The following is a 57671-nucleotide window of genomic DNA, read 5'->3' as shown; positions in this document are numbered from 1 at the left end:
CAACGCCGACATCTGGCAACGCATCGTGCAACTGGCGGGCGGCAAGGGCGCCCGCATCGCCGTCTTCCCCTCTGCCGCCGGCACGCCGGAACGCTCCGGCCAGGCCATCATCGGCTACCTCAAGCGCTACGGCGCCGACCCCTTCCTGGTGCCGATCGCCGTCAAGCTGGCCAATAGCGACTACCGCAAGGCGGCCGACGACATGACCCTGGCCGACCGCGTGCGGCGCGCCGACGGCGTGTACTTCGCCGGCGGCGACCAGGGCCGCATCACGCAGGCGCTGGTGCGCGCGGACGGCACCCGCACCGCGGCGCTGGACGCGATCTGGGACATCTACCGGCGCGGCGGCGTCATCGCCGGCACCAGCGCCGGCGCGGCCATCATGAGCAGCACCATGTTCTACGACGCGCGCCGCGTGCTGGCCACGCTGCAGGAAGGCGTGGCCGACGGCAAGGACATCGCCCCCGGCCTGGGCTTCATCGGCGACGACATCTTCGTCGACCAGCACCTGCTGATACGCGGCCGCTTCGCGCGCATGATCCCGGCCATGCTGAAGAAGGGCTACCAGCTCGGCCTGGGCATCGACGAGAACAGCGCCATGGTGGTGAACGCCAAGCGCGAGGTGGAAATCATCGGCTACCGCGGCGCCATGCTGCTGGACCTGTCGCGCGCCACCATGGATTCCGAATCGAGCGCCTTCAACGTCAGCAACATCCTGATCAGCTACCTGGACCGGGGCGACAAGTTCAACATCGCCACCCAGACCTTCACGCCGGCGCCGGACAAGGCCGACGGGCGGCTGGACAACACGCGCCCGGTGCGGCGCGGCGCGGTCTACAGCAACGACATCCTGGGCAACAGCGCCGTGGTGGACCTGATGGAAAAGCTGATCGACAGCGACCAGCAGGACGCCATCGGCATCGCCAGCGGCGACCCGCGCGGCACCGCGCCGGAGATCGGCTTCGAGTTCCGCTTCTCCAAGACGCCGGAAAGCACGGGCTACCTGTCGTCGGTGGTGGATGCGTATTCCATCCTGAACCTGCGGCTCGATATCCGCCCCATAGAAGTGCAACGTCCGCTGTACAAATACAAGAACTAAATTTGGCGGGGCCTGCCTTAGAATACCGGGCACACAACCCGGTACAAGGACCCGCCATGACCCTCACCACCAAGGCCCGCGCTGTATTGCTCGGCGCGGCGCTTGCCCTGTCTTCCTCCGCCTTTGCCGCAGCGCCGCCCGCCACGGTGCGCCTCGACTACCTCCACACCGGCAACGCCCTGAACGAGCAGTACGCCATGGACCGCGTGGTGATCGAGCCGCTGCCATGGCCCGGCAAGCTGTCGCGCAACCTGGACGACACGGACCGTGGCGTGAACCGCGTGGAAGTGGTGGACGCCAGGACAGGCGACCTGCTGTACTCGCGCGGCTTCTCCACCATCTTCGGCGAATGGCGCAGCACCGAGGAAGCGCAAAAGATGAGCCGGGGTTTCCAGGAATCGGTGCGCTTTCCCAAGCCGGACCGCCCGGTGAAAGTGCGCATCCTCAAGCGCGACGAGCGCAACGCCTTTTCCGTGGTGTGGAGCGTGGAAGTGGACACCGATGCGCAGGACGTGGTGCGCAAGCAGGAGCCGGCGCCGGCCAAGCCGATCCCGATCCGCGTCAGCGGTCCGTCGCCGGACAAGGTGGACCTGCTGATCCTGGGCGACGGCTACACCAAGGCCGACACGGCCAAGTTCGAAGCCACCGCGCGCCGCCTGGCCGACTACCTGTTCAGCGTGTCCCCGTTCAAGGAGCGCGCCAGGGACTTCAACGTCTGGGGCCTGGCCGTGCCGACCCAGGAATCCGGCGTGTCGCGCCCCTCGACCGGCGTGCACCACGCGTCGCCGCTGGGCACGCGCTACGACATTTTCGGCAGCGAGCGCTACGTGCTGGCGCTGGACAACCGCGCGCTGCGCGACATCGCCCAGCACGCGCCCTACGAATTCATTGAAATCCTGGTCAACAACGACACCTACGGCGGCGGCGGCATCTACGGCCAGTTCAGCACCGCCGCAGCCAACAGCGACTGGGCCAACTACCTGTTCGTGCACGAATTCGGCCACCACTTCGCCGGCCTGGCGGACGAGTACTACACCTCGCCGGTGGCCTACCAGTCCAGCGGCGAGCGCGTCGAACCGTGGGAGCCCAACGCCACCGCGCTGCGCGACCCGTCCAAGCTGAAATGGAAGCACCTGGTGAACCCCGCCACGCCGCTGCCCACGCCGTGGCCGAAGGCCGAATACGAAACCCATTCGCGCGAATACCAGAAGACCCGCGCCGCGCTGCGCAAGGCCAACCGTCCCGAGTCCGAAATGAGCGCGCTGTTCAAGGAAGACCTGGCGTGGACCAACAAGCTGTTCTCGGCCGCGCCGCACAAGGGCGAAGTGGGCGCATTCGAAGGCGCCAACTACGAAGCCACCGGCTACTACCGGCCCGCGCAGCAGTGCCTGATGTTCGACCGCAGCGAGAAGTTCTGCGCCGTGTGCAGCGAAGCGGTGAGCGAGACGATCGACTTGTACTCGCGGGACGCGTCCAAGCCCCGTTAACGTTTGGTAACGAATGATACGAGTACTTAGTGCGCCAGCGTACAGATGGGGATTGCTGCTGAGCTTATTCTGGATACGTGACAAGAAACAAGCACATCCGAGAAAACTACTGAAAGGTCCATACCATGAATAAGCTGATTGCTACCCTGATCGCAGGTCTGTTCGCTAGCGCCGCCATGGCGCAAACCCCGGCGCCAGCCGCCGACGTTGCCAAGGCCCAGGCCAAGGCTGAAAAATCGGTAGCCAAAGCCGAAGCCAAGGAAATGAAAAAGGATGCCGCTGCCGATCAAGACGTAGCGAAAGCCCAGGCCAAGGCCGACGAGAAAGTCGCCAAAGCCCACGCCAAAGCCGAAAAGACCCACACCAAGGCCGAAGAAAAAATCGCCAAGGCGGACCCTGAGGACAAGGTGAAAGCCGAAGCCAAGGCCGACAAGAAAATGGCCGACGCCAACATGAAAGTCGACAAGACCCAGGCCAAGGCAGACGCCAAGGTCGCCAAGGAAAAGGCTGAAGCGACCGAAGAAAAAGCCATCGCCGCCGCCAAGACCAACGAGGTGAAAGCGAAAGCCGCCGCCGACGTGAAAGCCGCGACGGTCAAGTAAGCGCTCGTAGTACCGCGGGGTCAGGTCCGGCATTACGCCATGCTTTCCAGCATGGCGTAATGCCGGACCTGACCCCTTTTCTATGCGGATTCGACGCGGTTGCGGCCGGATTGCTTGGCTTTGTAGAGCGCCGTATCGGCGTGCGAGAGCATGGTTTCGACCGGCGTGCCGCTGCCGGCCGCGCAGTGCACGCCGATGCTGACCGTGGAGTTGAGCAGTTTGCCGCCGCCCACCGCCACCGTGTGCCGCGCGAAGGCGTCGCACACGCGCTGCGCGATCAGGCGCGCGTCTTGCTCGCTGCAGCCGGGCAGCAGCACGGCGAATTCTTCCCCTCCCAGTCTCCCCAGCAGGTCGCCGCCGCGCAAGCAGCCTTCGGCGATGCGGGCGAAACTGGCCAGCACCTTGTCGCCTGCCGCGTGGCCGTAGCTGTCGTTGACCTTCTTGAAGAAATCGATGTCCATCATCAGCACCGCCAGCGGGCGGCGCGCCAGTTGCGGCGTGGCCAGCAGGTCGCCGGCGCGCTGCATGAAGCCGCCCCGGTTCAGTACGTGCGTCAGCGGATCGTGCGCGGCGGCGTGTTTCAGGCGGCTTAGCAGCTCGCTGCGCGCCACCATCACGCTGGCCACCGTCAGCGGCGCCAGCGCGGTCAGGGTCACGCCCACGCGCAAACTCATGATGGCTTGCTGGCTGTCGAAGTTGGCGCCGATGACCAGCGTGCCGCTGGAGATGGCCAGCAGCGTCCACATGGAAAAGAACAGCGTGATGCCGGCCGTGGCGAACAGGCTGTAGGTCAGCGCGCACCACAGCATGGCGGGGATGGGGTAGGGGATCACGCCGGGACCGCCGAGCTGCGTGCCCAGCCACAGGCTGCCGGCGAAGGCGGCCAGCGGCGCGAGCTGCTCCAGCCGCCAGCCGGGCCAGTCGGCGCGGCGCTTGTGTTCCTTCATCCAGCGCGGCAGGTCGGGGAAGGTGAGCATCACCGGCAGGATGGCGATGTAGTTCACCAGTTCGGTGGAGAACCAGAACGCGAAGCCGTAGGCGGGACTGCCGCCGAACAGCACCGGGTGGATGAAGATGCCGGCCACGCCGGCCGCCGCCGCCGCGCACACCACCGCCAGCACGAAGCGCAGCATGGAGCGCGGGTGGCGCAGGTTCTGGTAGTCCGCGTCCATGCGCGAGAACAGCAGGTAGGCCACCCACACGCCCACCAGGTTGGTGCAGGTGAGCATGGCGCTCTTGGGCCAGCCGTGCTGCATATAGAGGTCGGCCAGCATGTAGCCGGCGGCGGCGGCCAGCCAGTGCAGCAGGTTGGGGGGATGGCGCCGCCGCAGCAGCAGGCCGACCAGCACCGCGTTGGTGGGCCAGAATGCGGCCAGCACGCCGGGCGGGGCGGTGTAGATGCCGAAGATGGAGCAGGCGAAGACGAGCGCGCCGACCAGCAGCGCATCCTTGAGGTCCAAGCCTGAACGGCTGTTGATCATGTCGTCCTCCACCCGATCAGACCATTGTGGGCATGTGGATAGCCCAAGTCAATCGGGTGGAGGAAGGGGATTGCCTTACTTCGGCGCCAGCGTGGATGCTTTGATACGCTGCACCAGCTCCTTGCCCTTGCGGGCGCGCTTGCCGAAGTGCGGCGCCAGCACATTGCCGGACATTTCCAGCTCGCGCGGCTTGGCCGCCATGGTGCCGTGCACGATCACGCCTTTCTGGCTGATGGCGGCGGCCGACAGCAGCGTTTCCTTCGGATCGAGTTCCATCAGGATCACGCCGCGTCCGCCGTTGGTGAGCGTTTTCATTTCGCTCATGCCGAACACCAGCAGGCGGCCCTTCTCGGACAGCGCGGCCACGGCGCTGGCGTCGTCCGCCACCACCGACGGCGGCAGCGGCAGGTCGCCTTCGTCCAGGGTGATGAAGGACTTGCCGCCCTTCAGGCGGCTGACCATGTCGCCGGCCTTGGCGATGAAGCCGAAGCCCGCGCTGGAGGACAGCAGCAGCTGGGTGGCGGCCGGGCCGGCGAAGTAGTGCTTGATGCGCACGCCGCCGGACAGGTCCACCAGCGTGGTGATCGGCACGCCGTCGCCGCGCGCGTTCGGCAGCGCGGCCACCGGCACCGAGTACACCTTGCCGTTGTCGCCGAAGCCGAGCAGGGTGTCCACGGTGCGGCACTCGAAGGCTTCGTGCAGCGAGTCGCCCACCTTGAAGGTGAACTGGGTCTTGTCGTGGCCGATGCCGGTGCGGGCGCGTATCCAGCCTTTTTCCGAGATGATGACGGTGACCGGTTCGTCCACCACCTTCTGCTCGGCCACGGCCTTCTGCGCTTCTTCGATCAGCGTGCGGCGCGCGTCGCCATAGGCTTTCGAGTCGCTCTCGATTTCCTTGATGATGATGCGCTTCATCGAGGACGGGTTTTCCAGCAGGTCCGTCAGGGTCTGCTTTTCCTTGCGCAGTTCGGCCAGTTCCTGCTGGATCTTGATCGCTTCCAGGCGCGCCAGCTGGCGCAGGCGGATTTCCAGGATGTCCTCGGCCTGGCGGTCGGACAGCTTGAAGCGCTCGATCAGCGCCGCCTTCGGGTCGTCCGAATTGCGGATGATGTGGATCACTTCATCGATGTTGAGCAGGATGGTTTCGCGGCCTTCCAGGATGTGGATGCGGTCGTCCACTTTCTTCAGGCGGAACTGCGTGCGGCGGGTGACGGTTTCGAAACGGAAGCCGATCCACTCGCTGATGATGTCGCCGATGCCCTTCTGGCGCGGGCGGCCGTCGCTGCCTATCATCACCAGGTTGATCGAGGCGGACGACTCCAGCGAGGTATGCGCCAGCAGCATCAGCATGAATTCGGTCTGGTCCTGGTTCTTGGATTTCGGCTCGAACACCAGGCGCACGGGCGCGGCGCGGCCCGATTCGTCGCGGATGGTGTCGAGCGAGCCGAGGATCAGCTGCTTGAGCGCCAGCTGGTCCGGCGACAGCGCCTTCTTGCCCATCTTGACCTTGGGGTTGGTCAGCTCTTCGATCTCTTCCAGCACCTTCTGCGAGGAGGTGCCCGGCGGCAGTTCGGTGACCACCGCCTGCCACTGGCCGCGCGCCAGCTCTTCGATCTTCCAGCGCGCGCGCACCTTCATGGAGCCGCGGCCGGCGGCGTACATGTCGCGGATCTGCGCCGCAGGAGTGATGATCTGGCCGCCGCCCGGGAAGTCCGGGCCGGGGATCAGCGCCATCAGCTCGTCATGGCTGATCTTCGGATTGCGGATCATGGCCACGGCAGCCTGCGCCACTTCGGTCAGGTTGTGCGACGGGATTTCGGTGGCCAGGCCCACGGCAATGCCGGAGGCGCCGTTCAGCAGCACCATCGGCAGGCGCGCCGGCAGCAGGCTCGGTTCTTCGGACGAGCCGTCGTAGTTGGGCTGGAAGTCCACCGTGTCCTGGTCGATTTCGTCGAGCAGCAGGCGCGAGATCGGCGTCAAACGGGCTTCGGTGTACCGCATCGCGGCGGCGCCGTCGCCGTCGCGCGAGCCGAAGTTGCCCTGGCCGTCGATCAGCGGGTAGCGCAGCGAGAAGTCCTGCGCCATGCGCACCAGCGCGTCGTACACCGACTGGTCGCCGTGCGGGTGCAGCTTACCCAGCACGTCGCCCACCACCGTGGCGGACTTGCGCGGCTTGGCGGTGTGGCCCAGGCCCAGTTCATTCATCGAGTACAGGATGCGGCGCTGCACCGGCTTCTGGCCGTCGCACACGTCCGGCAGGGCGCGGCCCTTGACCACCGAAATGGCGTAGTCCAGGTAGGCGCGCTCGGCGAAGGTAGACAGCACCAGCGTTTCGCCGCCGTCGCCATCATCGCCGCCGTCATCGCCGCCGTCTCTACCGTCGCCGCCGCCGCCACCGCCATCGCCGCCGCCTTCTTCGGCATCGGCCGCGAGGTCGTCCAGCGCGTTGTCCAGCGGCTGCAGTTCGTCGACCGTCTCGGCCACCGGATTGACGCCGGGGCCGGTTTTTTCTGTACCGGCCGCTTCTTCCTGCGCCGGTTCGTCAAAGAGATTTGCTTGATGAGTCATATCAGATAACGTGTGCTGTATTAAATGTCGGCTTCGACTTCGTTGCCGTGTTCCTCGATCCATGCGCGGCGGGCGGCGGCTTCGCCTTTACCCATCAGCATGTTGAAGCGCGCGGAGGAGGTGTTGTGGCCGGGGCGGCCGACCTTCACCGGCAGCAGGCGGCGCGTGTCCGGATTCATGGTGGTTTCCCACAGCTGCTCGGCGTTCATCTCGCCCAGGCCCTTGAAGCGGGAAATGGACCAGCTGCCGTCCTTCAGGCCGTCCTTGCGCAGCTTGTCCTCGATGGCCACCAGCTCGCCGTCGTCCAGCGCGTACAGCTTCTGGATCGGCTTCTTGCCGCGCGCCGGCGCGTCCACGCGGTACAGCGGCGGACGGGCGATGCAGATGTGGCCCTTCTGGATCAGCGCCGGGAAGTGGCGGAAGAACAGCGTGAGCAGCAGCACCTGGATGTGGGAGCCGTCCACGTCCGCATCGGAGAGGATGCAGATTTTGCCGTAGCGCAGGCCGGACAGGTCGGGCGAGTCGCCGTTGCTGTGCGGGTCCACGCCGATGGCCACCGAGATGTCGTGGATCTCATTGTTGGCGAACAGGCGGTCCTTGTCGGTTTCCCAGGAGTTGAGCACCTTGCCGCGCAGCGGCAGGATGGCCTGGAATTCCTTGTCGCGGCCCATCTTGGCCGAGCCGCCCGCCGAGTCGCCCTCGACCAGGAAGATCTCGGTGCGGGTCACGTCGGTGGACTCGCAGTCGGTCAGCTTGCCCGGCAACACGGCCACGCCGGAGGATTTTTTCTTTTCCACTTTCTGCAGCGAGCGCAGGCGCGACTGGGCCTGCTTGATCACCAGCTCGGCCAGCTTCTTGCCGTAGTCGATGTGCTGGTTCAGCCACAGCTCCAGCGGCGGCTTGGCGAAGGTCGATACCAGGCGCACCGCGTCGCGCGAGTTCAGGCGCTCCTTGATCTGGCCCTGGAACTGCGGGTCCAGCACTTTCGCCGACAGCACGAAGGAAACGCGCGCGAACACGTCTTCCGGCAGCAGCTTCACGCCTTTCGGCAGCAGCGAGTGCATCTCGGCGAAGTTCTTCACGGCGCCAAACAGGCCGTCGCGCAGGCCCGATTCGTGGGTGCCGCCGTTCGGCGTGGGAATCAGGTTGACGTAGGATTCGCGCACCACGGCGCCGGTTTCGGTCCACGCCACCACCCAGGCCGCGCCTTCGCCCTCGGCGAAGCCTTCCGCGTCCGGGCCGGCGAACTGGGCGCCTTCGAACAGCGGGATCAGGGTTTCGCCGTCGGAAGCCTGGGCCAGCGCTTCGGTCAGGTAGCCGCGCAGGCCTTCGTCGTATTTCCAGGTCTGCGAGTCGCCGGTCTTGGCGTTGTTCAGCGTGACGGTCACGCCCGGCAGCAGCACGGCCTTGGAGCGCAGCAGGCGCTGCAGCTCAACCTGCGAGATCAGCGAGGAGTCGAAGTACTTCGCGTCCGGCCAGGCGGTCACGCGGGTACCGGACTTCTTGCCGTCCTTGGGCGCCGGCATGGAGGTCAGCGGTTCCACCACTTCGCCGTGCTCGAACACCAGGTGGTGGTAGCCGTTGCCCTTGTCGTCCTTGCGCCAGACGGAGATCTCAAGGCGCTTGGACAGCGCGTTGGTGACCGACACGCCCACGCCGTGCAGGCCGCCCGAGAACGCGTACGCGCCGCCCGAGCCCTTGTCGAACTTGCCGCCCGCGTGCAGGCGGGTGAAGACGATTTCCACCGTCGGCACGTTTTCTTCCGGGTGCAGGCCGACCGGGATGCCGCGGCCGTCGTCCTCCACGGTGATGCTGCCGTCCGCATTCTGCGTGACGATAATATTCTTGCAATGGCCGCCCAACGCCTCGTCGGAGGCATTGTCGATCACCTCCTGGATGATGTGCAGCGGGTTCTCCGTGCGGGTGTACATGCCCGGACGCTGCTTGACGGGCTCCAGGCCCTTGAGGACGCGGATGGATGATTCGCTGTAGTCGGAAACTGGTTTTTTAGTGGCCATACGTGATCAAGCTAGGTTGTGCGGTTCTTATTGGTGCGGCAGCTCAGGTGCAATGCGATGCAAAATGCTGTGATTATATACAGTTATTTCGTTCAGGAAGTGCTTTCTGCGCAACGCCGGCAGGCGCGCTTGCTTGCGCATTCTATCCGCAACCGGCGGCAACGGCGGGAAACAAGGCGCTGGAAATGGCGGGCAGTTGTGGTTAAATGGGGAAAAGCGCTGCAAAAATCGCCACGTTTTACCACGTTGAAGCACGCCGCGTCCCTATGAATGCAGACACCTTTCCGTTCGCAGTGCGCCTGATCGGCTTCCCCCGGGCGCAGGCCGACGCCCTGGCGGCGGCGCTAGGCCGCGCGCCCCCGGGCGGGCCGGCGTATTTTTGCCTGTCGGGCGACAGTTTGCAAGAGCCGGACCTGTTGCTCGTCAACGGCGCCGACTTGAAGGCGCTGGCCGCGCTGGCGGCGCTCAGCCCCGGCGACGTGCGTCCGGCGCTGCTGCTCGGCGCGCCCCCATCGGGCCTGGCGCCGGCCTATCCATCCCTGCCGCTGCCCTGCGACGACGCCAGCCTGCACGCCGAGCTGGAACGGCTGGTGGAGCGCCGCGCGGACGCGCTGGCCCGGCTGGCCGGCAGCGGCCTGCCGCCGCCCGCCGAGCGCCGCACGCGCGAACGGCTGGACCTGGACCTGACCGACCCGGCCGAATACGCCGCCCAGCGCAGCGCGGGCCGGGACCGGCGCGGCGCCGTGCTGGTGGTGGACCGCAACGCGCTGTTCAGCCAGCACATCGCCAAACTGCTCAAGCCGTGGGATGTCCCGACCCTGTGGGCGTCCGACGAGCCATCCGCGCTGGCCGCCTGCGCCGACGCGCCGCAGATGCTGGCGCCGGTGGCGGTTGTGCTGATCAACACATCGCTGCCGGAGATCGACCCCCACGCGCTGTGCGCCGTGCTGCGCGCGCAGGGCGGCAGCAGGGAAGGTGAGCGCTTGCCGGACGTGGTGTTCATGGTGTCGCGCGACTACCCCTACGACAGCGCCCGCGCGCGCGCCGCCGGCGCCGCCGGTCTTCTTGACAAGCCCGTCTCCGACGCCACGCTGCGCGCCGTGCTCAAGAAACTGATGCGCCTGGCCTGATCTATACCGAGCCTTTACGCTGGCCGCTTGCCTTTTTAGGCCGTTTTTACGGTCCGGCCGATACGCTGCTTCATATCGCAACTACCCCAAGGACGATATGACCAGCATCTTCAGCAATCCCATCGCACGCCGCAGCCTCGCCTGCGCCATGCTGGCGGTTCTCTCCGCCGGCGCCTGCGCCGACGAACAAGCGCCGGACGACGAAACCAGCTTCAACGCGGCCGCCGCGTCGGACTACCGCTATCGCGGCATCTCGCAATCCCGGCTGAAGCCCGCGCTGCAAGGCGGCGTCGATTACGTGCACAAGCCGAGCGGTTTCTATGCAGGCGCCTGGGGTTCCACCATCAAGTGGACCAGGGACGCGGGCGGCGACGGCGCCGTGGAGCTGGACCTGTACGCGGGCAGGCGCGGCCAGCTGGGCGCCGGCGTGTCCTACGACGTGGGTGTGCTGACCTACGCCTATCCGGCCAATGGACTGAAAAACGTGGCCGGCTTCGCCAATGCCGACAGCACCGAAATCTACGGCCAGGTGGGCTGCGGCCCGGCCTACGTCAAGTACGCGCACGCGGTGACCAATCTGTTCGGCTTCGTGGACAGCAAGAACAGCGGCTATCTGGACGCAGGCGCAAATATCGAGGCCGGCGGCGGTGTCACCGTCAACCTGCACGCCGGTCGCCAGAAGGTGAGAAACGCCAGCCAGGCCGACTACACGGACTGGAAAATCGGCGCCACCAGGGACTTCGGCGTGGTCGCCGGCGCGTTCGCCGTGGTCGGCACCAACGCCGGCAAGGCCGCCTACGCGTCGCCCGCCAACGGCAAGTTCCTGGGCAAGACCGCCCTGGTGCTAACCGTCAGCAAGGTATTCTGAGGCTCATCCCTCCAAGGCTCGCATGCGCGCCGAATCTGTCCATTGTCGCTGCCGATTTTTACACCGCGTTTACACCCACCCCGGCAGTCTTTACACCGCTTTTAGATGTCGCTCGATAAGCTGGAAGTATCAAAACAAGACCTGCGGGGGTTACAAAATGGATGTCGTGTTTATTGGCGCAATGGTCGCTTTTCTGCTTGCGTGCGGCGGCTTGGCCGCCGGCTGCGCTGCGCTGGGAGAGCGCAAATGAACAGCTTGTATGTGCTCGGTGCCGTGGCTTCGGCCGGCCTGCTGGTCTACCTGGTGGTGGCGCTGCTGAAAGCGGAGGACCTGTGATGACCATGCAATCGTTCATGCTGCTGGCAGTGTTCCTGGCCGTGCTGCTGGCGCTGGCCTGGCCGCTCGGCATTGTGCTGGCCCGCGTCGGCGATGGCGCGGGCGGCGCTGTGCCGGGCCTGGGCTGGCTGCTGCGCGTGGAGCAGCTGCTATACCGCGCGGCCGGCGTGCCGCTCAAGGCCGAAGCGCGCGGCCAGGGCTGGAAAAGCTATGCCGCCGCGCTGCTGATCTTTAACGGCATAGGTGCGCTGTTCACCTATGGCCTGCAGCGCGTGCAAGCCTGGCTGCCGCTCAACCCGCAGGGACTGGCCAACGTCAGCCCGGATTCGTCCTTCAACACGGCCGTGAGCTTCGTCGCCAACACCAACTGGCAGGGCTACAGCGGCGAGCAGACCATGAGCTACCTGGTCCAGATGCTGGCGCTGACCTGCCAGAACTTCTTCTCGGCCGCCACCGGCATGGCCGTGGCGTACGCGTTGATACGCGGCTTCAGCGCGCGCGCGGCCAACTCCATCGGCAATTTCTGGGTCGATGTCACGCGCTCCACGCTGTACGTGCTGCTGCCGCTGTCGCTGCTGCTGTCCGTGTTCCTGCTGGGGCAGGGCGTGATCCAGAACTTCTCTGCCTACAAGGAAGTAGCGCTGCTGGACCAGGTCAGCTACAGCGTGCCGAAAACCGGCGCCGAAGGCCAGCCCGTGCCGGACGCGCATGGCCAGCCGATGGCCGAGGCCATGAGCGTTGCCACGCAGACCATCGCCATGGGGCCTGTCGCCTCGCAGGAGGCGATCAAGATGCTGGGCACGAACGGCGGCGGCTTCTTCAACGCCAACTCGGCCCACCCGTACGAGAACCCGACCGCGCTGAGCAACTTCGCGCAGATGCTGGCCATCTTCCTCATTCCGGCCGGCTTGTGCTTCGCCTTCGGCCGCATGGTCGGCGACCGCCGCCAGGGCTGGGCCGTGCTGGGCGCGATGACCTTGCTGTTTGTCGCCACCACCGCCGTGGTGCTGGTGGCCGAGCAGCAGGCCCACCCTGCGCTGCAGGCGCTGGGCGTGGACCAGGCCATGAGCGCGCTGCAGTCGGGTGGCAATATGGAAGGCAAGGAGACCCGCTTCGGCGTCAGTGCCTCGGCCCTGTTCGCGGCGGTGACCACGGCCGCGTCCTGCGGCGCCGTGAACGCCATGCACGACTCCTTCACGCCGATCGGAGGCACGGTCCCCATGCTGCTGATCCAGTTCGGCGAAGTGATCTTCGGCGGCGTGGGCTCCGGCCTGTACGGCATGCTGGTGTTCGCCATCATGGCCGTGTTCATCGCCGGCCTGATGATAGGCCGCACACCGGAATACCTGGGCAAGAAGATCCAGGCCTACGAGATGAAGATGACCTCCCTGGCCATCCTTGTGACGCCGATCCTGGTCCTGTGCGGTACGGCCATCGCCGTGATGACGGACGCGGGCCGCGCCGGCATTGCCAACCCCGGCGCGCACGGCTTCTCGGAAATCCTGTACGCCTTCAGCTCGGCCGCCAACAACAATGGCAGCGCGTTTGCCGGCCTGTCTGCCAACACGCCGTTCTACAACGTCATGCTGGCCATCGCCATGTGGTTCGGCCGCTTCGCCGTGATCGTGCCCATCCTGGCCATCGCCGGTTCGCTGGCCGGCAAGCAGCGCCTGCAGGCCAACGCCGGCACCATGCCGACCCACGGCGCCATGTTCATCGGCTTGCTGGTGGGCGTGGTGGCGCTGGTGGGCGTACTCAATTACGTTCCGGCGCTGGCGCTCGGCCCCGTCGTCGAACATCTGCAACTGACCAAATAAGAGGAAGTCATCATGTCGCAAACAAACGCACTGGCTGGCATTGCGCCGCCCAAGCGCCTCCAATTGTTTGACTCGGAACTGCTGGTGCCCGCCATTGCGGACGCGTTCCGCAAGCTGCACCCGCGCACCCAGCTGCGCAGCCCCGTCATGTTCGTGGTCTACGCCGGCAGCATCATCACCACGCTGCTGGCGCTGCAGGCGGCGCTGGGAAAATCCAGCGATGGCGCCAGCGCAGGCTTCGTGACCGCCATCGCCGTGTGGCTGTGGTTCACCGTGCTGTTCGCCAACCTGGCCGAAGCCATGGCCGAAGGCCGCAGCAAGGCGCAGGCGGCTTCGCTGCGCAGCCTGAAGAAAAGCGTGGTGGCCAAGAAGCTGGCGTCGCCGCGCCACGGCACCAGCTGGCTGCCGTGCGACGGCCCGGACCTGCGCAAGGGGAACTTCATCCTGGTGGAGGCGGGCGATGTCATTCCCATCGACGGTGAAGTGATTGAAGGCGTGGCGTCGGTGGACGAAAGCGCCATCACCGGCGAGTCGGCGCCGGTGATCCGCGAATCCGGCGGCGACTTCTCGGCCGTCACCGGCGGCACCCGGGTGCTGTCGGACTGGCTGGTGGTGAAGGTGACCACCAACCCCGGCGAGACCTTCCTGGACCGCATGATCGCCATGGTGGAAGGCGCCAAGCGCAAGAAAACGCCGAACGAGATTGCGCTGACCATCCTGCTGGTGGCGCTCACCATCGTCTTCCTGGTGGTGACGGTGACGCTGCTGCCATTCTCGCTGTTTTCCGTGGCGGCGGCCGGTAGCGGAACCCCGGTCACCATCACCGTGCTGATCGCGCTGCTGGTGTGCCTGATCCCCACCACCATTGGCGGCCTGCTGTCGGCCATCGGCGTGGCCGGCATGAGCCGCATGATGCAGGCCAATGTCATCGCCACATCCGGCCGTGCGGTGGAAGCGGCCGGCGACGTGGACGTGCTGATGCTGGACAAGACCGGCACCATCACGCTGGGCAACCGCCAGGCCTCGGCCTTCGTGCCCGCGCCCGGCGTGACGGAGCAGCAGCTGGCCGACGTGGCGCAACTGGCTTCGCTGGCAGACGAAACGCCGGAAGGCCGCAGCATCGTGGTGCTGGCCAAGCAGAAGTTCAATATCCGCGAGCGCGACATGGCGTCGCTGCATGCCGAGTTCGTGCCCTTCACTGCGCAGACCCGCATGAGCGGCGTGGACCTGCAGGGCACGGGTCTTCCCCGTGAGGTGCGCAAAGGCGCGGCCGATTCGGTGAAAAAATATGTGGAATCGCTGGGCCTTCCCTATCCGGCCGAGGTGGCGCGCGCTGTGGATGACGTGTCGCGCCGGGGCAGCACGCCGCTGGTGGTGGCCGATGCCGGCCGCGTGATGGGCGTGGTGGAACTGAAGGACATCGTCAAGGGCGGCATCAAGGAGCGCTTCGCCGAGCTGCGCCGCATGGGCATCAAGACCGTGATGATCACCGGCGACAACAAGCTGACCGCCGCCGCCATCGCCGCCGAGGCGGGCGTGGACGACTTCCTGGCCGAAGCCACGCCGGAGGATAAGCTGAAACTGATCCGCAGCCACCAGGCCGAAGGCCGCCTGGTCGCCATGACCGGCGACGGCACCAACGACGCCCCCGCGCTGGCGCAGGCCGACGTGGCAGTGGCCATGAACTCGGGCACCCAGGCGGCCAAGGAAGCGGGCAATATGGTGGACCTGGATTCCAACCCCACCAAGCTGCTGGAGATCGTGGAGATCGGCAAGCAGATGCTGATGACGCGCGGCTCGCTGACCACCTTTTCGATCTCGAACGACATCGCCAAGTATTTCGCCATCATCCCGGCGGCCTTCGTCGGCACTTATCCGCAGCTCAAGGCGCTGGACATCATGCACCTGGCCAGTCCGTCGTCGGCCATCATGTCGGCGGTGATCTTCAATGCCCTCATCATCATCGCGCTGATTCCGCTGGCGCTGAAGGGCGTGCGCTACCGCGCCATCGGCGCCACCGCGCTGCTGCGCCGCAATCTGCTGGTGTACGGCCTGGGCGGCATCATCCTGCCTTTCATCGGCATCAAGCTGATCGACATGCTGCTGGCCGCTTTCAACCTCGTTTAACCAGGAAACCATCATGACTTCCCATCTTCGTCCCGCGCTGGTGATCTTCGGCGCATTGACCCTGATTTGCGGCGTGCTGTATCCGATGGCCGTCACCGGCATTGGCAGCGCTGCCTTCCCGGCGCAGGCCGCAGGCAGCATCGTTGAAGTGAGCGGCAAGGCGGTCGGCTCGGAGCTGATCGGCCAGGCATTCACATCGCCGCGCTACTTCTGGGGCCGCCCTTCGGCCACCGCGCCGATGGCCAACAACGCGGCCGGCTCCGGCGGCTCCAACCTGGGGCCGCTGAACCCGGCGCTGACCGATGCGGTGAAAGCCCGGATCGACGCGCTCAAGGCCGCCGACCCGGGCAATCCGGCGCCGGTGCCGGTGGACCTGGTGACCGCTTCGGCCAGCGGGCTCGATCCCGAGATCAGCGTGGCCGCCGCCCAGTATCAGGTACGCCGCATCGCGGCCGCGCGCGGTCTCGACGCGGAGCATGTGCGCGTGCTGATAGAGCGCGAGATGCGCGGCCGGGTGTTCGGCTTTTTCGGCGAGCCGCGCGTGAACGTGCTGGCGCTGAATCTGGCGCTGGATGGTAAAACCGCGCATACTCGCTGAGGCGTGGCTTGGCGGTTACGCTGTCTCCATTTATTTCGACATCACACTATGGTTGCAATGGATAGTCAACGGCCCGACCCGGATGTGTTGCTGGCGCAGGTGCAGGCGCAGGAGCGCAAGGCTGCGCGCGGGCGGTTGCGCATCTACTTCGGCGCCTCGGCCGGCGTCGGCAAGACCTACGCCATGCTGTCGGCCGCCCGCAAGCTGACGGCGGCGGGGCAGTCCGTGCTGGTTGGCGTGGTCGAGACGCACGGCCGCAGCGAGACCGCAGTCCTGCTGGACGGGCTGGATGTATTGCCGCTGAAGGAGGTGGCCTACCGGGGCAAGGTGCTGAAGGAATTCGACCTGGATGCGGCGCTGGCGCGCCGCCCCGCCCTGATCCTGATCGACGAGCTGGCGCATTCCAACGCGCCCGGCTCGCGCCACCCCAAGCGCTGGCAGGACGTGGAAGAGTTGCTGGACGCCGGCATCGACGTGCTTACCACCGTCAACGTGCAGCACCTGGACAGCCTGAACGACGTGGTGGGCGGCATCACCGGCATCCGCGTCAACGAAACCGTGCCGGATACGGTGTTCGACCAGGCCGACGAGGTGGTGCTGGTCGATATCCCGGCCGATGAACTGCTGGCGCGCCTGAAGAGCGGCCGCGTGTACCAGGAACAGCAGGCCGAGCGCGCCTCAAAGAACTTCTTCCGCAAGGGGAACCTGATCGCCCTGCGTGAGCTGGCGCTGCGCCGCACGGCCGACCGCGTGGAAGACGACGTGCGCGCCTACCGCGTCGAGAAATCCATTGACGCCATCTGGAAGACCGGCGCCTCGCTGCTGTGCTGCGTCGGGCCGCGTCCCGGCTGCGAGCACGTGGTGCGCAGCGCAGCGCGCCTGGCCGGGCAGCTGGGCACCGAATGGCACGCGGTCTACATAGAAACGCCGGCGCTGCAGCGCCTGCCGGAGGCGGAGCGCGAGCGCATCCTGAAGACGCTCAAGCTGGCGCAACAGCTCGGCGCCAGCACCGCCGTGCTGGCGGGCGCCGACATCGCGGCCACGGCGCTGGACTATGCGCGCAGCCACAACCTGTCGAAGATCACGCTGGGGCGCGCCCATCCGGCGTGGAATTGGCGCGCCCCCCACATCAAGCGCATGGCCCGCCTGGCGCCGGATGTGGACCTGATCGAAATCGGCACGCCCAGCCGCGAGGGCGCGCCGGCGGTGGAGGCGGGCGGCTTGGCCGGCCTGTCGCCGTTTGGCCGCACGCTGGTCAATCCTTTCAATCAGCAGGCCGAAGCGGCGGCTGCGCGTCCCGCGACGGGGGAGCGCGCCGATGCCGATGCCGCCGGCGCCCAGGGCAAGCGGCGCGGGATTCACTTTCTGGCCGCTGCCGCAGCGAGCATCGCCACCGCGCTGGTCACCGCGCCGCTGCTGCCCTACGTGGACCTGGCCAACATCGCCATGCTGTTCCTGCTGGTGGTGGTGCTGGTGGCGGTGCGTCTTGGACGCGGCCCGTCGGTGCTGGCCACCTGCGTCAGCGTGCTGTGCTTCGACTTCTTCTTCGTGTCGCCGCGCTTCAGCTTCGCCGTGTCCGACTTCCAATACCTGATCACCTTCGGCGTGATGCTGGCGGTGGGCCTCATCACCGGCCACCTGACCGCCGGCCTGCGTTTCCAGGCCCGCGTGGCCTCGCACCGCGAAGCGCGGGCGCGCGCGCTGTACGAGTTCGCCCGCGAGCTGTCCGGCGCGCTGCAAACGGAGCAGATTTTCGACAGCACACGCAGCGCCGTGCAAGCCGCCTTCCGCGCCAAGGCCATCCTGCTGCTGCCGGACGAAGACGGCCGCCTGCAGCCGCCCGCGCCGCAAGCAGGGGCGGGCGCAGGCTACCTCTCCGTGCTGGACCTCGGCATTGCCCAATGGGCCTACGACCGCGCCGAAAGCGCCGGCCTGGGCACGGACACGCTGCCGGCCAGCCGCATCTTCTACCTGCCGCTAGTGGCGCCGATGCGCACGCGCGGCGTGCTGGCCATCGAGCCCGAGAACCGCCGCTGGATGCTGATCCCCGAACAGCGGCAGCAGCTCGACACCTTCGCCGCGCTGGCCGCCATCGCGCTGGAACGCGTGCACTACATCGAAGTGGCACAGGACGCGCTGGTGAGCATGGAGTCCGAGCGCCTGCGCAATTCGTTGCTGGCGGCCCTGTCGCACGACTTGCGCACGCCGCTCACGTTGCTGGTCGGCTTGTCCGAATCGCTGGCCGGCTCGAAGCCCGATCTGGCGCCGCCGCAGTTGGAGCTGGCGCGGTCGCTGCACGCCGAGTCGCTGCGCATGAGTACCCTGGTGTCCAATCTGCTGGACATGGCGCGCATCCAGAGCGGCGAAGTGAAGTTCAATCTGGAGTGGCAGCCGCTCGAGGAGGTCGTTGGCAGCGCCCTGCGCGTCAGTGCGCCGCAGCTTGCGCAGCACGCCGTCAGCACGCAGCTGCCGCATGATTTGCCGCTGCTGCGCTACGACGCCGTGCTGATCGAGCGCGTGCTGTGCAACCTGCTGGAGAACGCAGCCAAGTACACGCCGGCCGGTTCGCGCATCGTGGTGAGCGCCGCGCTGCACGGCGCCTGGATGCATGTGATGGTGTACGATGACGGACCGGGCCTGCCGCATGGCCGCGAAGAAGCCGTGTTTGAGAAATTCACGCGCGGCGAACGCGAATCGGCCAAGCCGGGCGTAGGCCTGGGGCTGGCGATTTGCCGCGCCATCGTCGAAGCGCACGGCGGCAGCATCAACGCCGCCGCATCGCCGCTGGGCGGCGCCGCCTTCGTCATGGCGCTGCCGCTCGGCACCCCGCCCGAGCCGCCCAAGGAATTGATGGAATGATGACGACGCAATCGACAGACAAAACGGGCGAAACCTCGCCCGTCGCCCTGCTGGTGGAAGACGAACCGCAGATCCGCCGCTTCGTGCGCGCCGCGCTGGAAGAGGAGGGATGGCATGTGCATGAATGCCCCACCATGCAGCGCGGGCTGATCGACGCTGGCACCCGCAAGCCGGACCTGGTGGTGCTCGACCTCGGCCTGCCGGACGGCGACGGCGTGACGTTCCTGAACGATTTGCGCAAATGGTCCACGGTGCCGGTGATTGTGCTGTCCGCTCGCGTGAACGAAGCGGACAAGATCAAGGCGCTGGACGCCGGCGCGGACGATTACCTGACCAAGCCATTCGGCGTGGGCGAACTACTGGCCCGCGTGCGCGCCACCCTGCGCCGGCAGCGGCAGCCGCAGGCCGACACGGCCGGCATCGTGCGCTTCGGCGCGGTGGAGGTGGACTTGCAGAACCGCCGCGTCACCAAGGGCGGCGAAGGCGTGCACCTGACGCCGACCGAGTACAGGCTGCTGTCCGTGCTGGTGGCGAACGCCGGCCGCGTGATGAGCAACCCGCAGCTGCTGCGTGCCGTGTGGGGACCGTCGCAAAGCGAAAACGGCCACTACCTGCGCATCTACATGGGCCATTTGCGCCACAAGCTCGAGGACGACCCGGCCCAGCCGAAATACCTGCTGACTGAAACGGCGGTGGGCTACCGGCTGCAACTGCCCTAGTTTCCCTTCAGCGCAAACAACTCTAGCTTGAGCGACGCCATGCCGGAAGGGGCGTACACAGTCAGCGCCTGGGCCGATAGCATGGATTGATACAGGCTGACTTTGCCATCGACCAGGAAGTAGTAAGTATTGGGCCGTACCGGCACGTCCTGCGGCACCTGCGCCATGTGCACCAGTTCCACGCCGGGCAGCGCCATGGCGATGATGCGTTCCACGTCGTCCGGGCTGCCCACCTTGAAGCGCAGCGGCACGGCGGCGACCAGTTCCAGCGGCGGCATATCCGCACTGACGGCCAGGCCCAGCGTGGTGGACCTGTCGACCTGCGCCACGTCCAGGCGTGCCCGGTAGTGCGTGCCTTTTTGCGCATCCTGCGCCAACGGTATCGGGAAATAGCGCGACGACAGCACGGTATCAGCCAGATCGCGGATGATGGCGTCCAGCCTGGCGAACGCCGGCACTGCGTCGGCATGCTGGTAGTGGGGCAAGTCGCTCAACGTGTATTTGCCGGAGAACGTCATCAGGCCGCCGGCCAGCGCGGTCAGGCGGTCGAACAGGTGCTCAGGGTGGTGCTGGCCGTGGCGTGCCGCATGCACCAGCCCAGCACCGGCGGTACTGAGCGTATTGAGCATCCAGTACGAGGATATGTCGCCGCTGTGGAATTCCAGGATATCGCGGGACGGCTGGCGATGGCGCAGTTGCAGCGCGGCGATCTTGGCCTGCAGTTTGGCCAGCAGGCTGTCGAGCAGGCGCTGCAGGTAGTCGGAAGCGATGGAGACGCAGGGCGGCAGGAAGTCACGGTCCTCTTCGAAGCCGCCCGCGGCCAGGCGGCGCAAGCGTATCACGGGCAAGCTGATGAAGGCATTGCGCGTATCCTGGTCCGACAGCAGGCGCACCGTCTTGCCGAGGTAAGCCACGTCGATTTCGACCGCGCCGCTGAACAGGTCCTGCGTCTCCTTCTCAACCCTGGCATAGCGCGCCTCGCGCTGGCCCGCCGTGGACAGGTTGCCGCCATGCGCCTGCAAGGCCGGAAGGGCGGCGTGGAAGGTGAACGCCTGCACGTCGCCCGGCAGCTTGCCCAGGTCCACCGGTGCCGGCAACGCCTCTGCGCCGGGCGCGTCGTAGATTTCGCCGTCCGGGAAGATCAGCGACATGCTTTCCGCCTGCAGCAGGTTGTTGCGCAGCGCGTCGCCGTTCCAGCGGATGGACTGGATGCCCCACAGGTTGGGCTGCAAGGCCGCTGCGGTGCGATGCAGCCGCCCCTCGTGATAGCGGTCCAGCTGCTGCAGCTGCTGCGGCCCCAGCGTGAGGCCCTCCGACCAGAGTACTTTCAACGGCAAGCTCATAGTGCGCCCCTTCGCAAACGATTACCGGAGCATGCCGCGTTGGCCGCCGCAGTCATTGACGGCGCTCAAGGCCCGTTCGCATTTCGCCATCAATAATAGGCGCTCCTGCGATGGAGAAAGGCGAACATGGAAGAGCTTCTGCCCTACTACGAACGCGAGTTGGTGCTGCTGCGGCACTACGGCCGCGAGTTTGCCGAGCGCTTTCCCAAGGTGGCGGCGCAACTGGGCATGGGGCGCGGAGGTAGCGACGACCCACAGGTCGAGCGCTTGGTGCAGTCGGTGGCGTTGCTGGCGGCGCGGGTGTCCAAGCGGCTGGACGACGACTACCCGCAGTTCACGGAATCGCTGCTTGAAATGCTGTTTCCCCACTATTTGCGGCCATTTCCTTCCTGTGCAGTGGTGCGTGCCGCGCCGGCCGAGCACGGCGCGGACTGGCAACGCATCCCGCGAGGTACGGAGATGGAGTCGGTTGCCGTGCAAGGCGTGCGCTGCAAATTCCGTTCGGCGTATGACATTGCCGTGGGGCCGCTGCGATTGACCGGGGCAGGTTTCAGCGCGCTGCATGGCGCGCCGGCCGAGCTGCGCCTGCCGCCCGAAGCCAATGCAGCCATCCGCATCACCTTTGAGGGGACGGGCGGCTTGCCTGCACCGGGGCCGCTACGGGTGTTCATGGACGGAGAGCCGTCGCTCTGCGCCGCGTTGCGCGACGCATTGTTCATGCACTCGGTCAGCGCCTGCGTGGAGACGGAAGAGGGAGTATGGGTCGCCCTGCCGGGCGTTCCGCTGGCGGCGGTTGGCTTCGAGGAGGAGGACGCGCTGATACCATTTGGCTCGCGCTCTCAGCCAGCTTATCGCCTGCTCACCGAATATTTCGCCTTCCCGGAAAAATTCAACTTCTTCGCGCTGGACCTCGCTGCGGTCCAGCCGCCTCTGCCGGCAAGCTGCGGGCGCTTCACGCTGCACTTCATCTTGGCCGGCATCCGCCCGGATTCGCAGGCGGCGCGCATGCTGCACAGCCTGTCGGCCGCCAACATGCAGCTGGGCTGCACGCCTGTGGTGAACCTGTTTTCCCGCCCGGGGGAGCCCATCACCGTTACGCAGCGCAGCACCGACTATCCGGTGCTGGCCAATGCGCATCATGCGTCGGCGTATGAAGTCTATTCCATCGACTCCGTGAAGCTGATGCGCCAGTCCGGCAAGAGTGGGACCGCCATCGAGTTCCGCCCGTTCTATTCCATGCGCCACGGCGAGGACGGCGCGCAGCAGGGACACTACTGGGTGCTGCGGCACGACGAAACGCTGGCCGCCTGCAGCCCGGGCTATGAAAAGAGGCTGTCGCTGGTCGACGCCGACCTGGCGCCGTTGGCGTTGGCAAAGGATACGCTGTCGCTGCAGCTGACCTGCACCAACCGCGATCTGCCCCTGAAACTGCGCGACAGCCCCCTCGGCGCGGCGCTGTCGATAGCTGGCGGCGCCGGCGGCATCAAATTGAGCTTCGCGCTGCGTCCGGCGCCGCCATTGCGCTTCGGCTTCGGGGCCGGGCTGCAATGGCGGCTGATCTCCCACCTGGCGCTGAACCACCACAGCCTGACCGGCGAAGGCCTGCCCGCGTTCCGCGAAATGCTGGCCCTGTACGACCTGCAGCAGAGCGCCACTTCGCAGCGCCAGATCGCCGGCATCACTGGGCTGAGAAGCGATCCCGCCACGGCATGGCTGCGCCATCCGCGCGGCGCATCGCTGGCGCATGGCACGGAAGTACGCATGACGCTGGACGAGGATGCATTCGTCGGCGGCGGCATCCATCTGTTCGTTCAGGTGATCGACCATTTCCTGAGCATGTACGCCCCGGTCAACAGCTTCGTCGAGCTGGTGGCGCTGTCGCATAAATCAGGAAAGGAGCTCGTGCGATGCAAACCGCGCAGCGGCTACGCCAGCCTGACCTGATCGACGGCCTGGCCAGCGAGCCCCACCGCTACCAGTGGAGTCAGGCCATGCGCCTGCTACTGCGCTGGCTGCGCCAACGGGGCATCTCGCCGGAGCAGGCCTATGCCGGCGTACTGCGGTTCGGCAGCAGCCTGTCGCTGGCCTTTCCGGCCAGTGAGATTTTGTCACTGCGGATCGAAGCGGACGATGAGAGCGATCTGCCGCGCCGCATACACTTGGTTCCCGCTTTCATCGGCTTGCTGGGCGGCTGTGGCACCCTGCCGCTGCACGACACGCAGCGCATCGCCGCGCTGCCTCCCGGCGAGGATGCGGACGCGGCACAGGCCTTCCTGGACATGTTCGCCAACCGCATGGTGGCGCTGTTCTGCCAGGCCTGGGGCAAATACCGGCTTGAATCCGCGCTGGACCTGCAAGGCAGCGATGCCCAGCTGCCGCTGCTGCTCGCCCTCAGCGGCGCCGACCGCATGGCGCGCGGCGCCGAGCGCCACACTGCGGCCTATTACGCAGAGCACCTGCGGACCCGGCCCGTCTCTGCATTGAACATGGCCCGCGTGCTGGCGGAGCATTTCGGCGTGCCGGTGCAGATTGGGCAATTCGCCGGCAGCTGGGACTATCTGCCCGCCGAGCGCCGCAGCACACTGGGCCGCACGCGGCCGACGTTGGGCTACGGCGCCGTGCTGGGTGTGCGTCAGTGGCGCCGGGACCGGCAGGCCGCGCTTACCATCGGCCCGCTCGACAAGTCTGCGCTGGAGCGCTTCCTCCCACGGGGCGCCTGCGCGGCAGCGATGGCGCGGATGCTCGCCATGCTGGGCGCGCCGAATCTACGCTACGAGGTATGCCTGATCCTCAGCGCGCCGTGCATCCAGCCCATCGTACTTGGCCCGCCCGCCATGCGGCGGCGCCTGGGCTGGGACTGCTTCCTGCCCGACCGCAACGGCCGGGTAGCGCAGCCCGAAGTCCGTTACCTGCTTCAGATCTGACCGGGAGATGCGAAATGAATGCCGATGCAGCGCTCGATGCGTTGAACACCCTGTCCGCGCTTGGCGCTGACAGCCAGGACGCGCGCCTGCTGCGCATGGACTTCCCGCGCGGCGACGGTCCGCAGCATACAATCCTGCTCGTCAACACGCTCACTGCGCGCGAAGAAATCTCGCGGGACTTCCGCTTCGACGTGGAAGCACTGTCGGACGACGCGCGCATCCCCCTCAAAGCCATGATGGGCAAGATGGTCACCATTTCCCTGGTGCGCAACGACGGCTCGCTGCGCTACTTCAACGGCTACGTGGCGGAATTCCGGTTTGCCGGTACGGACGGCGGATTCGCCCGCTACCACATGGTGCTGGCGCCGTGGCTGGCCTTCGCGCGGCTGCGCAAGAACTGCGCCGCTTTCTACGGCCGCACTGTGCAGGAACTGACCGAACTCACGCTGCAGCACTATCTGCAGCGCGACTGGACAGTGCGCCTGTACGGCAGCGACCCCGAACTGCGCTGCGCCCACCAGTACAACGAGAGCGATTACAACCATCTGCACCGCCGTTGGGAGGCGCTCGGCCTGTACTACTGGTACGAACACCGCGCCGACGGCCACACGCTGTGCCTCAGCGATGACAGCACCGTGGCCGATGCCATCGACCCGCGCGCCGGCGCGGCTGCGCCCGACGCCATGCCCTTCCGCAGCGAGGCCGGGTCCAGCGAAGACGACAGCATCCATCAATGGCAGGCCGCGCGGCGCATCGGTTCCACCCACCTGACGCTGGCCAGCTTCGACTACAGGAATCCCCAGCCGCAGCGTGCCAGCGGCTACTCGCGCAACGAGCAAGGAGACGTGCCGGCCTGCGAGCTGTACGAGAACGCCGGTGCCCACGCCTGGCCCGATAGCGCCGACGGCGAGCGCCTGGCGCAGCAAAGAATGGACGAGCGCGACCATCGCACCCAGTATTTCGAAGCCAGCGGCAACGACCGCGCCGCGCAGCCGGGCCGCAGCTTCAAGCTGGACGGCCATTTCAGCGCCGAGTCCAGGCCGTCGGCACCGGGCGAACCCCGCCGCGCCTCCATCGGAGAGCGCGACTACTTGATCCTGTCCGTGCTGCACACGGCCAGCAACAACTACCACGCAGGGCGCAACGCCGCCTCACACTACGAAAACAGTTTCGTATGCGTGCGCCAGGACCGGCGCTGGCGCCCGGGCCGCTATTACAACAGCGAGCCTTGCCTGTTCTCCGGCGTGCAAACGGCGCTCGTCGTCGGTCCGCCGGGAGACGACATCCACACCGACGGCTACGGCCGCGTGAAGGTCCAGTTCCACTGGGATCGCATCGGCCAGTACGATGCCGGCGGCACCCCATGGACGCGGGTGATGATGCCGATGGCGGGAGCCAATCTGGGCCAAATCGCGCTACCGCGCGTGGGGCAGGAAGTGGTGGTGCAGTTCGTGGAAGGGAATATGGATCACCCCATCATCCTCGGCGCCGCCTACAACGCCGACCACCAGCCCCCGTGGAAGCTGCCCTCGCAGCGCGCCCTGACGGGCTGGCGCAGCCGCGAACTGAAAGGCGGCCAGCGCAGCAACCACCTGCTGCTGGACGACACCACCGGCCAGCTCCAGGCGCAGCTGCGCAGCGACCATCTCAGTAGTCAGCTGTCGCTGGGTCACATCGTGCGCGTGGACGACACGGCTGGGCGGCAGGACAAGCGCGGCGCGCTTCGAGTTGCGCACGGACGGGCATGGCGTGCTGCGGGCTGCGAAGGGGATGCTTGTAACCACAGAATCCCGGCGTGAAGCGCGGTCTCACATCACGAGCATGGATGAAGCCTTGCATACGCTAAGTGCGGCGCATCGCCGTCACGGCGATGGGGCGGCATTGTCCCAGCCGCACGATACGCCCGATGTGCAAATGCAGCAGGCGGATGTGGTCAAGGCGATCGAGACACAATGCGAAGAGATTAAAGGCAAGGGGGGCAGGGCGGGACCGGATGACCTGTCGGCTCCCCACCTTATGCTTGCCAGTCCGGTCGGCATTGAGGTGTCGAGCGGCGGCAGTTTGCACTGGGCCAGCGAACGGCATGCGGCAGTCACGAGCGGCCAAAGCTTGTCGCTCTCCAGCGGTGGCGGGATTTTTGCCTGCGCGCGGAGGGCATTGCGGCTGTTTGCTCACAAGGCTGGCATGCGCATGGTCGCAGCGGCAGGCGATATCGACCTGCAAGCACTATCCGATAGCATCAGGCTGCTGGCCAAGCTCGAGATCACGCATGCGGCCGACCGGATCACGATAACTGCCAAGGAAGAGGTGGTGATCAATGGCGGCGGCAGCTACGCCAAATTCACGGCAGATGGAATAGAGCACGGCACAAACGGCAGTTACGTGGCGCATGCGGCCAAACACAGCCTGCCCGGTCCCAAGAATTCCAAGGTGGAGTTTGCGATGCCTCGGTTGGGAAAACTGGACGGTCAAGGGGCACTTAACTTGGCCAGTCATCCCAGTGCCGGGGGATTTGCAGGGGCCGGTCAGCCCTACAGACTGTTCAAAGACGAAGCCTTGGTCGAGCAAGGCAACCTCGATGAAGAGGGCGCGCTGGTGTTTCAGCATGACCTTGAAAAGCAGGCTACTTATCAGCTTGAGCTGTCAAATGGTCAGCGCTACACAATAGATCCGGACGACCACACCGAGCGTCACGAAGTCAATGCGGGCATCGGGTTTCACGGGTATGAGAATCCGGGCGGCACCATCGGCGGGCAGGCATCCGCTCTGGAACACGAGCGGCTGCTCGCCAATCCGGCCACTCGCTACAGCACAAAGGAGCAATCATGAGCTTGAATGCCAATGCCAAGCTGTACGATCAGAAGCTTGGCTACAACCGCCACCTGGGACCCTACCAGTCTTTGTCCTTGCCATGGTGGGTGCGCACGCCGGAGAAGGTTTATTCGCCGCGCCATGGCTGCGAACTGGAGCCTGTAATTTGCGGCGAGAAGCTGTTCGGCAGGCTGAGTCACGATATCCGCAATGCGAAGCACTGCGTCGACATCATCAGTTGGGGATTCGATCCAGGCATGGTGCTGATACGCGGGGCTGCCGCCCAGGCCGGGCAACGCGCGGGCGACCTGTTGCGCGAGGTTGCCAGCCGCAAGGATCATCCGGTGAAGGTGCGAATAGTGATCTGGCACGACGACGTCGTGGCGCAGTTATTGATGAAGAATCTGCCCGGCTACTACGGCTTGCAGTTTCCCGCGATAGGCTGTTCGCGCAGCGGCTATTACAGCGAGGATCACCAGTTCTACAACGCCGAGTGGTTCGATAAGGCCTGTGCGGGTGAGCTATCGAATATCGAGTTCCGGATCAGAAACGTGCCGGCAAGTCTGCTGAAACAATCTCTCTCCGGTGAGACTGCGCCTTGTGGCGTAATGGCGACTGCCACGAAGCTTTATGCAAGCCACCATCAGAAGATGATCCTGATCGATTACCAGGAGCCCTCTATAGCTGCGGGCTATGTGATGGGACACAATTTTGTCACTGATTTCTGGGACACCGAGCAGCACCTGTTCCGCGATCCACGCCGCGAGCGCTTTCATAAAAGTGATCCATCTAAGGCCTGGAAACAGGGACAGGTATTCGTCCCCGCCGCGCCGGGATACCAACCTACCCAGGACGAAATTAATAAGAAGCAAAGTGCCGTCCAGGCCTACCTGGACAGGGATAGTTGGATTGCAAAGCCATACCAAGATGTGTCGTGCCGGGTGCGGGGGCCGGTGCTATGGGACTTGAACCACAATTTCTGCCAAGCTTGGCTGGAGTCGGAGCGGCCCAAGACGCTGCTCAAAGAGCAGCTGGATCCATGGATACCGTCTGCAGTCCGGCTGGCGTCAAAGGGGTTAAAAGCTACGTTGAACGCAGTTGCTCCCCCGCCCGAATTCATTGCGCAGCGCAACGCGCTGCCAGCATCCGCATTCAAACTTGAGCGCGGCCTGCACAGCGCCCAACTGCTGCGCACGCAGCCACTGCATGGCGAGAAATCGATCAAGGAATGCTACGCCAATATGACGCGGCAGATTCAGCACTATATTTTCATTCAAAACCAATACATCCAGTACGAGCCGTGGACTCAGCACCTGAAGGAATGCGTGCAGCGCCTCCGTGATGGCGGCTTTATGAAGCCGATCTATGTGTTCATTCTGACTTCGACGCCTGAGAGTGACGGGATGGGTTTGCCGACTTATGACGTGGCCAAACATCTCGGGCAGAGCGAAACCATGACTCATGAGCATAACGATGCATTGGAAAAGGCGAAACACGGTAAAGCGTCGAAGCCAGCCACCCCCGAGGACTTGGCTGAGTCTGGCATCAATGTCGTCATGGGATCGCTCTGGACGTGTGCTGCGCTGCCCAAAGTCGGGGTACTCAGCGCGACCGACTACGAAGAAGTCTACATCCACTCCAAAGTGGCGATAGTCGACGATGCAGCCTTCACTATCGGCTCCGCGAATCTCAATCTGCGCAGTATGGCCTTGGATAGCGAACTCAATGTGCTGAGTGACGCCATGGACGTCGCGTACAAGCTCCGCTGCGACCTATTTTGTCAATGCTGGGGACAGCCCGGACCGATGCAATTTCTTGACATGGATGGCGCTTTTGGTGCGTGGCAGAACGCAATGAACGAAAACGCAAGCAATAGGTCGCGCGGTCGATCGTTAAAAGGTCAATTGATGAGGTTTCATGTTGCCCGTAAGCCCGGCGATCCGGTGGTATAGCCATGAATTCGAACTCAAAACGTCTAGGCTTGATGGTGGCTGTTGTTCTTCTAACCGCCATAGCGATCTATTATTATATTGACTATGTAAGGTACAAAGCCATGCATGCTATTCCTCCCGGTCTTTCCCGTTTCGACGTAACAGGACCTGTCCCTTCTTGTGACAGTTGGAAAGCACATATGCCCACGGTGCGGGATCCTAAACCGTACCGGATATATATTGATGCCCGTAATCGGTGGCGCAGCAAGATTGCGTGGCAGTTCACCAAGGATGAGCTGACCCAAATTCTTGCTGACGTAAGGACTGCGGCCGATATGGGCGACTGGGGTGCGCGGGCATTGCTGTCGTATTTTTACCTGCACGGGCTCGGCCCTCTGCCAAAGAACAAGGTTCTGGACCAAGATGAGTTCAAGTCTGTCGCTATCGCGCGCATGGCGGTGGAGGCCGGGCAAGCATGGGGATATTACGACGTGGGGGTTGCCCACCAATATGGCTATGGAGGTGCATACTACGACCTGGATATCGCTTGGGCGTATTACCTTAAAGCCGCCGAACTGGGCAGCCCTTATGCGCAAATGGCACTGGCCGAAGCATATCTGCATGCTGGGCGCATGGACGCTGAAGCACAGATGCTTCAATGTGCATACCAGCAAGGTCACGGCCCTGCGGCATCTCAGCTTGCGAGAATCGCTCGACTAGATAGAAAGTATCTGGAATCGCTGCGACTCGAGCAAGATGGCCTCAGATTCGGCAGTAAGGAGAGCGCGACTTACCTCTTCCTGATTTTCGGCGGCGATGAAGGAACAATGTTTCGAAACGAGATTCTCGTTCCACTTGGCTTTGGGGCAGACCCTGAGCGGTATCGGCGATACAAGGAAATAAGTGATGCGCTGAACGTCAATCCCGATCTTAGATTCGGCAGGCTGGATTCGGTCTTGCCCCTGCCGCCTGCTGAACTGCCGGAGTGGCGAGGAATCCAGGATGCGATGGATCCCGAACCTGCCGGGCCACCCAGTTACTGAAGGAGGCCCAGATGCCTTTGAAAATCATCGTCGTCGGGGACAGCACCAGCCACGGCGGCAAAGTGATCAGTGGGTCGCCGACGCATGACATAGGCGGCAAGGCTATCGCGCGGTTGGGGGACCAGGTTAGCTGCCCCCAGGTTTACCCGGGCGGCAAGCCGCACGGCGTTAACCGGATCGTGACGGCCCATGAGACGCTGACTGCGGGCGGGAAATCGGTGGCGGTCCACGGCTGCAAAACGGAGTGCGGCTGCACGCTGATCGGCCGTGTCAACGCCACCGTGGGATAGCGAAACAAATTGTAATTCTTCTCATCCTCTCAAAACGCGCGGCCTAAGATTAGCCATCGATTGCGCGAGGAGAGCATGATGGGCTACATATTGCACGGCACGGACTGGGACGATAACATCGACGGCACCGCCGGCGACGATGACATCTACGGCTACGCAGGCTACGACTCGCTGTTCGGCGGCCGCGGCGACGATTACCTGAACGGCGGCTCCGGCATCGACGAGGCCTTCTACAACGGCTACCGCAACGAGTACTCGGTGCTGGCCGACGGCGGCCAGTTCTGGGTCAAGGATTACGTCGGCGCGGATGGGCTGGATTTGCTGATGAACGTCGAGCGCCTGAACTTCAAGGACGGGGCGGTGGCGCTGGATATCGACGGCAACGGCGGTGAAGCCTACCGGCTCTACCAGGCGGCTTTCAACCGCGAACCCGACGAGGTGGGACTGGGCTTCTGGATTTCGCACCTGGACCATGGCGACAGCCTGCGTGCCGTGGCGCAGGGCTTCGTCAACTCGGACGAGTTCCGTGCCACTTACGGCACCAACCCCACGGCCACGGAGATCGTCGTGCGGCTGTACGCCAACGTGCTGCACCGGGCGCCGGAGCAGGCGGGGCTGGAGCACTGGGTTAATATCCTCACTACAGGAAAAGATAGCGTGGCCGGCGTGCTGGTCGGCTTTAGCGAAAGCGCGGAAAACTACGCGCAGCTGATCGGCAAGATGCAGGATGGGGTGGATTATCAGCCTTGGGGCTGAGGCGGCGCGGCGGTTGGCGGGTTACGCCTTTGGCCAACCCGCCCTACGGTGATGGCGCCGTTTATTTGCTGAGCATACGCATGGCGCGCTCCAGGCCTTCGATGGTGAGCGGGAACATGCGGTTGTTCATCAACTGGCGGATGACGGCGATCGATTGCCGGTACTGCCACAGGCCTTCCGGTTCCGGATTGAGCCAGATGAACTTGGGGAAGGTGCTGGTGAAGCGCGCCAGCCATTCGGCGCCGGCTTCTTCGTTGTTGTATTCCACCGAGCCGCCCGGCTGCAAAATCTCGTAGGGACTCATGGTGGCGTCGCCGACGAAGATCACCTTGGTGTCCGGCGTGTACTTGCGCAGCACGTCCCAGGTGGGGAAGCGTTCGGCGTTGCGGCGGCGGTTGTTCTTCCACAGGTGGTCGTACACGCAGTTGTGGAAGTAGAAGAATTCCATGTTCTTGAATTCGGTCTTGGCGGCCGAGAACAGCTCTTCGGTGCGTTCGATGTGGTCGTCCATGGTGCCGCCCACGTCGAGCAGCATCAGCACCTTGATGTTGTTCTTGCGCTCGGGCTGCATCTTGATGTCGAGGAAGCCGGCGTTGTTGGCGGTGGCGCGGATGGTCTGGTCCAGCGCCAGCTCGTCCTCGTGGCCTTCGCGCGCGAATTTCCTCAGCCGCCGCAGCGCCACCTTGATGTTGCGCGTGCCCAGTTCGCGTTCCGAGTCGTAGTCCTTGTAGGCGCGCGCTTCCCACACTTTCACCGCCGTGCGGTTGCCGCCCTTGCCGCCGATGCGGATGCCTTCGGGATTGGTGCCGCCGTTGCCGAACGGCGAGGTGCCGCCCGTGCCTATCCACTTGCTGCCGCCTTCGTGGCGTTCCTTCTGCTCTTTCAGCAGCTCGTTCAGGCGGTCCATCAGCTTGTCGTAGCCGAACTTCTCCAGCGCCGCCTTCTGCTCTTCGCTCAGCTCGCGCTCCATGCGCTTGATCAGCCAGTCCAGCGGAATGGCGCTGTTGGTTTCAAAGGCGCCGTTGATGCCCTTGAAGTATTGGGCGAAGGCGCGGTCGAACTTGTCGTAGTGGGCTTCGTCCTTCACCAGCGTCAGGCGCGACAGATAGTAGAAATCGTCCATCGAGGCGTCGATGACGTTCTTCTGCATCGCTTCCAGCAAGGTCAGGAATTCCTTGATGGAGACGGGGATCTTCGCGTCCTTGAGCGTGAAGAAAAAATCGATCAGCATGTCAGTCTCTGTTCAACTTGTAGCGCAGGTGCGCCTGGATTTCCGGCCATTCGCCGCGCACGATGCTGTACACGACGGTGTCGCGCACGGTGCCGTCGCGCCGCAGCGCATGGTGGCGCAGCACGCCGTCCTTTTTCGCGCCCAGGCGCGCGATGGCGGCCTGCGAGGCGTGGTTGAAGTTATCGGTGCGGAAGCCCACCACGGCGCAGCCCAGCGTCTCGAAGGCGTGCGTGAGCAGCATCAGCTTGCAGCTGGTGTTGACGTAGCTGCGCTGGCGGCTGCGCGCGTACCAGGTGTAGCCGATTTCCACGCGGTCCAGCGCGGGCACGATGTCGTGGTAGCTGGTGGTGCCGATCACTTCTTCGCTCACGCTGTCGATCACGGCGAAGGCGTAGCGGCCGGGGCGCATTTCCAGCGCGGTGGCGATGTAGGCGTCCACCTGGTCCGGTTCGGGCACGGAGGTGATGCGCAGCTTCCACAGCTGGCCGTCGCTGGCGGCGGCCAGCAGGCCGGCGGCGTGCTGCGGGCCGAGCGGCTCCAGGCGCACGCCGTTCAGTTCCAGCGTCACCGGCGCGAAGTGGGCGAGGGCGTCGTTCATCAGCGGTTGGTCCGGTTCATGAACACCAGGCGCTCGAACAGGTGCACGTCCTGCTCGTTCTTCAGCAGCGCGCCGTGCAGCGGCGGCACCGCGGCCTTGGCGTCCTTGCTGCGCAGGGCCTCGGGCGGGATGTCCTCGGCCAGCAGCAGCTTGAGCCAGTCCAGGAACTCGGAAGTGGACGGCTTTTTCTTCAGGCCCGGCACGTCGCGCACTTCGTAGAAGGTCTGCAGCGCGGTGGCCAGCAGTTCCTGCTTCAGGGTGGGGTAGTGCACCTTGACGATTTGCTCCATCGTGTCCTTGTCCGGGAATTTGATGTAGTGGAAGAAGCAGCGGCGCAGGAAGGCGTCCGGCAGTTCCTTCTCGTTGTTGGACGTGATGATGACCAGCGGGCGGTGCTTGGCCTGCACCATTTCGCGCGTCTCGTAGACATAGAATTCCATGCGGTCCAGCTCGCGCAGCAGGTCGTTCGGGAATTCGATGTCGGCCTTGTCGATCTCGTCGATCAGCAGCACCACCGGCTCGGGCGCGGTGAAGGCTTGCCACAGCACGCCCTTGACGATGTAGTTGTGGATGTCGCGCACGCGCTCGTCGCCCAGCTGCGAGTCGCGCAGGCGGGACACGGCGTCGTATTCGTACAGGCCTTGCTGGGCCTTGGTGGTGGACTTGATGTGCCACTGCATCAGCGGCATGTCCAGCGCGGCGGCCACTTCCTCGGCCAGCATGGTCTTGCCGGTGCCCGGCTCGCCCTTGATGAGCAGCGGGCGCTGCAGCGTGAGCGCCGCGTTCACGGCCAGTTTCAGGTCATTGGTGGCGACATAGTTGTCGGAACCCTGGAAGCGTTGGCCTTTATTCGTTGCGTGCATGGGAAGCGGTCTCTTAGATGAAAATAGATGTCACGAGTATATGCCAGAACGCTATACCACACTGTGGGCGGATGATGTGGACTCGCAACTTGTTATTGAGTTAGAATCGTTGGCTGGTAGTGTAAAAGTCAACTTTTGCGACCTCGAAGTATCACGCAGTATCAATGACATTACTGACGTTAACTAAGCCATCCACCATGAAAAAAATCTACGCAGTTCTCGTGCTCGCAGGCATCGCCAACGTTGCCGCAGCGGCGGACATCGTTGGAAACGCCCAGGCGGCTCCAGCCAAGATCGAAATGTGTATCGGTTGCCACGGTATTCCCGGCTACAAAGCCACCTTCCCTGAAGTGTTTCAAGTACCGATGATTGGTGGCCAATCGGCTAAGTACATCGAGAACGCGTTGCAAGGCTACAAAAAAGGTGAGCGCAAGCATCCTTCGATGAAGGGCATCGCCACCAGCCTGTCGGACCAGGACATCGCCGACATCGCTGCCTACTACTCGCAGCAGACCCAGAAAACCGCGCAGAAATGAGGCCATTCGACATGAAAAAACTGATCATCGCCCTGTTCTGCGCTTCCGCTTCCTTCGCCGCCACCGCCGGCGGCAATATCGACGCCGGCAAGGCGCTGGCCGAGAAGTACAGCTGCGCGGCCTGCCACGGCAAGGACTACAACTCGCCGATCGACCCGTCGTATCCCAAGCTGGCCGGCCAGCACAAGGATTACCTGCAGCACGCGCTGACCGCCTACAAGCGCGGCGACGCCGCCAACGGCCGCAGCAACGCCATCATGACCGGCCAGGTGAAGCCGCTGACCAATCAGGATATCAAGGACCTGGCGGCCTACCTGCACAGCCTGCCGGGTACGCTGGCCGTGCATCGCTGATCCTGCGCTGCAGCATCGCCAGTGAGAAAAGCCACGCATTGCGTGGCTTTTTTTGCGCCGCGTGGTGGCGGCTTACGCGCGGCGCGCTAAGCCGCCCTACGGAGCGGGGTGTTCCGTCACAGGGCGTAGGGCGGGTTAGCGCCCTGGCGCGTAACCCGCCGGCTCCGCCTGCAGCGTCAATCGCTTGATGGCGCCGTTCTTGCCATAGGTGGCGGAGGCCAGCAGCGGTGCCGGACAGCGCACCCGGTACAGATAGCTGCGCTCTTCGCCGTCCACGCTGCGGCGCAGCAGTTCCAGCTGCAGCGGCGCCGGGCACGCGCGCAGCAGCGCCGCGTCCGGCGTGCCCGCTTCGGCGCCCTTGCGCGCCAGGGCGGCGGCCACGTCCTTCGTCACTTCCGGTTCCACGTCGTCGATGGCGGCGGCGGGTGCCGCCGCGGGTGCCGCGGCGCGCTGCGCCTGCGCCGGCGGCAGGGCGCAGCCGGCGGCCAGCGCGGCGGCCAGGGTAAGGGATAACAGTCGTCGCATGGGCGTCGCTCCTTGTAAAGTTGGCCCATCTTAGCCCGCCTTTCGGGCTTCTCCAAATTGTCTCAAATTGAACAAAACGCGCCGAACTGTCTAAAAAGGCCCGCGTTTACAACGGCGCAAAACGCGTGGCTATACTCGGCGGCACCAACCAACCGAACCGATAGGAGTCACTGCCGCATGCGCCACTTTGCCCGTCCCATCCTCGCTTCCCTGATCGTTCTCGCCTATGCCGGCGCCGCCCATGCGGACAGCCGCGCGGTGGACAACCTGACCGTGTTCTCCAACACCAAGGCCGGTTCGGCCGAGGACGTGCTGCGCCAGAACGCGGCCCGCTTCGGCCTGCCTGCGTCGCTCAACAACCTGGTGCTGGTCAAGGTGCAGGAGTCGCTGACCGGCAAGCACTACCACTACCAGCAGATGCTGCGCGGCCTGCCGGTGGACCGCGCCGTCATCATCGTGTCGATCGGCAAAGGTGGCCAGCTGCAAAAGATCTTCAATGAAACCCGTCACATCTCGGACGAGGTGGACGCCAAGGCAGTGAACCAGCTGTACAACCAGTCGCAGATTTCGGAAGAGCAGGCGCTGGACAAGGGATGGAACAATATGAAGGTGCAGCACCCGCTGGTGGACGTGCCGCGCACCGAGCTGGTGTGGGTGCCCAGCAAGGACGGCGTGCAGCTGGCGCGCAAGGTCAGCATTGAAGCGCAGATGCCGACCGGCGGTTTCGTGCAATACCTGAACGCGCACGATGGCAGCCTGATCGATTCGTACTCGACTTCCATCCCGCGCAAGGGCGAGCGTTCCCTGGAAGCGCGCGCCAAGGCGGCCGGCCCGGTGCTGGACCGCCGCAGCGCGACCAAGTCCGCCACGGACGCGCAGGCGTCGCGCACCTCGCTGCGCGCCGCCGCGCCAACCGCCACGCTAGCGTCCGGCATCAACGGTTCCGGCTATGCCTTCGATCCGGACCCGCGCACCACGCTGAACACCGAGGCGCTGACCGACACGTCGGCCGCGTCCGCCTTCGACGCCGCCTACTCGAACAAGACCCTGCGCGATCTGACCGTGGTGGGCAGCAACTACACGCTGACCGGCCCCTACGTGAACATCAAGAACATCGAAGCGCCCAACACCGCGCCATCGACCACCACCAACGGCGTGTGGACCGCCAAGCGCGGCAGCAACGCCTTCGACGACACCAACGTCTACTTCCACCTGGACCAGAACCAGCGCTACATCCAGTCGCTGGGCTTCACCGGCACCAAGTCCATCATCAACCGTCCGCTGGACGTGGACACCGACGGCCTGAACGGCGACGACAACTCGCACTACAGCTACAGCGGCAGCACCGACTACCTGGCCTTCGGCCACGGCTGCGTGAACGACAGCGAGGACGCGGACGTGATCCTGCACGAATACGGCCACGGCATCCACCGCAACATCAACTCCGGCTGGAGCGGCGGCGACACCGGCGCCATGGGCGAAGGTTTCGGCGACTACTGGGCTGCTTCGTATTCCTACAGCACCCCGAACGGCCAGACCTTCCATCCGGAATGGGCCTTCAGCTGGGACGGCCACGGCGCCTGCTGGGCCGGCCGCATGCTGAACCGCACGGACGCCAAGTACAACAGCGGCAAGACCTATGGCGCACACCAGTCGGTGACGGAGAATGGCGTGACCTTCCAGTCCGACGAACTGTGGTCGGCGCCGCTGTACCAGGCCATGGTGGCGCTGCGCGCAGCCGGCAAGCCTCGCGGCAATATCGACCAGATCATTTTGGAAGCGCACTTCGGCCTGGGCAGCAACATCAAGATGCCGGCCATGGCCACCGCCATCGTCAACGCGGCCAAGACGCTGTATCCGTCCGACCTGACCTACGCCAACACCTTCCAGGCCAAGTTCGAGGCGCAGGGCATCCTGTCGTCCACGCCTAGCGGCCCGACCATTGCGGAAACGGAGGCCAATGACACCATGGCCACCGCGCAAGTCATCAGCACGGCCGGCACCACGGTGAACGGCACCATCAGTGCCAACGCGGATGTGGATTACTACAAGGTGACGCTGCCGACCGGCAAGACGCTGACCGTGACCCTGACGCCGAACGCGACGTCGGACTACGACCTGGAGCTGTATAACAGCGCCGGCACCAAGCTCACCTCCAGCACCAAGGGCACAGGCCTGGCGGACACGGTGACCAGCACGGCGGCTGGCGTGCTGTACGCCAAGGTGATTCGTTACAGCGGCGGCACTGGCGGCACCAGCGGCAAGTACACGCTGTCGGCCAGCTGGTAAGGCCGCGTGCGGCGGGTTAGCGCGTCAGCGCGTAACCCGCCGCTGCACCGCTTCGATATACGCCAGCCCGTCCAGCGGCTGCCCGCTGCGCTGCGCGTTCCAGATCATCTCCCCCAGGCACTCCATGATCTGGTGCTGCGCCTCGTGCGCCGAGTCCAGCTTCAGGGTCAGCGCCGTGGCGGCCGCGCGGATGCCGGGCGGCTGGTCGATGGAGATCTGCTCGTCGATCGACAGGTGCATGGACAGGTGCAGGAAGGGATTGGTCTGGCCGGAATCGACCGAGAAGTCGCGCGCCAGGGCCGCGTCCACGTCGCTGAGGATGTCTTCGTATTCGGGATGGTGGCGTATCCAGTCGCCCGCCATGGTTTCCAGCGGCGTCAGGATTTCGTTGGCGCGCTGCTTCTGGTACACGGCGCAGAAGAAGCGCCGCACGTCGTCGGAGGAGGGATTAAACATGGGCGATATTGTACCCTGACGTGAAAACGGACGCCGAGGCGTCCGTTTTTGCTTGCTTACTCCTGGCCCGGCAGCACGATGCGGGGCGCATCGTCCGGCGCGCAACCGCAGGGATCGCCGCCGACCAGCTCCGGCGCGCCCACCGCCGCCGCCGCGTTGGCGGCGTTGGCTGCCACGGCTGCACTTGCCTTGCTGGCATTGTTGCTGATATTGCCAACATTGCCGTTACTGCCATTGTTGCCATTGCTGCCGCCGCTGCCATTCCTGGGAGCATGCGGCTGGCGCAGGTAGCGCGACGTATGGTGCCGCTGCCCGTTGCCATGCGCCGGCCACGTCAGGAAGCGGGACAGTTCCTGCAGCGCGCGCTGGTAGACGTCGCGCTTGAACTCGATCACCACGTCCAGCGGCACCCAGTACTCGTGCCAGCGCCACGCGTCGAACTCGGGGTGGTCGGTCAGGCGCAGGTTCACGTCGTTGTCGCGCGCACACATGCGCAGCAGAAACCAGATCTGCTTCTGGCCACGGTAATGGCCGCGGATCTCGCGCTTGATGAAGTGGTCCGGCACCTCATAGCGCAGCCAGTCGCGGGTGCGGCCGACGATCTTGACGTGTTCCGCCCGTAATCCTATTTCTTCCTCAAGCTCCCTGTACATCGCCTGTTCAGGCGTTTCGCCGTACTTGATCCCGCCCTGCGGGAACTGCCAAGAGTGCTCGCGCACCCGCTTGCCCCACCACACCTCGTTATGGGCGTTGAGCAGGATGATGCCGACGTTGGGCCGAAACCCTTCACGGTCGAGCATGTTGCACCTCAAACTTTCTGCTCGCAGACCGTCCTTCTTATATTTTTGCCCACAAACCTGCACGCCAGCCCGGTTTTCGGGGTACGAAAACCGTCGGCGGGCCATCTAATGAACGCATTTGTATAAAGTATGGACGCATCAGCCAGCTAATCCTTTAAAATTAGGTTGATTATAACTCTCTCTTTTTAAAAAAGAATTCACCGTATGCGTGCCTCCCGATTTTTTATTTCAACTCTCAAAGAAGCGCCTGCCGACGCCGAGATCGTCAGCCACAAATTGATGATGCGCGCAGGCATGATCAAGCGCCTGGGCTCCGGAATCTACACCTACATGCCGATGGGCCTGAAGGTGATCCGCAAGGTCGAAGCCATCGTGCGCGAAGAGATGAACAATGCCGCCGCCATTGAGCTGCTGATGCCGCTGGTGCAGCCGGCCGAGCTGTGGCAGGAGACCGGCCGCTGGGACAAGATGGGTGCTGAACTGATGCGCGTCAAGGACCGTCACGGCCGCGAGTTCGCCATCCAGCCGACTTCGGAAGAAGTGATCACCGATGTTGTTCGTTCGGAAATTAAATCCTACAAGCAGCTTCCGTTGAATTTTTACCACATCCAGACCAAGTTCCGCGACGAACGCCGTCCGCGCTTCGGCCTGATGCGCGGCCGCGAGTTCACCATGAAGGATGCCTACTCCTTCGACCGCGACCTGGAAGGCATGCAGAAGTCGTACCAGGTCATGTTCGACGCCTACACCCGCATCTTCACGCGCTTCGGCCTGAAGTTCCGCGCGGTGGCGGCCGACAACGGCGCCATCGGCGGCACCGGCTCGCATGAATTCCACGTGATCGCCTCCACCGGCGAGGACGCGCTGGTGTACTGCCCGACGTCGGACTACGCGGCCAATATGGAAGCGGCCGAAGCGCTGGCCACCGGCACCCGTCCCGCGCCCGGCGCGGCACTGGTGAAGACCTCCACGCCGAAAGCGGCCAAGTGCGAGGACGTGGCCAAGCTGCTGAGCACCGAGCTGAGCAAAACGCTGAAGACGCTGGCGCTGACGGTGGAACTGGAAGGCGGCAAGAAGGACTACTTCATGGTGCTGCTGCGCGGCGACCATGAGCTCAACGAAGTCAAACTGGGCAAGGTCCCCGGCCTGGGCAACTACCGCTTCTCCACCGAAGCGGAAATCCTGGAAGTGTACGGCTGCGTGCCGGGCTACCTGGGTCCGATCGGCACCAAGGCGCCGGTCACCGTGGTGGCCGACCGCACCGTGGCCAACATGGCCGACTTCATCACCGGCGCCAACGAGGAAGACTTCCACTACACCGGCGCCAACTGGGGCCGCGACATGGCCGAGCCGGCCCTGGTGGCCGACCTGCGCAACGTCGTCGAAGGCGATCCTTCGCCGGACGGCAAGGGCGTGCTGGCGATCGAGCGCGGCATCGAAGTGGGCCACGTGTTCCAGCTGGGCACGGCCTACTCGGAATCCATGAAGGCCACTTTCCTGGACGAGAACGGCAAGGCCGCGCCGCTGCAGATGGGCTGCTACGGCATCGGCGTGACCCGCATCCTGGGCGCCGCCATCGAGCAGAACTTCGACGACAAGGGCATCATCTGGCCGACCTCGCTGGCCCCGTTCGAGCTGGTGCTGTGCCCGATGGGCTATGACCGCAGCGAGCTGGTCAAGGAAGAGACCGACAAGCTGTACGCTGCCGCGCAAGCGGCCGGCATCGACGTCATCGTGGACGACCGCGGCCTGCGTCCGGGCGCCATGTTCGCCGACTGGGAACTGATCGGCGTGCCGCACCGCGTGGTGATCGGCGAGCGCGGCCTGAAGGAAGGCAACCTGGAATACCAGGGCCGCCGCGATACCGAGGCGACCGCCGTGCCGCTGGCCGACATCGTCAGCTTCATCCAAGGCAAAGTGCAGCAGTGAGCACCATGACCCATCAGCGCAAGGGCAAGGAGCGGCGCCGGTTCTGGGCCCGTCCGCTGCGCTGGTGGCATGTGCTGGCATTCTCGACCGGCGTGCTGAGCGCGCCGTTCGGCTTTGCCGGCAACCAGCAGGAAGAAGCGCTGGCCGACTCGGTGCGGCTGGCGCTGTCGAACGCCATCCTGGACGCCCGTCCGCCCAAGCCCACCTTCAGCAACGCGGCCGACCGCCAGCGCTACGAGCTGTGGCTGGCGCAGATGTCCACGCGCCTGAAGCGCAAGCTGCCGGACGAGCAGCTGCGCACCGAGTTCCTCGAAACCGCGTGGTACGAAGCGCGCCGCGCCGGACTGGAGCCGGGGCTGGTGCTGGGGCTGATCCAGGTGGAATCGGCCTACCGCAAGTACGCGGTGTCCGTGGTGGGCGCGCGCGGCTACATGCAGGTGATGCCGTTCTGGACCAACGTGATCGGCGACAGCGACCGCCGCAAGCTGTTCAACATGCAGACCAATCTGCGCTACGGCTGCGCCATCCTGCGCATGTACATCGACATGGAGCGCGGCAACCTGTACCTGGCGCTGGGCCGCTACAACGGCTCGCGCGGCCGGCCCGACTATCCGAACGCCGTGCTGACAGCCTGGAACAACTGGAAATACACCCCGCCGATCTGATTCTCTACAGCACCAAATTCATATAAGATGGCTGCCTTTGCGATACGAAGGCAGCCCATGAAAAATCGGATTCAGCGCGCGCCGGCAGCGGTTGCCGCGAGCGCCATTGCAGCGATTGCAGCGATTGCAGCGACCCTGGCCGGCTGCGCAGGCACCGGCACGCCGGCAGGCCCGCAGGTACAGGCGCCCCAGCCTCCCGCGATGCCGCCCGAATCCCAGGCACTCAAGCACATCATCTTGCTGGTCGGCGACGGCATGGGCTTCAACACGCTCACGGCCGCGCGCAATTATGCAGTGGGCGAGTCGGGCGATCTGGCCATCGACACGCTGCCTGAATCGGCCTACGTCAAAACCTATTCCAACGATATGCAGGTGACCGACACGGCCGCCGCCATGTCGGCCTACATGACCGGCGTGAAGACCAACAACGGCCAGCTTGCCGTCACAGGCTGCGCGCCAGCCGCGGCGCGCACCATGGCGCCCGCTCCCAGCGCTGCGGGCTCGGCGCAGGCGGGCAACGAAGCTGCGCCGCGCGCGCCGGCCACGTTGCTGGAGCTGGCGCGCAAGCGCGGCTGGGCGGCGGGCGTCGTCAACGCGGCCAGCGTCACCGATCCGCTGACGGCGGCCGGTTACGCGCACGCCTGCCAGGCCGCGCGCAACGAGGACATCGCCGCCGCGCTGGTGCCGGGCGGCGCCGGCTACAACGCGCAGCTGGTGGGCGGCCTGGACGTGGTGCTGGGCGGCGGCGCGCAATACTTCCACAAGCGCGCCGACGGCCGCGATCTGCTGGCCGAATTGCGCGCCCAGGGCTACACGCAAGTGGCCGACCCGGCCGCGCTGCAGGCGCTGGCAGCGGCACCGGCACCGGCACCGGCACCGGCTGCCGCCGCAGGCCAGCGCGTGGCGGGTATCTTTAACGGCAGGCAGCCATCGCTGCCCGCAATGACTTCAGCCGCCATCGACGTGCTGGCCAGGAGCGGCAAGGGCTTCTTCCTCGTGGTGGGCAACGGCCAGATCGGCCAGGCGCAGCGCGCCTCGACCGCGCGCCGCGCGCTCGATGAAACCGTGGCGCTGGACGCCGCGCTGAAAACGGCCATCGACAAGATGCAGGCCGTCGACCCCGGCCTGAAGCGCACCCTGATCGTCATGACCGCCAGCAGCGACAGCACCCTGATCCTGAACGGCTACTCCATCCGCACCGGCAAGACCACCGCCACCGAACCGGGCGTGCTGGGCCTGGTGCGCAAGTACACGGACGGCCAGTACTACAAGGACCTGGACGACGTCCCCTACACCATCATCGGCTACGGCAATGGCGTGAACCGCGTCAAGGGCAGCCGCGCCGGCGGCTCGCTGCTGAGCGACGCCATCGTCACCGAGCCGGCCTACCGCCAGGAAGCCACGGTGCGCATGGCGCCGGGCAGCACCACCAACGGCGGCACCGACGTCTACCTGGGCGCCATCGGCGCGCGCGCGGCGGACTTCAAGGGCACGCTGGAGAACACGCAAGTGCACACGCTGATCAAGAACGCAGCCGGCTGGTAAAGGACAACGACAATATGAAACGCAAGCTGATCATGGCGGCGCTGGTGGCTGCCGCCGCCAACGTCCACGCAGGCGAAGCGAAGAACATCATCTTCTTCCTCGGCGACGGCATGGGGCCGACCGCCATCACCGCCGCGCGCATCTACCAGTACAAGGAAGAAGGCCTGCTCAAGTTCGAGCGCCTGGACCGCGTGGCGCGCATCAAGACCTATTCGCAGGACGCACAAACCACCGACAGCGCACCGTCCATGGGCTCCTACATGACGGGCGTGAAGATCCAGAACGAAGTGATCTCCATGTCCTCCGACACCAAGGCCAGCGCGCCGAAGAAGGACGCGCACGGCAACCTCACCGTCGACACCTGTGCCGCCACCAACGGCCGCCCGGCCACCACCATACTGGAACTGGCCAAGGCGCACGGCAAGGCCGTGGGCGCGGTCACCACCACCGAAGCGACGCACGCGACGCCGGCGTCGACCTACGCGCACAGCTGCCACCGCAACAGCGGCTACGCCATCGCCGCGCAGGCGGTGCCGGGCGGCGCCGGCTACAACGCGGCATTGGGCGACGGCCTGGACGTGCTGATGGGCGGCGGCCGCCACCACTTCACGCCCTACAGCGCCGACAACCCCAAGGGCCGCGCCGACGGCCGGGACCTGCTGGCCGAACTGGCGGCGCGCGGCTACGCCGTGGCCACCGACCGCACGCAGATGGAAGCGGCTCGGCCGGGCCGCAAGTTCATCGGCCTGTACGCCAAGGAAGACCACCTGGCCTATGAACTGGAGCGCGGCGCGCGCTACCCGAAAGGCGAGGCGGCCACGCAGCCGTCGCTGTCGGAGATGACGTCCAAGGCCATCACGCTGCTGTCGGAGCGGCCGGAAGGCTTTTTCCTGATGGTCGAAGGCGGCAAGATCGACCACGGCCTGCACGACTCGAACGCCAAGCACGCGTTGGTGGACCTGGTGGCGTTCGACGACGCCATCCAGACCGCCATCGACCGCATGCAGCTGCTCGACCCGGGCCTGCGCAACACGCTCATCGTCATCACGGCGGACCACGACCACACGCTGGCCTTCAACGGCACCGCGCGGCGCGGCAATCCCATCCTGGACATCGTGCGCAACGCGGACGGCACGCCGGCGCGCGACGCGGACGGGCACACCTACACCGCGCTCGCTTTCGGCAATGGCTCGAACCGCCCCAACGAGCGCGCCGACGTCTCCAGCGAAACGGCGCAGGGCGACAACTACCACCAGGAGACCGGCATCCGCCTGCGCGGCGAGACGCACGGCGGCGGCGACGTGAAGCTGTACGCCACCGGCGCGGGCGCGCAGCGTTTCAAGGGCACGATGGAGAACACCAGGGTGTTCGATTTGATGAAGGCCGCTTTCGGCTTCTGATGACAGGCGAAAAAAAGGCCCCGGCCGCGTGTGCGACGGGGGCTTTAGTATGCGTTGCGCACGCGCAGGCTCTTATTTCAAGTGATCGGAGATCAGCTTGGTCATTTCGAACATGGATACTTGGGCTTTGCCGCCGAAAACGGCTTTGAGCTTGTCGTCTGCATTGATCATGCGGCGGTTGGCCGCGTCTTGCAGGTTCAGCTTCTTGATGTAGTCCCACACTTTCTTGGTCACTTCGGTGCGCGGCAGCGGGGAGGCGCCCACCACGGCGGCCAGCGAGGCCGATGGGGTCAGTTCCTTCATGAAGGCGGCGTTCGGCTTGCGTGGTGCTGCTGCTTTCTTGGCGGCGGCTGGTTTGGCGGCGGCGGTTTTTGCCGGAGCTGCCTTCTTGGCCGCAGGCTTTGCTGCTGCTTTCTTTGCTGGTGCTGCTGGGGTTTTCTTGGCTGTTGCCATATTCGAGCCTCCTTAACGAACACAGGGAAAAGTTGCGCAATTCAATCGCACGGCTAATATTGGTGGGGATTTGCTGACTATGCAAGTGTTTTTCGAGTTTTTTCTCGGAAACGCCACGCAAAGCCCGCCAGAGTGAAAAAAAGGGGTCAGGGTTAATTTCAAAATTAACCCTGACCCCGTTTTCATGCGGCTTGCGCGGAGGTTTAACGCAGGCCGGGCATCATGCCTTTCATCGAGCGCATCATCTTCATCATGCCGCCGCCGGAAAGCTTTTTCATCATGGTCTGCATCTGCTCGAACTGGTTCAGCATGCGGTTGACTTCCTGCACCTGCACGCCGGCGCCGGCCGCGATGCGGCGCTTGCGGGTCGCTTTGATCAGCTCGGGCTTGGCGCGTTCGGCCGGGGTCATCGAGTCGATGATGCCGACCATGCGGCGCACCTGCTTGTCCGCCTGGTCCATATCTGGCGCCGCCGGCGGCTTGCTGGAACTGGGCCGGCAGCTTGTCGACCAGGCTGGCCATGCCGCCCATTTTCTTCATCTGGCCCAGCTGGGCCTTGAAGTCGTTCATGTCGAACTTGCCGCCCGACTTGACCTTGGCGGCCAGGTCGGCAGCCGCTTTCGCGTCCACGCCCTTGCGCGCCTCTTCCACCAGCGCCATGATGTCGCCCATGCCCAGCACGCGGCTGGCCATGCGCGCCGCGTCGAACGGCTCCAGGCCGTCCAGCTTCTCGCTCACGCCGGCGAACTTGATCGGCTTGCCCGTCACGTGGCGCACCGACAGCGCGGCGCCGCCGCGCGAGTCGCCGTCCAGCTTCGTGAGCACGATGCCTGTCAGCGGCAGCGCGTCGTTGAAGGCCTTGGCGGTGTTGATGGCGTCCTGGCCCAGCATGGCGTCGACCACGAACAGGGTTTCGATCGGTTTCACCGCGTTGTGCACGGCGGCGATCTCCTTCATCATCTCTTCGTCGATGCCAAGGCGGCCGGCGGTGTCGATGATGAGCACGTCGTGGTAGTGCTTCCTGGCCCAGTCCAGCGCGGCCAGCGCGATGTCGACCGGCTTGTCCTGCGCGGTGGAGGGGAAGAAGTCGGCGCCGACCTGGCCGGTCACCGATTGCAGCTGGGCGATCGCGGCGGGACGGTACACGTCGGCCGAGACGGTCAGCACTTTCTTCTTCTTTTCTTCCTTCAGGTACTTGGCCAGCTTGCCGACGGTGGTGGTCTTGCCCACACCCTGCAGGCCGGCCATCAGGATGATGGCGGGCGGCTGCTGTGCGAACGACAGCTGCGACGCTTCCGGACCGAGGTCGGCGCCCATCAACGCGGCCAGCTCGCGCTGCACCACGCCCACCAGGGCCTGGCCCGGCGTCAGCGAGGAAATGACTTCCTCGCCCAGGGCTTTTTCCTTGACCTTGGCGATGAATTCGCGCACGGCCGGCAAGGCCACGTCGGCCTCGAGCAGCGCCATGCGCACTTCGCGCAGCATCTCGGCGGTGTTGGCTTCGGTCAGGCGCGCCTCGCCGCGCATGGTCTTGACGACCTTGGCAAGGCGCTGGGTCAGATTGTCTAGCATGGTCAACCTACTAATAAAGATGCATGGTCCGGCTGCGGCCGGAAAGGCGCCATTTTACCTTATGCGCGCCTTTCCTTTCCGCTTAGTGCATCGCGCTAGTTGGGCAGGACCAGGCGCAGCACGGCGCCGCCGGAAATGACCACCAGCACGCCGGGGCCGGCGCTGGCCACGGCCGGCACGTAGTCCAGGCCGCCGGGCAGGGCGCCCAGCTGCGTGCCGGCCACGCCGTTCACGCCGGCCACCACGCTCTGGCTGTTGTCCGGCTTGGTGCGCAGCACGGTGTAGTTGCCTGGCGTGTAGCGGTTACCGTCCGGTGCGTTTTGCAGGCCGTCCGGCAGCGCGGCGATGGTGGTGACCACGGCGGCCGGGGTGATCTTGCGGTATACCGGCACCGCCGGCAGGGTTTGCGTGTACTCGATGACGTACAGGTTGCCGGCGCCGTCTATGCCGGCCAGGGTGGGGTAGTAAAAGCGCGCGGCGTTTCCGGTGCCGTCCAAGCGCTCCGGATCGCCGTTGGTGTAGCTGTCGGCGCCGGCGAACAGGTCCAGCGTGCCGGCCGCGCCTATCTTGTAGATGGCGCCGCCGCGCCCTGGCGCGACGCCCACGCGTGACGGGTGGGCCGACAGGTAGACGTTGCTGGCGCCGTCTACCGCGATGCCGCTCACGGTGCGCTGCAGCGTGTCGTTGCGGTAGCGGGTGACGACGCTGCCGTCTGGCGCAACTTTGCGCAGCGCGAGGCCGTAGGGTTCGGGGAAGCTGGCGCTGAGGTTGCCGGTCAGGTCGGCCACGTAGACGTTGCCGACCGCGTCCACCGTCAACTGCGATGGATTCTTGAAGCGTGCAGCCGCGCCTTGGCCGTCGGCCTCGGTGCCGCTGTCGGCGGCGGCGCCGGCCAGCAGCGACAGGCCGGGCGCGCCGGGCGACGGATAGACCGTGAAGCTGAGCACTTTGCCGGCGCCCCCGGCACTGACCAGGATGGACACGGTGGTGGGGACCTCCACGCTGGCTGGCGGCGTGTAGCTCACGCTGGGGCCGCTGGTGGCCGACAGGCTGCCGGGTGAACCGGACAGCAGCTGCCAATTGGCTTGGGCGACGTGGCCCGCTTGCGCGTTCAACGCCACCAGCGCGCCGCCGGCCAGCACCGGCGCGGTCGGGCCGGTGACGGCCAGCGTGGGCGGTGCATACGGGATGCTCGGCACGGTCAGCTTGACGATGCGCTGGCCGGAGAACAGCGCGTAGGTGTAAGGGCCGGCGGGCACCAGGCCGAAGGGGCCGTTGAGCAGGCCGGGCAGGCTGCCCAGCACTTCGCCGCCTTGGCCGCTGACGCCGGCAATCACGGTCTTGCTGCCGTCCGCGTTGAGGCGGTAGACCACGCCCTCGGAAGGGGCTGCGGCGTAGCGCTCGGTGCTGCCGTCGGGCAGGCCGGTGACGTCGGCGGGCGGCGTGGCAATGGTGCTGACCACGCCGGCCGGCGTGATCTTGCGGTAGGGCCAGCCGCTGGCCACGCGCGGTGTGTCGTACAGGTAGAGATTGTCCTCGGCGTCGAAGCCGGCCAGCGTGGGGCCGTCGAAGCGGGCCGCCGCCGGCGGGCCGTCCACCAGCGCGTCGGCGCTGCTCTTGTCGTGCGGGGCCACGCCGGCCAGCAGCACGGGTTTGCCGTCGGCGCCCAGTTTATACACGGCACCGCCGAACGGCGTGAGGTGCATCAGCGAATGGCGCGCGCCGGTGGTCAGGTAGACGTTGCCGCTGCGGTCGGCCGCAATGCTGGTGACCGAGACCGGGAATCCGGGCGCAAGGTCGTTACCGGTCGATAGTGTGGTGACCACGCCGGCCGCGCTCACGCGGCGCACGCTGAAGCGGTTTTCCTGCGCCGGCTGGCCGTCCTGGTCGATCACATACAACGAGCCGTCGGGCGCTGCGGCCATCAGCTGCGGGCGGCTGAAGCGCGCCGCCGCGCCTTGGCCATCGAGGGCGGGGGCACCGTCGGTGGGACCCGTGCGGCCGGCCACCAGGCTCAGGCCAGGCTGGCCGGGGTCGGGGTACAGCGTCAGCTTCATGGTTTTGCTCAGGGGGCCCACGGTGGCGGTCACGCTGACCTGGGTGATGGCGGCCACGCTGGCCGGCGGCGTGTAGTTGACGGTTGCGCCGCTGGCGGCCGACAAGCTGCCGGGGCTGCCTGCCGCCAAGTTCCAGGCCGGCGCGGCGCCGGTGGCGGTGCTGGCGGCCAGGCCGATGGCCTTGCCGCCGGCCAGGGTTTGCCAGACCGGCGCGGACACGGCCAGCGTTTCAGTGACGGCCGGCGGCGTGGGGCCGGGGCTGGACGTCGAACCGCCGCCGCCGCACGCGCCCAGCGCGAGCAGCGCGAGCAGCGTGGCAGCCCGCGGCAGGAAAGAGGATGGAAAAATCATAGGGCACTCCATGATGGGCGGCAGAGACAGAAAGATTGCGTTGCGCACCAGCATATTGAAAGATCAATGTTGATGGCGCGCCGACTGTACCCTGTCCAACCGCCGCACAAACTCTCCGATTGTCACTCGGGTGCGGCGCTTTTGTAACGAAGCGTGACAGTGCGCCGCCGCTGCGCAAAAAAATTGTTCTGGATCGCGGGCAACGCTTGTACTATTAACGCAGAAGAAAAATTGGCGTAACAGCATGATTTGTCATTCACAGGAGACCTTGATGAAACTGAAAGCGATCGCAACGGTAATGGCAGCGGCGCTGCTGGTGGCGGGCCAGGGCGCGGCCCAGGCGCAGGACGTGGTCCGGTTGGGCAACCTGAAGTTTGCGCACTACGGCGCCGTCTCCTATATAAAAGAGATCGCGCCCAAATGCGGCATCAAGGTCGAGGAGCATATGTTCGCCAAGGGCCTGGACGTGATGCAGGCCATCATTGCCGGCGAGCTGGACGTGGGCACCACCGCGTCCGAGGCGGCCATCTCGGGCCGCGCCGGCGGCGCGCCCATCGTGGTGGTGGCCGGCTTCGCCAAGGGCGGCGCGCGCCTGGTGGGCCGCGCGGACCTGAAGCTCAAGTCGGTCAAGGATTTGAAGGGCAAGAAGGTGGGCGTGACGCGCGGCGGCATCCAGGAAGTGCTGCTGCTGGCCGAGCTGCAGCAGGCCGGGCTGACCGTGTCGGACCAGCCGGGCAAGGACGTGCAGCTGGTGTTCCTGGCCTACGCGGACTTGAACCAGGCGCTGCTGGGCAAGAACATCGACGCCATGATGCAGTCCGAGCCGCAGTCCTCGCAGGCGCTCAACAAGGGCTTCGGCACCGAGATCATCAAGCCCTACGACACGCCGATCGGCGAGCCGATCCGCACCATGGTGATGACGGAGAAGTTCTACAAGGAGAAGCGGCCGCTGGCCGAGAAGTTCATGCGCTGCTTCGTCGAGGCCACCAAGACCTTTATCGACCAGCCCGCCGTGGCCGAGAAATACGTGCGCGACGTGGTGTTCAAGGGCCAGATCACCAGCGACGACTTCCAGGATGCGATCAGCAACTCGCCGTACTCCTACGACATCACGCCCGAGCACATCCAGGTCACCACCGACGTCATGGTGAAGACCGGCGTGGGCAAGATGGCCAAGCCGCCGGTGGCCAGGGACTGGGTCAAGACCGACCTGCTGGACGCGGCCAAGAAGAGCCTGAACGTCAAATAAGGAGGCGGTATGAGCCGAACCCTGGGACGCATCGCGTGGCGTGAAGTGGGCGTGGGGCTGGTGGTGCCGGCGGTGGTGATCGCCGTATGGCAGGCCGTGGCCGTGCTGGGCTGGGTCAACCCGCAGGTGCTGCCGTCGCCGCTGGCGGTGGTCGAGCGCTGGGTTGCCTATCTGCTGCCGCTGCAGCCCTACGCGCCGGCCGAGGGCAGCTGGCTGGCCTGGGCCGTGTCGGGCGAACTGATCCACGATTCGCTGGGCAGCTTGTACCGCGTGGTGGTGGGCTTTGTCATCGGCGCCGGGCTGGCGCTGCCGCTCGGCCTGTCGATGGGGGCCAGCGCGCGCGTGTACGCGTGGATGAATCCGCTGGTCCAGCTGCTGCGGCCAATCCCGCCCATCGCCTACATTCCGCTGTCTATCCTGTGGTTCGGGCTGGGCAACCCGCCGGCCGTGTTCCTGATCGCGCTGGGCGCCTTCTTCCCCGTGCTGATGAACACCATCGCCGGCGTGCGCCAGGTCGACAGCATCTATATCAGGGCGGCGCGCAACCTGGGCGCTTCCGGCTCCACCATGTTCGTGCGCGTGATGCTGCCGGCCGCCGTGCCCTATATCTTGTCGGGCGTGCGCATCGGCATCGGCACGGCCTTCATCGTCGTCATCGTGTCGGAGATGATCGCAGTCAACAACGGCCTGGGCTTCCGCATCCTGGAGGCGCGCGAGTATTTCTGGTCCGATAAGATCATTGCCGGCATGATCACCATCGGCCTGCTGGGCCTGGCCATCGACGTCGGCATGAACCGCCTCAACAACCACCTGCTGCGCTGGCACCGGGGACTGGAGCACTGATGGACGACCATATCATCATCGCCAACGTGAGCAAGGTGTTCCAGACCGCCGAGCGCGACGTGGTGGCGCTCAAGGACATCGACCTGGCCATTCCGCCGGGCCAGTTCGTCTGCCTGCTGGGGCCGTCCGGCTGCGGCAAGTCCACCCTGCTCAACGCGGTGGCCGGCTTCGCGCTGCCGAGCAGCGGCCACATCCTCGCCGACGGCAAGCGCGTCGAGGCGCCGGGGCCGGAGCGCGGCATGGTGTTCCAGGAGTACGCGCTGTTCCCGTGGATGACGGTGGCCGACAACATTGCCTTCGGGCTGGAGATCAAGGGCCAGTCCAAGGCGCAGATCGAGGCCACGGTGGCGCGCCTGCTGTCCATGCTGTCGCTGAGCGACTTCCGCAATCGCTTTCCGAAGGACTTGTCGGGCGGCATGCGCCAGCGGGTGGCCATTGCGCGCGTGCTGGCGCTCGATTCGCCCATCATGCTGATGGACGAGCCGTTCGGCGCGCTGGACGCGCTGACGCGGCGCAACCTGCAGGACGAGCTGCTGCGCATCTGGGCCGAGCTGAAGAAGACGATTATTTTCGTCACCCACAGCATCGAGGAAGCAATCTACATGGCGGACCGCATCGTGGTCATGACCTACCGGCCCGGCACCGTCAAGCGCGACATGCTGGTGGACCTGCCGCGCGGCCGCGACCCGGCCGCGCCCGAGTTCAACGCCCTCAAGCGCGAGCTGGGCCAGCTGGTGATGGAGGAGCAGCAGCGCCACCACAACGACGAGCTGCGCATGGCGGCGGTCGATTAGGCGCCGCGGCGCCGCCCGCGTGCCGCAGCCGCTTAGTGTAAACTCACCCCCATGCAGACTTATTTTCTGATCGCAGCCGCGCTGCTGTATGTTGTGTGTGCCGTCCTGCCGCCGCGCCGGCCGGCGCTGATCTCGGCCGCCACGGCGGCGGCCTGGCTGCTGCACGGCGTGAGCCTGTGGCTGGCCGTGTCCGCGCCCGGCTCGCTGCGCATCGGCTTTGCCGCCATGCTGTCGGCCGCGCTGTGGATCTCGGTGGGCGCCTACTGGCTGGAAAACCGCAATTTCGCGCTGGACGGGCTGCGCCGCATGGTCATGCCCAGCGCGGCGCTGGCGGCGGCGCTGCAGGCGGCCTTCCCGGGCGCGCTGGTGGCGCTGGACGGCAACGCGCGCATGCTGGGCTGGCACATCGCCATCGCCACGCTGGCCTACGCCACGCTCACCATCGCCGCCTTCCACGCGGTGCTGATGGCGCTGCAGGAGTCGCGCCTGCACACGCGCGGCGAGCGCAGCGGCTTCCTGTCGGCCGCGCTGGACCAGCTGCCGGCGCTGCTGACCATGGAAAAGCTGCTGTTCCGGCTGATCGCCTTCGGCTTCGTGCTGCTCAGCCTGACCGTGCTGTCGGGCATCGTGTTTTCGGAAGAATTATTCGGCAAGGCGCTCAAGTGGGACCACAAGTCCGTGTTCACCTTGCTGTCCTGGCTGCTGTTTGCGGCGCTGCTGGCCGGGCGCCACTTCCGCGGCTGGCGCGGCAAGACGGCGCTCAGTTTCACCCTGGCGGGCTTCGCCACCTTGCTGCTGGCCTATGTCGGCAGCCGTTTTGTACTGGAAGTGGTTTTGCATCGAGGAATGGCATGACACGTATTTTGTTCTGGCTGGCGCTGATTTTCCTGGTGGTGGCGGCAATCCGCAGCAAGCTGCGCGCGGCCGCGCGCGCCCAGCAGATGCAGGCCGACCCGCGCCGCGAGGCCGAACGCATGGCGGCCGCGCGCGCGGCGGCCGAGGCGGAGGCGCTGGCCCAGGAGCGGGCGCGCCAGGCCGCGTCGCCGCAGGCGCAGGCGCGCGCACGCGCCGTGGCCGAGGCGGAGACCATGCTCAGCTGCGCCCATTGCGGGGTGTTCTTCCCCGCCTCCGAAGCGGTGCAGCGCGGCGGCCGCGATTTCTGCAGCCAGGCGCACGCCGACTTGCCGGCGTCCTGATGTGACTCCGCGCCTGCAAGCGCTGACGGCAGCTTCGCGCGACACCTTCTGGCGCTCGCTGCAAACCCTGAACGCCACCCGCGTGGTGATCGCGCTGGTGCTGCTGGCCTATCTGAGCGTGGACACGCGCGGCCTGCGCGGCGCCGGCTCCTTGCTGTACGCCCAGGTGTGCGGCGCCTATCTGCTGCTGGCGCTGGGCTTCGCCGTGCTCACCAGCAAGGTGCGGCGCCGCTTCCTGGCCCAGCTGCTGCTGCAGATCGCCTGCGACCTGGCCCTCATTTCGCTGCTGTACCTGGGCGCCGGCGGCGCGCGCAGCGGCCTGGCCATCCTGTACCTGTTCCCGCTGGCCGGGCTGGCCATCCTGGCGCCGCTGGTGCTGGCGCTGTTCTCCGCTTCGCTGGTGGCGCTGTTCATGCTCGGCGCCAGCCTGTGGCAGATGGTGGTGCACGACGCCGACAGCACCTTGCTGCCGTCCGGCCTGTTCGGCGCGGCCTTCCTGGCGGCCGTGTGGGTGGTCAACCGCATGGCGGCCAAGCTGATCGGGCAGGAAGAGCTGGCCGCGCGGCGCGGCGTGGAGATCGGCGTGCAGCAGGCGGTGAACCGGCTGGTGATGTCGCACATGAGCGACGGCATCGTGGTGCTGGGCGCGGACGGCCAGGTGTACGCGGGCAATCCGGCCGCGCAGCAGATGCTGGGCCTGGCCGGCGACGCGCAGTTCCGGCTGGACGCGGCGCCGGCGCTGGCGCCGCTGGCGCGCGCCTACCACGACTGGCGCGCCGACCCGGCCCAGGCCACGGCCTTCCTGACCATCAAGCCCTATACCGATCCGGCCTTGCAGGAGGTGACGGCGGCCTGGAGCGCGCGGCGCGACCTGGCCGCGCACCTGAAAGTGCGCTTCGCGGCGGTGGAAACCGAGGGCCTGGAGGTGGAACGCAGCGTGATCTTCCTGCAGGACGTGACGGCCATCGAGAACCAGGCGCAGGACCTGAAGCTGGCGTCCATGGGGCGGCTCACGGCCAGCATCGCGCACGAGGTGCGCAACCCGCTGTCGGCCATCGGCCACGCCACTTCGCTGCTGAGCGAGGACCTGGACGGGCCGGTGCACGCGCGGCTGCTCAAGATCGTGGGCGACAATGTGGCGCGCGTGAACCGCATGGTGGAGGACATTTTGCAGCTGTCGCGCAAGGTGCAGCCGCACAGCGAGCCGCTGGCGCTGGCCGGCTTCCTGGCCGAGCTGGCGGCCGAATTCCAGGATACGCACGCGCTGGCGCCGGGCATCGTGCGGGTGGACGCGGGCGGCGGCGGCGCGGCGGCCATGGTGCGCTTCGACGGCCTGCACCTGCGCGAGGTGGTGCTCAACCTGCTCAACAACGCGGTGCGCTACGCCAGCGGCGGGCAGGGCAGCATCCGCCTGTTCGTGGTGGGCGGGCGCGGACGCGGCGCGGGGCTGGAGCTGCACGTGCAGGACGACGGCCCCGGCATCTCGCCCGAGGTGCGCGCCCACCTGTTCGAGCCGTTTTACACCACCTCCAGCAAGGGCACCGGACTGGGCCTGTATCTGGCGCGCGAATTGTGCTTGAATAACGAGGCCATGCTGGACTATGAATACCGTTTCGACCCCGGCGTGCAGGCCGACGGCAGCCGCAGTTCGAGCGGCCGCTTCGTCATCACGTTTGCCAGGCCGGGCGCCTGAACCACCTACTATATAGAAGGACACCCATGAGTGCTCCCCGCAGTTCCCCGCGCGTGCTGATCGTCGACGATGAAGCCGACCTGCGCGAGTTGCTGGAAATTACCCTGCTCAAGATGGGGCTGGACGTGGACAGCGCCGAGAACCTGGCGCAGGCGCGCGCCTACCTGGCACAGGCGCAGGGGCCGGCCGACGCGGGCGGCAACGGGGGCAATGGCGGCAATGGCGGCAATGGCGGCGCAGCCGGGCCGGGACCGTACGCGCTGGTGCTGACCGACATGCGCCTGCCGGACGGGCTGGGACTGGAACTGGTGCGCGAGGTGTCGGCCACGTTCCGCAACACGCCGATCGCGGTGGTGACGGCGTACGGCAGCGCGGACAACGCGGTGGTGGCGCTCAAGGCCGGCGCTTTCGACTACATCAGCAAGCCGGTGGCGCTGGACCAGCTGCGGGTGATGGTGCAGTCGGCGCTGCGGCTGAACGCGCCGCCGGCCGAGACGCCGGGTGCGGCGCCGCGCGAGGCCAGCCGCCTGAAAGGCGAGTCGGCCGTGATGCAGGCGCTGCGGGCACAGATCGCGCGCCTGGCGCGTTCGATGGCGCCGATCGCCATCAATGGCGAATCGGGCAGCGGCAAGGAACTGGCCGCGCGCGAGATCCACGCGCAAAGCTCGCGCGCCGGCAAGCCCTTCATCGCCGTCAATTGCGGCGCGATTCCCGAGGCGCTGATGGAGGCCGAGTTCTTCGGCTACCGCAAGGGCGCGTTCACCGGCGCGGCCGACGAGCGCGACGGCTTTTTCCAGGCCGCCAACGGCGGCACGCTGATGCTGGACGAGGTGGCGGACCTGCCGCTGGCCATGCAGGTCAAGCTGCTGCGCGCCATCCAGGAGCGGCGCGTGCGCAAGATCGGCGCCACGGCCGAGGAGGCGGTGGACGTGCGCATCATCAGCGCCACGCACAAGAACCTGGAGCAGCTGGTGGAGCAGGGCGCGTTCCGGCAGGACTTGTTTTACCGCCTGAACGTGATCGAGCTGAGCCTGCCGCCGCTGCGCGAGCGCGCCGATGACCTGGGCGTGCTGACCGACGCCATCCTGGCGCGCCTGGGCACTTTCGAGCAGAAGGTGGTGCTGGGGCCGGGCGTGCTGGAGGCGCTGCGCGGCTACCCATTTCCGGGCAATGTGCGCGAACTGGAAAATATCCTGGAGCGCGCGCTGGCCTTCGCCAACGACGGCGTGATTGAGGTGCGCGACCTGGCGCTCAAGGGCAACCGCGCGGCCGACATGCCGCCCGGCTACGTCCCCCCTCCGGCCGAGCTGCGCGCCGGCGCGGGCGCTGCCCCCGCCGGGTCGGCACAGGGGGTGCCCGTCCGTGCCCCGTCCGCCGTGCCGCAGGGCTTCATGCCGCTGCCGGGCGCGGAGCGCGCGGCGCCGTCCGCCGGCGCCTCCACAACTGGCGGCCACGCGGCTGGCTTGCACCCGGCTGGCCTGCACCCGGCTGGCGCCCAGCCGGCTGGCGCTCCCGCAGCCCCCGCAGCCGCCGCCGCAGCCGCCGCCCCCGCAGCCCCCGCAGCCGCCGCCGCAGCCGCCGCCCCCGCAGCCGCAGCCGCCGCCCCCACAGCCCCCGCAGCCTCTGCAGCCCCTGCAGCGGATGGCGCCGGCGCGGCAGCGCGCCCCGCGTTGCCGCTGCCGCCGCTGGACGCGCTGCCGAGCAACCTGCCCGACTACCTGGCCCAGGTCGAGCGCGACATCATCACGCGCGCGCTGGCGCAGACGCAGTACAACCGCACGCAGGCCGCCAGCCTGCTGGGCATCAGCTTCCGCCAGCTGCGCTACCAGATGCAGAAGCTGAATATCCAGGAGCCGGAGGCGTGAGCGCGCCGCGTTATGCGATCGGCGCGGACGGCTGGCTGGCCGCAGCGGCGGGCGAGTCCGAGGCAGCAGCGGGCGGGGCCGACGGCAGCGACGGCAACGGCAACGGCAGCGAACCGCGCGGCGCGGCGGCGCGCTACGCCTCGCCCTTCTTCAACGCGCGCCCGGACGGCATGGCCGTCGAGCTGCTGGTGGTGCACAACATCAGCCTGCCCGCTGGCCGGTTCGGCGGGCCGCACGTGTCCGACCTGTTCACCGGCCGGGTAGACTATAATGCTGACCCGTCGTTTGCGGACCTGCGCGGGCTGGAGGTGTCGGCGCACTTTTTCGTGCGGCGCGACGGCCGGGTGGTGCAATATGTTTCTTGCAACGACAGGGCCTGGCATGCCGGCCTATCGTCCTTCCAGGGACGTGCCAACTGCAACGATTTTTCGGTCGGCGTGGAACTTGAAGGAACGGACAATGTTGCGTTTTCGCCAGTGCAATATGAGGTGCTGGCGGCACTGGCGGCGGCGTTGCAAAAGCGCTACCCTTTACGCTTTGTCACCGGCCACGAGCATATCGCGCCCGGCCGCAAGACCGACCCCGGCCCCTGTTTCGACTGGGACCTGCTGGACCGGCTGCTCAAGGAAAAGGCAGCCCAGAACGACGCGTTAGTGCTTGCTATCCCGCTCCGGCCCGAGCGTTAGGGCGTCTTAAAATGTCAATAGAAAAATTGCCCTTTTTGCGCCAATTTCCCCTTGTCTTGCCCAGGCAGGCTAACTACAATTAGTGGCTATATTTGCCCGGTTCACTAGATGTAGTACTAAATCTTGGCAATTGCTCAAACGTGCTTTTGGGCAATTGACGAACTTTATTATCAAAAACACGCTGGCAACACACTGCTATTTCGGGAGCTTAAATGCAATCTACTCAAGACATCACGAACACCCCGGCGCCACAAGCGCCGGCATCGGCGGGCGCAGTCAGCGGCCTGGCCACGGCTGCCAGCGCCCTGGGCGATTTCCGCATCATCCGCCGCAATGGCGCGGTGGTCGCGTTCGAACCGTCCAAGATCAATGTCGCCATGACCAAGGCTTTCCTGGCCGTGCACGGCGGCCAGAGCGCCGCGTCCGCCAGTGTGCGTGAGATCGTCGAAGAGTTGACCAACAGCGTGGTGTCGGCCCTGGTGCGCCGCCAGCCGTCCGGCGGCACTTTCCATATCGAAGACGTGCAGGACCAGGTGGAACTGGCGCTGATGCGCTCGGGCCAGCACGACGTGGCGCGCGCCTACGTGCTGTACCGCGCCAAGCACATGGAAGAGCGCCGCGCCAAAAAAGAGTCGCAGGGCGCCGCTGCCGCTGCCGAGCCGGAACTGAGCGTGACCGAGAACGGCGTGCGCCGTCCGCTGGTGATGCAGGAAGTGCGCGACCTGATCGGCGCGGCCTGCTCCGGCCTGGAAAAGCACGTCGACTCGGACGCCATCCTGGCCGAGACCGTGAAGAACCTGTACGACGGCGTGCCGGTCGAAGAACTGCACAAGTCCGCCATCCTGGCCGCCCGCGCGCTGATGGAAAAAGACCCGGCCTACTCGCAAGTGACGGCCCGCATCCTGCTGCACACCA

Annotated in this window: 47 protein-coding genes and 1 pseudogene (2 of these 48 running past the window's edge); 35 read left to right on the top strand and 13 right to left on the bottom strand. The window is 65.8% G+C overall.

Going from position 1 to position 57671, the window contains the following annotated elements; all coding sequences use genetic code 11:
• The 3 genes from ACFJI2_RS22850 to ACFJI2_RS22840 all read left to right on the top strand — a co-directional run.
• Positions 1-1099, top strand: the 3' portion of a protein-coding gene (locus ACFJI2_RS22850; protein ID WP_377702043.1) for a cyanophycinase. 149 nt of this gene lie to the left of the window's left edge; only the last 1099 of its 1248 coding nucleotides appear in the window; its start codon lies off the left edge, out of view; its stop codon occupies positions 1097-1099.
• A gap of 56 nt (positions 1100-1155) precedes the next feature.
• Positions 1156-2586: a M64 family metallopeptidase gene (locus ACFJI2_RS22845; RefSeq protein ID WP_377702042.1), complete on the top strand. Its 1431-nt coding sequence runs from the start codon at positions 1156-1158 to the stop codon at positions 2584-2586.
• A gap of 125 nt (positions 2587-2711) precedes the next feature.
• Positions 2712-3188: a hypothetical protein gene (locus ACFJI2_RS22840; protein ID WP_107874283.1), complete on the top strand. Its 477-nt coding sequence runs from the start codon at positions 2712-2714 to the stop codon at positions 3186-3188.
• Between the two features lie 80 nt (positions 3189-3268).
• Here the strand turns inward: ACFJI2_RS22840 and ACFJI2_RS22835 are convergent, their stop codons facing one another.
• The 3 genes from ACFJI2_RS22835 to ACFJI2_RS22825 form a co-directional block, all read right to left on the bottom strand.
• Positions 3269-4669, bottom strand: coding sequence for a diguanylate cyclase (locus ACFJI2_RS22835; protein WP_377702040.1), 1401 nt, complete (start codon positions 4667-4669; stop codon positions 3269-3271).
• Between the two features lie 75 nt (positions 4670-4744).
• Positions 4745-7237, bottom strand: a complete 2493-nt coding sequence (gene parC, locus ACFJI2_RS22830) for a DNA topoisomerase IV subunit A (protein WP_377702039.1) — start codon at positions 7235-7237, stop codon at positions 4745-4747.
• 20 nt (positions 7238-7257) lie between these two features.
• The gene (locus tag ACFJI2_RS22825; RefSeq protein WP_377702038.1) at positions 7258-9255 is read right to left on the bottom strand and encodes a DNA topoisomerase IV subunit B; all 1998 of its coding nucleotides are present in this window, start codon (positions 9253-9255) and stop codon (positions 7258-7260) included.
• Between the two features lie 266 nt (positions 9256-9521).
• Here ACFJI2_RS22825 and ACFJI2_RS22820 point away from each other — a divergent pair, with 266 nt between their 5' ends.
• The 8 genes from ACFJI2_RS22820 to kdpE all read left to right on the top strand — a co-directional run bounded on the left by ACFJI2_RS22820 (position 9522) and on the right by kdpE (position 19709).
• The gene (locus ACFJI2_RS22820) at positions 9522-10385 is read left to right on the top strand and encodes a response regulator (RefSeq protein WP_377702037.1); all 864 of its coding nucleotides are present in this window, start codon (positions 9522-9524) and stop codon (positions 10383-10385) included.
• 97 nt (positions 10386-10482) lie between these two features.
• Entirely contained in the window at positions 10483-11253 is a 771-nt protein-coding gene (locus ACFJI2_RS22815) for a TorF family putative porin (RefSeq protein ID WP_377702036.1), read from the top strand.
• A gap of 246 nt (positions 11254-11499) precedes the next feature.
• The gene (gene kdpF / locus ACFJI2_RS22810; protein ID WP_377702035.1) at positions 11500-11589 is read left to right on the top strand and encodes a K(+)-transporting ATPase subunit F; all 90 of its coding nucleotides are present in this window, start codon (positions 11500-11502) and stop codon (positions 11587-11589) included.
• Positions 11589-13406, top strand: a complete 1818-nt coding sequence (gene kdpA, locus ACFJI2_RS22805) for a potassium-transporting ATPase subunit KdpA (protein WP_377705886.1) — start codon at positions 11589-11591, stop codon at positions 13404-13406. The genes kdpF and kdpA overlap by 1 nt, the downstream gene beginning before the upstream one ends.
• Before the next feature lie 12 nt (positions 13407-13418).
• On the top strand, positions 13419-15533 hold the full coding sequence (kdpB, locus tag ACFJI2_RS22800) for a potassium-transporting ATPase subunit KdpB (protein WP_377702034.1): 2115 nt from the start codon (positions 13419-13421) through the stop codon (positions 15531-15533).
• A 13-nt stretch (positions 15534-15546) separates the two neighbouring features.
• The gene (gene kdpC / locus ACFJI2_RS22795) at positions 15547-16131 is read left to right on the top strand and encodes a potassium-transporting ATPase subunit KdpC (RefSeq protein ID WP_377702033.1); all 585 of its coding nucleotides are present in this window, start codon (positions 15547-15549) and stop codon (positions 16129-16131) included.
• Between the two features lie 48 nt (positions 16132-16179).
• Positions 16180-18990: a DUF4118 domain-containing protein gene (locus ACFJI2_RS22790; protein ID WP_377702032.1), complete on the top strand. Its 2811-nt coding sequence runs from the start codon at positions 16180-16182 to the stop codon at positions 18988-18990.
• Positions 18987-19709 carry a two-component system response regulator KdpE gene (gene kdpE / locus ACFJI2_RS22785; protein ID WP_377702031.1) on the top strand — a complete coding sequence of 241 codons (723 nt, stop codon included), beginning with the start codon at positions 18987-18989 and terminating at the stop codon, positions 19707-19709. Before ACFJI2_RS22790 ends, kdpE begins: the two co-directional genes overlap by 4 nt.
• On the opposite strand, the gene tssK is transcribed toward kdpE, so the two are convergent.
• Positions 19706-21052, bottom strand: coding sequence for a type VI secretion system baseplate subunit TssK (gene tssK, locus ACFJI2_RS22780; RefSeq protein ID WP_377702030.1), 1347 nt, complete (start codon positions 21050-21052; stop codon positions 19706-19708). The genes kdpE and tssK overlap by 4 nt on opposite strands.
• Positions 21053-21178: 126 nt before the next feature.
• On the opposite strand from tssK, the gene tssF reads away from it, so the two are divergent.
• The 8 genes from tssF to ACFJI2_RS22740 all read left to right on the top strand — a co-directional run bounded on the left by tssF (position 21179) and on the right by ACFJI2_RS22740 (position 30807).
• Positions 21179-22996: a type VI secretion system baseplate subunit TssF gene (gene tssF, locus ACFJI2_RS22775; RefSeq protein ID WP_377702029.1), complete on the top strand. Its 1818-nt coding sequence runs from the start codon at positions 21179-21181 to the stop codon at positions 22994-22996.
• Positions 22960-23976 (top strand): type VI secretion system baseplate subunit TssG, encoded by a 1017-nt coding sequence (gene tssG / locus ACFJI2_RS22770; RefSeq protein ID WP_377702028.1) that lies wholly within the window; start codon positions 22960-22962, stop codon positions 23974-23976. Before tssF ends, tssG begins: the two co-directional genes overlap by 37 nt.
• 14 nt (positions 23977-23990) lie before the next feature.
• On the top strand, positions 23991-25775 hold the full coding sequence (locus ACFJI2_RS22765) for a type VI secretion system Vgr family protein (protein WP_377702026.1): 1785 nt from the start codon (positions 23991-23993) through the stop codon (positions 25773-25775).
• Entirely contained in the window at positions 25747-26805 is a 1059-nt protein-coding gene (locus tag ACFJI2_RS22760) for a DUF2345 domain-containing protein (RefSeq protein ID WP_377702025.1), read from the top strand. Before ACFJI2_RS22765 ends, ACFJI2_RS22760 begins: the two co-directional genes overlap by 29 nt.
• The gene (locus ACFJI2_RS22755; protein ID WP_377702024.1) at positions 26802-28739 is read left to right on the top strand and encodes a phospholipase D-like domain-containing protein; all 1938 of its coding nucleotides are present in this window, start codon (positions 26802-26804) and stop codon (positions 28737-28739) included. The genes ACFJI2_RS22760 and ACFJI2_RS22755 overlap by 4 nt, the downstream gene beginning before the upstream one ends.
• Positions 28740-28741: 2 nt before the next feature.
• A complete protein-coding gene (locus tag ACFJI2_RS22750; RefSeq protein ID WP_377702023.1) occupies positions 28742-29761 on the top strand; it encodes a DUF6396 domain-containing protein in 1020 nt (339 codons plus the stop codon).
• 11 nt (positions 29762-29772) lie between these two features.
• Positions 29773-30051, top strand: a complete 279-nt coding sequence (locus tag ACFJI2_RS22745; RefSeq protein WP_377702022.1) for a PAAR domain-containing protein — start codon at positions 29773-29775, stop codon at positions 30049-30051.
• 75 nt (positions 30052-30126) lie between these two features.
• A complete protein-coding gene (locus tag ACFJI2_RS22740; protein ID WP_107874321.1) occupies positions 30127-30807 on the top strand; it encodes a DUF4214 domain-containing protein in 681 nt (226 codons plus the stop codon).
• A gap of 61 nt (positions 30808-30868) precedes the next feature.
• Here ACFJI2_RS22740 and ACFJI2_RS22735 read toward each other — a convergent pair whose 3' ends face one another.
• Genes ACFJI2_RS22735 through ACFJI2_RS22725 form a run of 3 tightly spaced genes read right to left on the bottom strand, consistent with a single transcriptional unit; the run spans position 30869 to position 33499 of the window.
• Positions 30869-32038: a VWA domain-containing protein gene (locus tag ACFJI2_RS22735; RefSeq protein WP_377702021.1), complete on the bottom strand. Its 1170-nt coding sequence runs from the start codon at positions 32036-32038 to the stop codon at positions 30869-30871.
• Position 32039: 1 nt separating this feature from the next.
• Positions 32040-32636, bottom strand: coding sequence for a GNAT family N-acetyltransferase (locus ACFJI2_RS22730; protein WP_377702020.1), 597 nt, complete (start codon positions 32634-32636; stop codon positions 32040-32042).
• Complete coding sequence (locus ACFJI2_RS22725; RefSeq protein WP_377702019.1) at positions 32636-33499, bottom strand: AAA family ATPase; 864 nt, start codon at positions 33497-33499, stop codon at positions 32636-32638. Before ACFJI2_RS22725 ends, ACFJI2_RS22730 begins: the two co-directional genes overlap by 1 nt.
• 197 nt (positions 33500-33696) lie before the next feature.
• Here ACFJI2_RS22725 and ACFJI2_RS22720 point away from each other — a divergent pair, with 197 nt between their 5' ends.
• Both ACFJI2_RS22720 and ACFJI2_RS22715 read left to right on the top strand, forming a co-directional pair.
• Entirely contained in the window at positions 33697-34035 is a 339-nt protein-coding gene (locus ACFJI2_RS22720) for a cytochrome c (protein WP_107874333.1), read from the top strand.
• 11 nt (positions 34036-34046) lie between these two features.
• Entirely contained in the window at positions 34047-34388 is a 342-nt protein-coding gene (locus ACFJI2_RS22715) for a cytochrome c (RefSeq protein ID WP_107874336.1), read from the top strand.
• Positions 34389-34523: 135 nt separating this feature from the next.
• Here ACFJI2_RS22715 and ACFJI2_RS22710 read toward each other — a convergent pair whose 3' ends face one another.
• Entirely contained in the window at positions 34524-34913 is a 390-nt protein-coding gene (locus tag ACFJI2_RS22710; protein WP_377702018.1) for a hypothetical protein, read from the bottom strand.
• A gap of 177 nt (positions 34914-35090) precedes the next feature.
• Between ACFJI2_RS22710 and ACFJI2_RS22705 the strand changes: the two genes are divergently transcribed.
• The gene (locus tag ACFJI2_RS22705; protein ID WP_377702017.1) at positions 35091-37202 is read left to right on the top strand and encodes a pre-peptidase C-terminal domain-containing protein; all 2112 of its coding nucleotides are present in this window, start codon (positions 35091-35093) and stop codon (positions 37200-37202) included.
• 24 nt (positions 37203-37226) lie between these two features.
• Here the strand turns inward: ACFJI2_RS22705 and ACFJI2_RS22700 are convergent, their stop codons facing one another.
• Together ACFJI2_RS22700 and ACFJI2_RS22695 are read right to left on the bottom strand one after the other, a co-directional pair.
• On the bottom strand, positions 37227-37658 hold the full coding sequence (locus ACFJI2_RS22700; RefSeq protein WP_107980350.1) for a DUF1841 family protein: 432 nt from the start codon (positions 37656-37658) through the stop codon (positions 37227-37229).
• A gap of 56 nt (positions 37659-37714) precedes the next feature.
• Positions 37715-38458, bottom strand: a complete 744-nt coding sequence (locus tag ACFJI2_RS22695; RefSeq protein WP_377702016.1) for an RNA pyrophosphohydrolase — start codon at positions 38456-38458, stop codon at positions 37715-37717.
• A 204-nt stretch (positions 38459-38662) separates the two neighbouring features.
• Between ACFJI2_RS22695 and ACFJI2_RS22690 the strand changes: the two genes are divergently transcribed.
• From ACFJI2_RS22690 to ACFJI2_RS22675, 4 genes are read left to right on the top strand one after another with little or no spacing between them, the layout of a single operon-like run.
• Complete coding sequence (locus tag ACFJI2_RS22690) at positions 38663-40387, top strand: proline--tRNA ligase (protein WP_377702015.1); 1725 nt, start codon at positions 38663-38665, stop codon at positions 40385-40387.
• Between the two features lie 5 nt (positions 40388-40392).
• A complete protein-coding gene (locus tag ACFJI2_RS22685) occupies positions 40393-41052 on the top strand; it encodes a lytic transglycosylase domain-containing protein (RefSeq protein ID WP_377702014.1) in 660 nt (219 codons plus the stop codon).
• A 57-nt stretch (positions 41053-41109) separates the two neighbouring features.
• On the top strand, positions 41110-42597 hold the full coding sequence (locus tag ACFJI2_RS22680) for an alkaline phosphatase (RefSeq protein ID WP_377702013.1): 1488 nt from the start codon (positions 41110-41112) through the stop codon (positions 42595-42597).
• A gap of 14 nt (positions 42598-42611) precedes the next feature.
• Positions 42612-43997 (top strand): alkaline phosphatase, encoded by a 1386-nt coding sequence (locus ACFJI2_RS22675; protein ID WP_377702012.1) that lies wholly within the window; start codon positions 42612-42614, stop codon positions 43995-43997.
• A 72-nt stretch (positions 43998-44069) separates the two neighbouring features.
• On the opposite strand, the gene ACFJI2_RS22670 is transcribed toward ACFJI2_RS22675, so the two are convergent.
• From ACFJI2_RS22670 to ACFJI2_RS22660, 3 genes and pseudogenes are all read right to left on the bottom strand, one after another.
• Positions 44070-44450 (bottom strand): SWIB/MDM2 domain-containing protein, encoded by a 381-nt coding sequence (locus tag ACFJI2_RS22670; protein ID WP_056392937.1) that lies wholly within the window; start codon positions 44448-44450, stop codon positions 44070-44072.
• Between the two features lie 203 nt (positions 44451-44653).
• Positions 44654-46022 (bottom strand): annotated as a pseudogene (gene ffh, locus ACFJI2_RS22665) (signal recognition particle protein).
• A 95-nt stretch (positions 46023-46117) separates the two neighbouring features.
• Entirely contained in the window at positions 46118-48430 is a 2313-nt protein-coding gene (locus ACFJI2_RS22660) for a hypothetical protein (RefSeq protein WP_377702011.1), read from the bottom strand.
• A gap of 271 nt (positions 48431-48701) precedes the next feature.
• Between ACFJI2_RS22660 and ACFJI2_RS22655 the strand changes: the two genes are divergently transcribed.
• The 9 genes from ACFJI2_RS22655 to ACFJI2_RS22615 form a co-directional block, all read left to right on the top strand.
• A complete protein-coding gene (locus ACFJI2_RS22655) occupies positions 48702-49679 on the top strand; it encodes an ABC transporter substrate-binding protein (protein ID WP_377702009.1) in 978 nt (325 codons plus the stop codon).
• Between the two features lie 9 nt (positions 49680-49688).
• Positions 49689-50522: an ABC transporter permease gene (locus tag ACFJI2_RS22650; protein WP_377702008.1), complete on the top strand. Its 834-nt coding sequence runs from the start codon at positions 49689-49691 to the stop codon at positions 50520-50522.
• Positions 50522-51316, top strand: a complete 795-nt coding sequence (locus ACFJI2_RS22645) for an ABC transporter ATP-binding protein (RefSeq protein ID WP_377702007.1) — start codon at positions 50522-50524, stop codon at positions 51314-51316. The genes ACFJI2_RS22650 and ACFJI2_RS22645 overlap by 1 nt, the downstream gene beginning before the upstream one ends.
• Positions 51317-51367: 51 nt before the next feature.
• Complete coding sequence (locus ACFJI2_RS22640; RefSeq protein WP_107876756.1) at positions 51368-52171, top strand: cytochrome c biogenesis protein CcsA; 804 nt, start codon at positions 51368-51370, stop codon at positions 52169-52171.
• Positions 52168-52512, top strand: a complete 345-nt coding sequence (locus tag ACFJI2_RS22635; protein ID WP_107876754.1) for a PP0621 family protein — start codon at positions 52168-52170, stop codon at positions 52510-52512. Before ACFJI2_RS22640 ends, ACFJI2_RS22635 begins: the two co-directional genes overlap by 4 nt.
• A 1-nt stretch (position 52513) precedes the next feature.
• The gene (locus ACFJI2_RS22630) at positions 52514-54205 is read left to right on the top strand and encodes a sensor histidine kinase (protein ID WP_377702006.1); all 1692 of its coding nucleotides are present in this window, start codon (positions 52514-52516) and stop codon (positions 54203-54205) included.
• 26 nt (positions 54206-54231) lie between these two features.
• The gene (locus ACFJI2_RS22625; RefSeq protein ID WP_377702005.1) at positions 54232-56070 is read left to right on the top strand and encodes a sigma 54-interacting transcriptional regulator; all 1839 of its coding nucleotides are present in this window, start codon (positions 54232-54234) and stop codon (positions 56068-56070) included.
• Positions 56067-56756 carry a 1,6-anhydro-N-acetylmuramyl-L-alanine amidase AmpD gene (ampD, locus tag ACFJI2_RS22620; RefSeq protein WP_377702004.1) on the top strand — a complete coding sequence of 230 codons (690 nt, stop codon included), beginning with the start codon at positions 56067-56069 and terminating at the stop codon, positions 56754-56756. The genes ACFJI2_RS22625 and ampD overlap by 4 nt, the downstream gene beginning before the upstream one ends.
• 212 nt (positions 56757-56968) lie before the next feature.
• On the top strand, positions 56969-57671 hold the beginning of the coding sequence (locus tag ACFJI2_RS22615; RefSeq protein ID WP_377702003.1) for a ribonucleoside-diphosphate reductase subunit alpha. It continues 2219 nt past the right edge of the window; 703 of the gene's 2922 nt are visible here — the first part of the coding sequence; its start codon is at positions 56969-56971; the stop codon falls past the right edge of the window.

Origin of the sequence: Pseudoduganella sp. UC29_71 (assembly GCF_042693265.1) — a bacterium.
Classification (GTDB): Bacteria; Pseudomonadota; Gammaproteobacteria; order Burkholderiales; family Burkholderiaceae_D; genus Rugamonas.
This window is presented reverse-complemented; position numbering and strand designations above follow the sequence as displayed.

Coding starts and splice junctions, on each gene's coding strand:
- ACFJI2_RS22845 (WP_377702042.1), top strand. CDS start 1,156: ATGACCCTCACCACCAAGGCCCGCGCTGTATTGCTCGGCGCGGCGCTT.
- ACFJI2_RS22840 (WP_107874283.1), top strand. CDS start 2,712: ATGAATAAGCTGATTGCTACCCTGATCGCAGGTCTGTTCGCTAGCGCC.
- ACFJI2_RS22835 (WP_377702040.1), bottom strand. CDS start 4,669: ATGATCAACAGCCGTTCAGGCTTGGACCTCAAGGATGCGCTGCTGGTC.
- parC (WP_377702039.1), bottom strand. CDS start 7,237: ATGACTCATCAAGCAAATCTCTTTGACGAACCGGCGCAGGAAGAAGCG.
- ACFJI2_RS22825 (WP_377702038.1), bottom strand. CDS start 9,255: ATGGCCACTAAAAAACCAGTTTCCGACTACAGCGAATCATCCATCCGC.
- ACFJI2_RS22820 (WP_377702037.1), top strand. CDS start 9,522: ATGAATGCAGACACCTTTCCGTTCGCAGTGCGCCTGATCGGCTTCCCC.
- ACFJI2_RS22815 (WP_377702036.1), top strand. CDS start 10,483: ATGACCAGCATCTTCAGCAATCCCATCGCACGCCGCAGCCTCGCCTGC.
- kdpF (WP_377702035.1), top strand. CDS start 11,500: ATGAACAGCTTGTATGTGCTCGGTGCCGTGGCTTCGGCCGGCCTGCTG.
- kdpA (WP_377705886.1), top strand. CDS start 11,589: ATGACCATGCAATCGTTCATGCTGCTGGCAGTGTTCCTGGCCGTGCTG.
- kdpB (WP_377702034.1), top strand. CDS start 13,419: ATGTCGCAAACAAACGCACTGGCTGGCATTGCGCCGCCCAAGCGCCTC.
- kdpC (WP_377702033.1), top strand. CDS start 15,547: ATGACTTCCCATCTTCGTCCCGCGCTGGTGATCTTCGGCGCATTGACC.
- ACFJI2_RS22790 (WP_377702032.1), top strand. CDS start 16,180: ATGGTTGCAATGGATAGTCAACGGCCCGACCCGGATGTGTTGCTGGCG.
- kdpE (WP_377702031.1), top strand. CDS start 18,987: ATGATGACGACGCAATCGACAGACAAAACGGGCGAAACCTCGCCCGTC.
- tssK (WP_377702030.1), bottom strand. CDS start 21,052: ATGAGCTTGCCGTTGAAAGTACTCTGGTCGGAGGGCCTCACGCTGGGG.
- tssF (WP_377702029.1), top strand. CDS start 21,179: ATGGAAGAGCTTCTGCCCTACTACGAACGCGAGTTGGTGCTGCTGCGG.
- tssG (WP_377702028.1), top strand. CDS start 22,960: ATGCAAACCGCGCAGCGGCTACGCCAGCCTGACCTGATCGACGGCCTG.
- ACFJI2_RS22765 (WP_377702026.1), top strand. CDS start 23,991: ATGAATGCCGATGCAGCGCTCGATGCGTTGAACACCCTGTCCGCGCTT.
- ACFJI2_RS22760 (WP_377702025.1), top strand. CDS start 25,747: ATGCTTGTAACCACAGAATCCCGGCGTGAAGCGCGGTCTCACATCACG.
- ACFJI2_RS22755 (WP_377702024.1), top strand. CDS start 26,802: ATGAGCTTGAATGCCAATGCCAAGCTGTACGATCAGAAGCTTGGCTAC.
- ACFJI2_RS22750 (WP_377702023.1), top strand. CDS start 28,742: ATGAATTCGAACTCAAAACGTCTAGGCTTGATGGTGGCTGTTGTTCTT.
- ACFJI2_RS22745 (WP_377702022.1), top strand. CDS start 29,773: ATGCCTTTGAAAATCATCGTCGTCGGGGACAGCACCAGCCACGGCGGC.
- ACFJI2_RS22740 (WP_107874321.1), top strand. CDS start 30,127: ATGATGGGCTACATATTGCACGGCACGGACTGGGACGATAACATCGAC.
- ACFJI2_RS22735 (WP_377702021.1), bottom strand. CDS start 32,038: ATGCTGATCGATTTTTTCTTCACGCTCAAGGACGCGAAGATCCCCGTC.
- ACFJI2_RS22730 (WP_377702020.1), bottom strand. CDS start 32,636: ATGAACGACGCCCTCGCCCACTTCGCGCCGGTGACGCTGGAACTGAAC.
- ACFJI2_RS22725 (WP_377702019.1), bottom strand. CDS start 33,499: ATGCACGCAACGAATAAAGGCCAACGCTTCCAGGGTTCCGACAACTAT.
- ACFJI2_RS22720 (WP_107874333.1), top strand. CDS start 33,697: ATGAAAAAAATCTACGCAGTTCTCGTGCTCGCAGGCATCGCCAACGTT.
- ACFJI2_RS22715 (WP_107874336.1), top strand. CDS start 34,047: ATGAAAAAACTGATCATCGCCCTGTTCTGCGCTTCCGCTTCCTTCGCC.
- ACFJI2_RS22710 (WP_377702018.1), bottom strand. CDS start 34,913: ATGCGACGACTGTTATCCCTTACCCTGGCCGCCGCGCTGGCCGCCGGC.
- ACFJI2_RS22705 (WP_377702017.1), top strand. CDS start 35,091: ATGCGCCACTTTGCCCGTCCCATCCTCGCTTCCCTGATCGTTCTCGCC.
- ACFJI2_RS22700 (WP_107980350.1), bottom strand. CDS start 37,658: ATGTTTAATCCCTCCTCCGACGACGTGCGGCGCTTCTTCTGCGCCGTG.
- ACFJI2_RS22695 (WP_377702016.1), bottom strand. CDS start 38,458: ATGCTCGACCGTGAAGGGTTTCGGCCCAACGTCGGCATCATCCTGCTC.
- ACFJI2_RS22690 (WP_377702015.1), top strand. CDS start 38,663: ATGCGTGCCTCCCGATTTTTTATTTCAACTCTCAAAGAAGCGCCTGCC.
- ACFJI2_RS22685 (WP_377702014.1), top strand. CDS start 40,393: ATGACCCATCAGCGCAAGGGCAAGGAGCGGCGCCGGTTCTGGGCCCGT.
- ACFJI2_RS22680 (WP_377702013.1), top strand. CDS start 41,110: ATGAAAAATCGGATTCAGCGCGCGCCGGCAGCGGTTGCCGCGAGCGCC.
- ACFJI2_RS22675 (WP_377702012.1), top strand. CDS start 42,612: ATGAAACGCAAGCTGATCATGGCGGCGCTGGTGGCTGCCGCCGCCAAC.
- ACFJI2_RS22670 (WP_056392937.1), bottom strand. CDS start 44,450: ATGGCAACAGCCAAGAAAACCCCAGCAGCACCAGCAAAGAAAGCAGCA.
- ACFJI2_RS22660 (WP_377702011.1), bottom strand. CDS start 48,430: ATGATTTTTCCATCCTCTTTCCTGCCGCGGGCTGCCACGCTGCTCGCG.
- ACFJI2_RS22655 (WP_377702009.1), top strand. CDS start 48,702: ATGAAACTGAAAGCGATCGCAACGGTAATGGCAGCGGCGCTGCTGGTG.
- ACFJI2_RS22650 (WP_377702008.1), top strand. CDS start 49,689: ATGAGCCGAACCCTGGGACGCATCGCGTGGCGTGAAGTGGGCGTGGGG.
- ACFJI2_RS22645 (WP_377702007.1), top strand. CDS start 50,522: ATGGACGACCATATCATCATCGCCAACGTGAGCAAGGTGTTCCAGACC.
- ACFJI2_RS22640 (WP_107876756.1), top strand. CDS start 51,368: ATGCAGACTTATTTTCTGATCGCAGCCGCGCTGCTGTATGTTGTGTGT.
- ACFJI2_RS22635 (WP_107876754.1), top strand. CDS start 52,168: ATGACACGTATTTTGTTCTGGCTGGCGCTGATTTTCCTGGTGGTGGCG.
- ACFJI2_RS22625 (WP_377702005.1), top strand. CDS start 54,232: ATGAGTGCTCCCCGCAGTTCCCCGCGCGTGCTGATCGTCGACGATGAA.